This is a genomic window from Zestomonas carbonaria (assembly GCF_904061905.1).
Lineage (GTDB): Bacteria > Pseudomonadota > Gammaproteobacteria > Pseudomonadales > Pseudomonadaceae > Aquipseudomonas > Aquipseudomonas carbonaria.
Window position 1 is genome coordinate 1 of sequence record NZ_CAJFCI010000040.1, and the last position, 46,735, is coordinate 46,735.

Annotated in this window: 48 protein-coding genes, 2 tRNA genes and 1 pseudogene; 19 read left to right on the forward strand and 32 right to left on the reverse strand. The window is 66.9% G+C overall.

Annotation, left to right across the window (positions count from 1 at the left end; all coding sequences use genetic code 11):
* Positions 1 to 282: 282 nt before the first annotated feature.
* Both sugE and rdgC read right to left on the reverse strand, forming a co-directional pair.
* The gene (sugE, locus tag PSEWESI4_RS10155; protein ID WP_187671090.1) at positions 283 to 597 is read right to left on the reverse strand and encodes a quaternary ammonium compound efflux SMR transporter SugE; all 315 of its coding nucleotides are present in this window, start codon (positions 595 to 597) and stop codon (positions 283 to 285) included.
* Positions 598 to 725: 128 nt separating this feature from the next.
* The gene (gene rdgC / locus PSEWESI4_RS10160; protein WP_187671091.1) at positions 726 to 1,646 is read right to left on the reverse strand and encodes a recombination-associated protein RdgC; all 921 of its coding nucleotides are present in this window, start codon (positions 1,644 to 1,646) and stop codon (positions 726 to 728) included.
* A gap of 162 nt (positions 1,647 to 1,808) precedes the next feature.
* On the opposite strand from rdgC, the gene PSEWESI4_RS10165 reads away from it, so the two are divergent.
* The 7 genes and pseudogenes from PSEWESI4_RS10165 to PSEWESI4_RS10195 all read left to right on the forward strand — a co-directional run bounded on the left by PSEWESI4_RS10165 (position 1,809) and on the right by PSEWESI4_RS10195 (position 5,127).
* Positions 1,809 to 1,884: transfer RNA gene (locus PSEWESI4_RS10165), tRNA-Val, on the forward strand.
* A 16-nt stretch (positions 1,885 to 1,900) separates the two neighbouring features.
* A tRNA-Asp gene (locus PSEWESI4_RS10170) sits at positions 1,901 to 1,977 on the forward strand.
* A 166-nt stretch (positions 1,978 to 2,143) separates the two neighbouring features.
* The gene (locus tag PSEWESI4_RS10175) at positions 2,144 to 2,860 is read left to right on the forward strand and encodes an FKBP-type peptidyl-prolyl cis-trans isomerase (protein WP_187671092.1); all 717 of its coding nucleotides are present in this window, start codon (positions 2,144 to 2,146) and stop codon (positions 2,858 to 2,860) included.
* Between the two features lie 364 nt (positions 2,861 to 3,224).
* The gene (locus PSEWESI4_RS10180) at positions 3,225 to 3,668 is read left to right on the forward strand and encodes a DUF1232 domain-containing protein (protein ID WP_187671093.1); all 444 of its coding nucleotides are present in this window, start codon (positions 3,225 to 3,227) and stop codon (positions 3,666 to 3,668) included.
* A gap of 44 nt (positions 3,669 to 3,712) precedes the next feature.
* Positions 3,713 to 3,985: pseudogene (locus tag PSEWESI4_RS10185) on the forward strand (helix-turn-helix domain-containing protein); the annotation flags it as partial.
* Between the two features lie 305 nt (positions 3,986 to 4,290).
* Positions 4,291 to 4,656, forward strand: a complete 366-nt coding sequence (locus PSEWESI4_RS10190) for a hypothetical protein (RefSeq protein WP_187671094.1) — start codon at positions 4,291 to 4,293, stop codon at positions 4,654 to 4,656.
* Entirely contained in the window at positions 4,657 to 5,127 is a 471-nt protein-coding gene (locus PSEWESI4_RS10195) for a tetratricopeptide repeat protein (protein ID WP_187671095.1), read from the forward strand. It abuts the gene before it with no gap.
* Between the two features lie 87 nt (positions 5,128 to 5,214).
* Here the strand turns inward: PSEWESI4_RS10195 and PSEWESI4_RS10200 are convergent, their stop codons facing one another.
* Together PSEWESI4_RS10200 and PSEWESI4_RS10205 are read right to left on the reverse strand one after the other, a co-directional pair.
* The gene (locus PSEWESI4_RS10200) at positions 5,215 to 6,978 is read right to left on the reverse strand and encodes a bifunctional diguanylate cyclase/phosphodiesterase (RefSeq protein WP_187671096.1); all 1,764 of its coding nucleotides are present in this window, start codon (positions 6,976 to 6,978) and stop codon (positions 5,215 to 5,217) included.
* A 79-nt stretch (positions 6,979 to 7,057) separates the two neighbouring features.
* Positions 7,058 to 9,139 (reverse strand): carboxy terminal-processing peptidase, encoded by a 2,082-nt coding sequence (locus PSEWESI4_RS10205; protein WP_187671097.1) that lies wholly within the window; start codon positions 9,137 to 9,139, stop codon positions 7,058 to 7,060.
* Between the two features lie 134 nt (positions 9,140 to 9,273).
* Here PSEWESI4_RS10205 and PSEWESI4_RS10210 point away from each other — a divergent pair, with 134 nt between their 5' ends.
* The gene (locus PSEWESI4_RS10210) at positions 9,274 to 10,236 is read left to right on the forward strand and encodes an NAD(P)H-quinone oxidoreductase (protein WP_187671098.1); all 963 of its coding nucleotides are present in this window, start codon (positions 9,274 to 9,276) and stop codon (positions 10,234 to 10,236) included.
* Between the two features lie 157 nt (positions 10,237 to 10,393).
* Here the strand turns inward: PSEWESI4_RS10210 and PSEWESI4_RS10215 are convergent, their stop codons facing one another.
* The 7 genes from PSEWESI4_RS10215 to minC form a co-directional block, all read right to left on the reverse strand.
* Positions 10,394 to 11,047 (reverse strand): HAD family hydrolase, encoded by a 654-nt coding sequence (locus PSEWESI4_RS10215; RefSeq protein ID WP_187671099.1) that lies wholly within the window; start codon positions 11,045 to 11,047, stop codon positions 10,394 to 10,396.
* 61 nt (positions 11,048 to 11,108) lie between these two features.
* The gene (locus PSEWESI4_RS10220) at positions 11,109 to 12,401 is read right to left on the reverse strand and encodes a M18 family aminopeptidase (protein ID WP_187671100.1); all 1,293 of its coding nucleotides are present in this window, start codon (positions 12,399 to 12,401) and stop codon (positions 11,109 to 11,111) included.
* A gap of 29 nt (positions 12,402 to 12,430) precedes the next feature.
* Positions 12,431 to 13,027, reverse strand: a complete 597-nt coding sequence (locus PSEWESI4_RS10225; RefSeq protein WP_187671101.1) for a class I SAM-dependent methyltransferase — start codon at positions 13,025 to 13,027, stop codon at positions 12,431 to 12,433.
* A 13-nt stretch (positions 13,028 to 13,040) separates the two neighbouring features.
* Positions 13,041 to 13,676, reverse strand: a complete 636-nt coding sequence (locus PSEWESI4_RS10230; RefSeq protein WP_187671102.1) for an RluA family pseudouridine synthase — start codon at positions 13,674 to 13,676, stop codon at positions 13,041 to 13,043.
* Positions 13,677 to 13,731: 55 nt separating this feature from the next.
* On the reverse strand, positions 13,732 to 13,986 hold the full coding sequence (gene minE / locus PSEWESI4_RS10235; RefSeq protein ID WP_187671103.1) for a cell division topological specificity factor MinE: 255 nt from the start codon (positions 13,984 to 13,986) through the stop codon (positions 13,732 to 13,734).
* The gene (gene minD, locus PSEWESI4_RS10240) at positions 13,983 to 14,798 is read right to left on the reverse strand and encodes a septum site-determining protein MinD (protein ID WP_187671104.1); all 816 of its coding nucleotides are present in this window, start codon (positions 14,796 to 14,798) and stop codon (positions 13,983 to 13,985) included. Before minD ends, minE begins: the two co-directional genes overlap by 4 nt.
* Before the next feature lie 57 nt (positions 14,799 to 14,855).
* Positions 14,856 to 15,596 carry a septum site-determining protein MinC gene (gene minC / locus PSEWESI4_RS10245; protein ID WP_187671105.1) on the reverse strand — a complete coding sequence of 247 codons (741 nt, stop codon included), beginning with the start codon at positions 15,594 to 15,596 and terminating at the stop codon, positions 14,856 to 14,858.
* Between the two features lie 123 nt (positions 15,597 to 15,719).
* Here minC and PSEWESI4_RS10250 point away from each other — a divergent pair, with 123 nt between their 5' ends.
* The gene (locus tag PSEWESI4_RS10250) at positions 15,720 to 16,655 is read left to right on the forward strand and encodes a lipid A biosynthesis lauroyl acyltransferase (RefSeq protein WP_187671106.1); all 936 of its coding nucleotides are present in this window, start codon (positions 15,720 to 15,722) and stop codon (positions 16,653 to 16,655) included.
* 109 nt (positions 16,656 to 16,764) lie between these two features.
* Positions 16,765 to 17,934 carry a patatin-like phospholipase family protein gene (locus PSEWESI4_RS10255; protein WP_187671107.1) on the forward strand — a complete coding sequence of 390 codons (1,170 nt, stop codon included), beginning with the start codon at positions 16,765 to 16,767 and terminating at the stop codon, positions 17,932 to 17,934.
* Positions 17,935 to 17,962: 28 nt separating this feature from the next.
* Here PSEWESI4_RS10255 and PSEWESI4_RS10260 read toward each other — a convergent pair whose 3' ends face one another.
* The 11 genes from PSEWESI4_RS10260 to PSEWESI4_RS10310 form a co-directional block, all read right to left on the reverse strand.
* Entirely contained in the window at positions 17,963 to 18,583 is a 621-nt protein-coding gene (locus PSEWESI4_RS10260; RefSeq protein WP_210768841.1) for a DUF4198 domain-containing protein, read from the reverse strand.
* 5 nt (positions 18,584 to 18,588) lie between these two features.
* Positions 18,589 to 19,539, reverse strand: a complete 951-nt coding sequence (locus PSEWESI4_RS10265) for an alpha/beta hydrolase (RefSeq protein ID WP_187671109.1) — start codon at positions 19,537 to 19,539, stop codon at positions 18,589 to 18,591.
* Positions 19,540 to 19,547: 8 nt separating this feature from the next.
* On the reverse strand, positions 19,548 to 22,013 hold the full coding sequence (locus PSEWESI4_RS10270; protein ID WP_210768842.1) for a TonB-dependent siderophore receptor: 2,466 nt from the start codon (positions 22,011 to 22,013) through the stop codon (positions 19,548 to 19,550).
* Between the two features lie 111 nt (positions 22,014 to 22,124).
* Positions 22,125 to 23,120: a FecR family protein gene (locus tag PSEWESI4_RS10275; protein ID WP_187671110.1), complete on the reverse strand. Its 996-nt coding sequence runs from the start codon at positions 23,118 to 23,120 to the stop codon at positions 22,125 to 22,127.
* A 3-nt stretch (positions 23,121 to 23,123) separates the two neighbouring features.
* Entirely contained in the window at positions 23,124 to 23,645 is a 522-nt protein-coding gene (locus PSEWESI4_RS10280; protein WP_187671111.1) for an RNA polymerase sigma factor, read from the reverse strand.
* A 367-nt stretch (positions 23,646 to 24,012) separates the two neighbouring features.
* Positions 24,013 to 24,861: a pirin family protein gene (locus tag PSEWESI4_RS10285; RefSeq protein WP_187671112.1), complete on the reverse strand. Its 849-nt coding sequence runs from the start codon at positions 24,859 to 24,861 to the stop codon at positions 24,013 to 24,015.
* Positions 24,862 to 25,015: 154 nt separating this feature from the next.
* A complete protein-coding gene (locus tag PSEWESI4_RS10290) occupies positions 25,016 to 25,717 on the reverse strand; it encodes an ABC transporter ATP-binding protein (protein ID WP_187671113.1) in 702 nt (233 codons plus the stop codon).
* On the reverse strand, positions 25,717 to 26,484 hold the full coding sequence (livG, locus tag PSEWESI4_RS10295) for a high-affinity branched-chain amino acid ABC transporter ATP-binding protein LivG (RefSeq protein WP_187671114.1): 768 nt from the start codon (positions 26,482 to 26,484) through the stop codon (positions 25,717 to 25,719). The genes PSEWESI4_RS10290 and livG overlap by 1 nt, the downstream gene beginning before the upstream one ends.
* Positions 26,481 to 27,737 carry a high-affinity branched-chain amino acid ABC transporter permease LivM gene (locus PSEWESI4_RS10300; RefSeq protein ID WP_187671115.1) on the reverse strand — a complete coding sequence of 419 codons (1,257 nt, stop codon included), beginning with the start codon at positions 27,735 to 27,737 and terminating at the stop codon, positions 26,481 to 26,483. Before PSEWESI4_RS10300 ends, livG begins: the two co-directional genes overlap by 4 nt.
* Positions 27,738 to 27,745: 8 nt before the next feature.
* The gene (gene livH, locus PSEWESI4_RS10305; RefSeq protein ID WP_187671116.1) at positions 27,746 to 28,663 is read right to left on the reverse strand and encodes a high-affinity branched-chain amino acid ABC transporter permease LivH; all 918 of its coding nucleotides are present in this window, start codon (positions 28,661 to 28,663) and stop codon (positions 27,746 to 27,748) included.
* A gap of 120 nt (positions 28,664 to 28,783) precedes the next feature.
* The gene (locus tag PSEWESI4_RS10310) at positions 28,784 to 29,908 is read right to left on the reverse strand and encodes a branched-chain amino acid ABC transporter substrate-binding protein (protein WP_187671117.1); all 1,125 of its coding nucleotides are present in this window, start codon (positions 29,906 to 29,908) and stop codon (positions 28,784 to 28,786) included.
* Between the two features lie 260 nt (positions 29,909 to 30,168).
* Here PSEWESI4_RS10310 and PSEWESI4_RS10315 point away from each other — a divergent pair, with 260 nt between their 5' ends.
* The 5 genes from PSEWESI4_RS10315 to PSEWESI4_RS10335 all read left to right on the forward strand — a co-directional run bounded on the left by PSEWESI4_RS10315 (position 30,169) and on the right by PSEWESI4_RS10335 (position 34,408).
* On the forward strand, positions 30,169 to 30,486 hold the full coding sequence (locus PSEWESI4_RS10315) for a DUF2288 domain-containing protein (RefSeq protein ID WP_187671118.1): 318 nt from the start codon (positions 30,169 to 30,171) through the stop codon (positions 30,484 to 30,486).
* 98 nt (positions 30,487 to 30,584) lie between these two features.
* On the forward strand, positions 30,585 to 30,947 hold the full coding sequence (locus PSEWESI4_RS10320; protein WP_187671119.1) for a DUF5064 family protein: 363 nt from the start codon (positions 30,585 to 30,587) through the stop codon (positions 30,945 to 30,947).
* A gap of 108 nt (positions 30,948 to 31,055) precedes the next feature.
* Entirely contained in the window at positions 31,056 to 31,946 is an 891-nt protein-coding gene (locus PSEWESI4_RS10325; protein ID WP_187671120.1) for an NAD(P)-dependent oxidoreductase, read from the forward strand.
* Positions 31,943 to 32,725 carry a hydroxypyruvate isomerase family protein gene (locus tag PSEWESI4_RS10330; protein ID WP_187671121.1) on the forward strand — a complete coding sequence of 261 codons (783 nt, stop codon included), beginning with the start codon at positions 31,943 to 31,945 and terminating at the stop codon, positions 32,723 to 32,725. The genes PSEWESI4_RS10325 and PSEWESI4_RS10330 overlap by 4 nt, the downstream gene beginning before the upstream one ends.
* A gap of 363 nt (positions 32,726 to 33,088) precedes the next feature.
* The gene (locus PSEWESI4_RS10335; protein WP_187671122.1) at positions 33,089 to 34,408 is read left to right on the forward strand and encodes a spinster family MFS transporter; all 1,320 of its coding nucleotides are present in this window, start codon (positions 33,089 to 33,091) and stop codon (positions 34,406 to 34,408) included.
* 195 nt (positions 34,409 to 34,603) lie between these two features.
* Here the strand turns inward: PSEWESI4_RS10335 and PSEWESI4_RS10340 are convergent, their stop codons facing one another.
* Positions 34,604 to 36,268: a GMC family oxidoreductase gene (locus PSEWESI4_RS10340; protein ID WP_187671123.1), complete on the reverse strand. Its 1,665-nt coding sequence runs from the start codon at positions 36,266 to 36,268 to the stop codon at positions 34,604 to 34,606.
* A gap of 114 nt (positions 36,269 to 36,382) precedes the next feature.
* Here PSEWESI4_RS10340 and PSEWESI4_RS10345 point away from each other — a divergent pair, with 114 nt between their 5' ends.
* Positions 36,383 to 37,273 carry a LysR family transcriptional regulator gene (locus PSEWESI4_RS10345; RefSeq protein ID WP_187671124.1) on the forward strand — a complete coding sequence of 297 codons (891 nt, stop codon included), beginning with the start codon at positions 36,383 to 36,385 and terminating at the stop codon, positions 37,271 to 37,273.
* Positions 37,274 to 37,369: 96 nt separating this feature from the next.
* Here the strand turns inward: PSEWESI4_RS10345 and rapA are convergent, their stop codons facing one another.
* Positions 37,370 to 40,213, reverse strand: a complete 2,844-nt coding sequence (gene rapA, locus PSEWESI4_RS10350; protein ID WP_187671125.1) for an RNA polymerase-associated protein RapA — start codon at positions 40,211 to 40,213, stop codon at positions 37,370 to 37,372.
* Positions 40,214 to 40,389: 176 nt separating this feature from the next.
* Between rapA and PSEWESI4_RS10355 the strand changes: the two genes are divergently transcribed.
* The 3 genes from PSEWESI4_RS10355 to PSEWESI4_RS10365 are packed head-to-tail and all read left to right on the forward strand — an operon-like array spanning position 40,390 to position 41,441.
* A complete protein-coding gene (locus tag PSEWESI4_RS10355) occupies positions 40,390 to 40,680 on the forward strand; it encodes an aspartate-semialdehyde dehydrogenase (protein ID WP_187671126.1) in 291 nt (96 codons plus the stop codon).
* On the forward strand, positions 40,681 to 41,283 hold the full coding sequence (locus tag PSEWESI4_RS10360) for an alpha-ketoglutarate-dependent dioxygenase AlkB family protein (RefSeq protein WP_187671127.1): 603 nt from the start codon (positions 40,681 to 40,683) through the stop codon (positions 41,281 to 41,283).
* Complete coding sequence (locus PSEWESI4_RS10365; protein ID WP_187671128.1) at positions 41,280 to 41,441, forward strand: hypothetical protein; 162 nt, start codon at positions 41,280 to 41,282, stop codon at positions 41,439 to 41,441. Before PSEWESI4_RS10360 ends, PSEWESI4_RS10365 begins: the two co-directional genes overlap by 4 nt.
* Positions 41,442 to 41,603: 162 nt before the next feature.
* Here PSEWESI4_RS10365 and PSEWESI4_RS10370 read toward each other — a convergent pair whose 3' ends face one another.
* The 8 genes from PSEWESI4_RS10370 to PSEWESI4_RS10405 form a co-directional block, all read right to left on the reverse strand.
* Complete coding sequence (locus tag PSEWESI4_RS10370) at positions 41,604 to 42,563, reverse strand: FecR domain-containing protein (protein ID WP_187671129.1); 960 nt, start codon at positions 42,561 to 42,563, stop codon at positions 41,604 to 41,606.
* 1 nt (position 42,564) lies between these two features.
* On the reverse strand, positions 42,565 to 43,074 hold the full coding sequence (locus PSEWESI4_RS10375) for a sigma-70 family RNA polymerase sigma factor (protein WP_187671130.1): 510 nt from the start codon (positions 43,072 to 43,074) through the stop codon (positions 42,565 to 42,567).
* A 116-nt stretch (positions 43,075 to 43,190) separates the two neighbouring features.
* Positions 43,191 to 43,565 carry a hypothetical protein gene (locus PSEWESI4_RS10380; RefSeq protein WP_187671131.1) on the reverse strand — a complete coding sequence of 125 codons (375 nt, stop codon included), beginning with the start codon at positions 43,563 to 43,565 and terminating at the stop codon, positions 43,191 to 43,193.
* The gene (locus tag PSEWESI4_RS10385; RefSeq protein WP_187671132.1) at positions 43,562 to 43,993 is read right to left on the reverse strand and encodes an HIT family protein; all 432 of its coding nucleotides are present in this window, start codon (positions 43,991 to 43,993) and stop codon (positions 43,562 to 43,564) included. The genes PSEWESI4_RS10380 and PSEWESI4_RS10385 overlap by 4 nt, the downstream gene beginning before the upstream one ends.
* A gap of 56 nt (positions 43,994 to 44,049) precedes the next feature.
* Complete coding sequence (locus PSEWESI4_RS10390) at positions 44,050 to 44,592, reverse strand: GNAT family N-acetyltransferase (RefSeq protein ID WP_187671133.1); 543 nt, start codon at positions 44,590 to 44,592, stop codon at positions 44,050 to 44,052.
* Between the two features lie 104 nt (positions 44,593 to 44,696).
* Positions 44,697 to 45,140 carry a pyrimidine dimer DNA glycosylase/endonuclease V gene (locus PSEWESI4_RS10395; protein WP_187671134.1) on the reverse strand — a complete coding sequence of 148 codons (444 nt, stop codon included), beginning with the start codon at positions 45,138 to 45,140 and terminating at the stop codon, positions 44,697 to 44,699.
* Between the two features lie 26 nt (positions 45,141 to 45,166).
* Positions 45,167 to 45,997 carry an SDR family oxidoreductase gene (locus PSEWESI4_RS10400; protein WP_187671135.1) on the reverse strand — a complete coding sequence of 277 codons (831 nt, stop codon included), beginning with the start codon at positions 45,995 to 45,997 and terminating at the stop codon, positions 45,167 to 45,169.
* Positions 45,998 to 46,168: 171 nt separating this feature from the next.
* A complete protein-coding gene (locus PSEWESI4_RS10405; RefSeq protein WP_187671136.1) occupies positions 46,169 to 46,633 on the reverse strand; it encodes a multidrug transporter in 465 nt (154 codons plus the stop codon).
* Between the last annotated feature and the right edge of the window lie 102 nt (positions 46,634 to 46,735).

The window sequence follows — 46,735 nt, forward strand, 5'->3', positions numbered from 1 at the left end:
CCCCAACCCTCTCCCGGAGGGAGAGGGGACTGATCGGCGTTGCGGGAGAGCACGGAGCCCGATGGTACGCACGGATACTCCTCTCTCCCATCGGGAGAGAGGTTGTCCGGTGTTGTGGTGGGCTCATGGGGCAAGACCGGCTCCGTAGACTCCCCTCTCCCTCCGGGAGAGGGGCCGGGGGTGAGGGGCGGAGTGTCAGACAGCCCCGATACTCCATTCCCCCCAAGCAGCCCCGACTTCTCGTCCAGCCCTCCAGCCTCAAGCGCTCTTGATCGGCTTTTTTCAATGACTCAGCTTGAGGCCGAGCAATCCCGTGACGATCAACGCCACACTGGCCAACCGAATCAGCGCCATCGATTCACCGAACAGGATGATCCCTGCGATCACCGTGCCGACCGCGCCGACGCCGGTCCATATCGCGTAGGCGGTTCCCAGCGGCAGGTCCTTCATGGCCAGGCCGAGCAGGCCGAGGCTGATCGCCATCGCTGCAACGGTCAGAGCGGTAGGGAGGGGGCGGGTGAAGCCGTCGGTGTATTTCAGGCCGACGGCCCAGCCGACTTCGAACAGGCCGGCGAAGAACAGAATGATCCAGGACATGATGACCTCCAGTGACTACCGGGGTCGTCCCCTGAATCCGCAAGCGAGCCGGGGTCGTCCCCGGCTGCCGGCCATTCTGGCAAATGTTGACCGCAAGGGCAAATTCATGACCTGTAACGGTGCATCGCTTAGATACCCTGCGGGATTTCCTCGCCGCCGAGCGCTTCGAACAGCGCCGGGAGGAATTCGCTGAAGGTCAGCATCATCAGGGTGAAGCTGGCGTCCTGTTGGGCCAGCGCATCGTCGCCGCCGTCCTGCTCGGCCTGTTCGGTGAGCAGGTCTTCGAAGCGCAGGCGCTTGATGATCAGCTTGTCGTCGAGCACGAAGGACAGCTTGTCCTGCCAGGCCAGCGACAACTGGGTGACCAGCTTGCCGGTGGAGAGGTGCAACTGGATTTCCTCGCTGGTCAGGTCCTGGCGCTTGCAGCGCACCACGCCGCCGTCCTCGTGGGTGTCGCGCAGTTCGCATTCGTCGAGCACGGTGAAGTCTGGCGCGGCCTGCTGGGTCTTGACCCAGTCGGTGAGGGTGGCGCTGGGGGCGATCTTCACCGACAGCGGACGCACCGGCAGCGAGCCGATGGCCTCGCGCAGGGTCGACAGCAGATCCTCGGCGCGCCGGGCGCTGGCGCTGTTGACCAGGATCAGGCCGAGCTTCGGCGCGATGGCGGCGACGGTCTGCGAGCGGCGGATGAAGGCGCGTGGCAGGAAGGCCTGGACGATCTCGTCCTTGAGCTGGTCGCGCTCCTTCTTATAGACCTTGCGCATCTGCGCGGCCTCGATTTCCTCGACCTTGTCCTTCAGCGCGTCCTTGACCACGCTGCCGGGCAGGATGCGTTCTTCCTTGCGGGCGGCGATCAGCAGGAAGTCCTGGCTGACGTGCACCAGCGGCGCATCCTCGCCCTTGCCGAAGGGCGCGACGAAGCCGTAGGTGGTCAGTTCCTGGCTGGCGCAGGGGCGGGCGAGTTTGGTGGCCAGCGCAGCCTCCAGGGCCTCGGCATCGAAAGACGTATCCTGGGTGAGGCGATAGACGAGCAGGTTGCGGAACCACATGGCGGGCGAATCTCCAAACGACGCAAAAGCGCGCATTATTCTCCTCGTGGCCGCATAGGCCAACCCTGAGCTAACTCTTTGGTGTATCTGAAGAAATTTATTCCAAAAAGGACTTGCCAGGGTTTGGGGCGCTCCGTAGAATGCGCGCCACACCGAGAGAGCGGGTGGTTAGCTCAGCCGGGAGAGCATCTGCCTTACAAGCAGAGGGTCGGCGGTTCGATCCCGTCACCACCCACCAATTCTCGGGGTAACGCGCAGCGGTAGTTCAGTCGGTTAGAATACCGGCCTGTCACGCCGGGGGTCGCGGGTTCGAGTCCCGTCCGCTGCGCCATTTTCCCTCCTTGCTTCACCTCGCAATATCCTCCTCTTCGTTTCCAAATACCTGAACCTATTCGGATTTTCCTGCTCATATCCTCGTAGCCAGTGATCGCGACGGCCTGATAAGCTCGCATCTTCACTCGATAGCGCTCGCCTGGGCGCACGGACAAGGAAACAGCATGAGACAGCATCGTTTGGCGGCCGCGGTAGCGCTGGTCGGCCTGGTTCTCGCCGGCTGCGACAAGCAAGCCGCCGTGGAGCTGAAAACCCCGGCACAGAAGGCCTCCTACGGCATCGGTCTGAACATGGGCAAGAGCCTGGCCCAGGAAGGCATGGACGATCTCGACTCCAAGGCCGTGGCCCAGGGTATCGAGGACGCCCTCGGCAAGAAGGAGCAAAAGCTCAAGGATGAAGAGCTGGTCGAAGCCTTCGCCTTCCTGCAGAAGCGTGCCGAAGAGCGCATGGCCAAGCTGAACGAGGAAAGCGCCGCCGCCGGCAAGAAGTTCCTCGAGGAAAACGGCAAGCGCGATGGCGTGACCACCACCGCCTCCGGCCTGCAGTATGAAGTGGTGACGAAGGCCGGCGGCGCCCAGCCGAAGCCCACCGACGTGGTGACCGTCCACTACGAGGGCCGCCTCACCGACGGCCAGGTGTTCGACAGCTCCATCGAGCGCGGCAGCCCGATCGACCTGCCGGTCAGCGGCGTGATCCCGGGTTGGGTCGAAGGCCTGCAACTGATGCATGTGGGTGAGAAGTACAAGTTCTACATCCCGAGCGAACTGGCCTACGGCGAGCAGAGCCCGAGCCCGGCGATCCCGGCCAATTCGGTGCTGGTGTTCGACGTCGAGTTGATCGGTATCAAGGACACGGCCCAGCAGCCGGACCCGCAGCAGTAAGCAACTCCCCGGTACAGGACAGCGCCCCGTTTCGACGGGGCGTTGTCGTTTCTGGCAGGCGAACCCGATTGCGACCCGGCAGTCTGATCAGGAAGGATGTCGGTGCGTCGGGTGTTACGGTTATGCACATTGTGCGAGCGTTTCTCATCTCGCCCGGCGTGGAACCTTCATGATTGCTGGATAAGCTTATAACCGGTTGATTTTGTTTGGATTTTTCATCTGAATAAAATTTATCCGATCTGTCTGGGAGCCGCATGGGACGGGGCTTTGCTCGACTCATTCAGGATTTGTCTACAAGGTTATCCACAGCTTCGGTGGATAACCCGAGCAGGCCCTTTAGGGTGCGGATTGGCGAGACACGACGATGAAAACACCGTGGAACCTCAAGCGTTACCTGGCGTTGGCGCAGCGTTTTCTAGGCAATGGTCGGCTGCCTTTCCTGCTGGCTGCCGTCACTCGAAAGAGTGCCCGCCAGGGTTGGCGACTGTCCGCCGTGAAGGACGATCTGCGCCTGCTGCAAGCGCTCTGCGGCGCCTGGTGGCGCGGCGAGTACCGGGCGATCAGCCGCCAGGCGCTGGTTTCGGCCGTCGCCGCGTTGCTGTATTTCCTCTCGCCGCTGGACCTGATACCCGATCTTTTGTTGGGGGTGGGCTTGCTCGATGACTTCGCGGTGCTGGCCTGGGTGATGAGGACCTGGCGGCAGGAGCTGGAAGCGTTTCGCGTCTGGCGGGATGCGCAGTCGGCGGACAGGCAGGCGGAGTTGCTGCGCATTCCCGAGTCGGGCGAGGAGAGCGGCGAGGCTCCCTGATGGCCTGTTAAGATTCGGCCCAGAGACTGGAGAAGGATCAATTGATGAACGTGCAAGTGATCATGCGCGACGGCGAAGCCGGGTATGCCGTGCTGGCGTGGGCCGATTACCAGGCCCTGCTGCGTGCTGCCGGTCGCGAAGTGCCCGCCGCGCCTGGCGCCGAGCCCGTCGGGAACGGCCGGCCGATCCTGGCCCGGCTTGGCGAACTGCGTGAAGGCAAGGGCTTCACCCAGGAACAACTGGCCCGCGCGGTGGGCATCAGTCCGCACTATTTGGCTATGATCGAAAAAGGAGAGCGTCAACCGGATGCGGCGATAGGGTCTGTTGCCGTTTCGGCACGGCCGCGACGGAGCCTGTTTTTGCGCGAGGCTAGGCGCGAGACGCGAAGTTTGGTCGTTCCAAATGAGCCGTCGAGCAACGACGCATCGCGCAAAAACAGGCCCGTCCCTTCGGGTTGCGCGGCAAATGGCGCCATGCGTCGTTGCGGGACTTGGCAAGGGGGATACCATTCCCTGCGTCCCGCGCCTAACCTGGCGCCATTTGGCGCGGCAACGCGGTTCGCGACGAAACGGCAACAGACCCTAGCACGGAATCTTGGAGTAGATGGCTGGGGAGACGAGATGTGAGCATACGTATCAGCCGCCAGCAGTGGGAGGCGTTGCTTCACGAGCTCGAAGAGGCACGCCGGCAACGTCACCTGTTGACCTATCGCGCCCTGATCGAGCGCTTGGAACTACCCACCCCCGCGATGCAGACGCTTGCCGCGGCGCTGGAGCACCTGGCTGCGCTGGACGCCCGCGCCGAGCGGCCGTTGCGCAGCGCCCTGGTGATCAGCCAGGGAGCGAGCCGCCTGCCGCGCCCGGGTTTCTTCGAGAGCGTCGTGCGCCTGGGGCGTTTTTCCGGACCTTCCGACGGCGTGGCGGCGGCTTCCTGGCACGCTGCCGAAGTGGTGCGGGTGTTCGAGTTCGATTACCCCGAGGAGGTCTGAATGTGGCACTGGCGACTGCGGGCGCGCGTGAGTTATGCCGTGGCGCGCAGGCTGTTCCGCTGGCGCTGGCTGGTCCGCCAGCCGCGTGCCTGGCAGTGGATGCAGGGGCAGTTCGCACGCATGGCGGCGTTGGGAGATCGCTCCGCGCAAAGCTTCTACGGCCATCTGCTGGTGTTTCGCGGCGAGGGTTTCGGCGCGCGGGAGGAGGGCATCCGCCTGCTGCGCCTCGCGGCCTCGGCGGGGGACGGCAAGGCCGCCTATCAACTGGGACTGTTGAGCCTGGCCGGCGATAGCCGGCGGCCGCCGGATGGCCTGGAGGCCGCGCGCTGGTGGGGCAAGGCCGCCGAGGCCGGGCATCCGCTGGCGGCTCGCCGCCTGGCCGAGCTGTACCAGACCGGCGGTCACGGCCTGGCGCCCGACTCCGTGCAGGCCGATCGCTACGCAACACGCGCTGCCGAGCTGGGGCTGTAGATTCCTGGGCAGGGAGGGCTTCAGCCCACCAATCGAAATCGAACCCTTCTTTGGCGGGCTGAAGCCCACCCTCTGCCCACCTGTGTATCAGGCCGCGGGGACTCCGCGTGTGTCGATGACGTGCAGGCTGTAGCCCGGCATGTTCTTGGCGTAGCGCTTGGCCTCCGAGGCCAGGCTGGCCAGTTGGCCGGCATCCAGTTGCGCGCAGCTCTCCGGATGCAGGTGCACCACCCCGAGGGACAGCGAGAGTAGCGGATATTCCTGGCGCCTGCCCTGGCGGTCATGGGCGACGATGCAGCCGGTCTCGAGGTGTTCGGCGTTGTAGAAGCGCCGGCACTGTCCCTGGAAATCCTCCAGCAGCAGGTTGAGGCGCTGGCGCCAGTCCGCCGAGCCGAGCACCAGCAGGAAATCGTCGCCGCCGATATGGCCGACGAAGTCGCGCGCCGGGTCGATCCGTTCGCTCAGGCATTGCGCCAGGCAGAGCAGCACTTCATCGCCCCTGGCATAGCCGTACAGGTCGTTGAAGGGCTTGAAGCTGTCCACGTCGACGTAGCAGATCACCGCCTGGCGCCGCTGTTGCAGCAGGCGGGCCAGGCATTGCTGGATCGGCACGTTGCCGGGCAGCAGGGTCAGCGGGTTGGCGTGACGGGCCTGCTGCACCTTGAGTTCGGTGATCAGCTTGAGCACGTCGATGACCCGCCCCAGGCCCAGGTAGCGGCCGTGCCGGGTGATGATGAAATCTTCCTCGATGCGTTGCCGGGCGCGGCTGGTGAGCAGGCGGCTGGCGCGCTGCAGGGGCTGGTCGACCTCGATGGCGAGGAAGTCCGTGCTCATCAGCCGGCTGATCGGCTTGCGTGCCAGGAGGTCGGTGGCGAAGGGCTTCAGCAGCGCTTCGGACAGCGAGTGGCGGTGGATGATGCCGACCGGATGCTGCCGTTCGTCCAGCACCGCCAGGGAGTTCAGGTTGGCTTGCAGGCGGAAGGCTTCCAGCACCTCGGCGACCGGGCGGTCCTGCCGCACGGCGGGTTGTTCGTTGAGCAGCGCGGCGAGGTCGCTGCCTTCCTCGGCGAGTCCCGGGGTGTTCGGCTGCATTCTGGGCAGCAGGCTGCTGGCGTCGCGCACCGGGTGTTCCTGGGGGCGGCTGATCAGGTAACCCTGGACCAGGTCCACGCCCATCTCGGCGAGCACCGCGAGTTCTTCCGGTCGTTCGATACCTTCGGCGATCACCTGGGCGCGCGAGGCCTTGGCCATCTTGCGGATGGAGTCGACGAACTCGCGCTTGACCGCGTCCTGGTGGATGCCGTCGATGAAGTGGCGGTCGATCTTGACGAAGTCCGGGCGCAGTTCCGACCACAGGCGCAGGCTCGAATATCCGGCGCCGAGATCGTCGAGGGCGATGGAAAAGCCCATGGCGCGGTAGTGGTGCAGGGCGTTGTCGAGCAGGTCGAAGTCTTCCGTGGGGGATTGCTCGGTCAGCTCGATCACCACCTGGCCGGGTGGAATGCCGAATTTCTGCAACAACTGCAGGGTACGCCCGGGCTGGTGGCCGGGTTCGAGCAGCGATTCCGGCGAAACATTGAGGAACAGGCGGCCTTCGAGGCGCTGTTCGCTGAAGCGGCGGCAGGCGCTGGTCCGGCAGGCCATCTCCAGCTCGCTGAGGCGGCCGGCATGACGGGCGACGCCGAACAGGCTGATGGGGGAGTGCAGCGGGCTGTTTGATGGCCCGCGGGTCAGGGCCTCGAAGCCGATGATGCGTTGCTCGGCGAGCGACACTATGGGCTGGAACAGGCTGTGCAGGTCGCCGTGAGCGAGGATCGAGTCCAGTGCGCTCAACTGCTCGGTGACGGTCATGGCAGCTCTCTGTCGGAAAGAAAAAGGCCGGTCTTTCGACCGGCCTTGCATTTCACGACAGCCAGATGACGATCTGATGTCAGTGTTTGGCCATCGCCGAGCTGAGACCCAAGTAATCGAGCATGATCTGCCCGGTTTCCACCAGGTAGGCGTCTTCTTCCGGCTTCAGCTTCTCATCCTCGACCGGCAGGGCGTCCTCGTCTTCCTTCTTGAGCTCCTTGAGCTGTTCCTCGCCCTTGGCCTTGCGCCGGGCGTTCTCCAAGGCCAGTTGCTTGGCTTCGATCTCAGCCTGCTGGGCGCGGCGCTTGGCCTCGTTGAGGCTGACGGTGGTCTCGTTCATCAGCTTCTGGCTCAGGGCCAGGCGGTTGCGGGTGAACACGAAGTCCGGGTTGTCGGCGACGCGGCTGTCGTGGCGAGCCTTCAGTTCGGCCAGGAAGGGCTTGAACGGGTTGCTCTCCGGCGTGACGACCGGACGGATGCTGTCCCAGGGCATGGCTTCGGGCAGGGCGCTCTCGCCGATTTCCTTGGTGTCGACCACCGCCGGGTACTCGATGTCGGGAATCACCCCCTGGTGCTGGGTGCTCTGGCCCGAAACGCGGTAGAACTTGGCCAGGGTCAGCTTCAGCTCGCCATGGTTGAGCGGCTGGATGGTCTGCACCGTGCCCTTGCCGAAGGTCTGGCCGCCGAGAACCAGGGCGCGGTGGTAGTCCTGCATGGCGCCGGCGAAGATTTCCGAGGCGGAAGCCGACAGGCGGTTGACCAGCACGGCCAGCGGGCCTTTGTAGTAGGCGCCGTTGCTCTCGTCGGCGAGCACGTCGACGCGGCCGTCGCTGTTGCGCACCAGCACGGTCGGGCCCTGGCCGATGAACAGGCCGGTCAGCTCGGTGGCTTCCTGCAGGGAGCCGCCGCCGTTGTTGCGCAGGTCGATGACGATGCCGTCGACCTTGTCCTTCTGCAACTCGCCGATCAGGCGTTTGACGTCGCGGGTGGTGCTCTTGTAGTTCGGGTCGCCGGAGCGGAAGGCCTTGAAGTCCAGGTAGAAGGCCGGGATCTCGATCACCCCTAGGGTGAAGGTCTGGCCTTCGTGGTCGAGCTTGAGCACCGATTTCTTCGCCGCCTGCTCTTCCAGCTTGACCGCTTCGCGGGTGATGGCCACCACCTTGCTGGTCTGGTCGTTGGGCGCGTTGCTGGCCGGGATCACTTCCAGGCGCACCATCGAGCCTTTGGGGCCGCGAATCAGCTTGACCACTTCGTCCAGGCGCCAGCCGATCACGTCGACCATCTCGCCGTTGCCCTGGGCCACGCCGATGATCTTGTCGGCCGGGGCGAGCTGCTTGCTCTTCTCTGCGGGCCCGGCGGGTACCAGGCGGACGATCTTCACGTAGTCGTTGTCGTTCTGGAGCACCGCGCCGATGCCTTCCAGCGACAGGCTCATGTTGATGTCGAAGTTTTCCGCGCTTTCCGGGGACAGGTAGTTGGTATGTGGGTCGTAGGACTGCGCGAAGGCGTTGATGTAGGTCTGGAAGATGTCCTCGCCGCGCGTCTGGCCCAGGCGCGAAAGCTGGTTCTTGTAGCGCTTGGTCAGTTGTTCCTGGATCGCCTTGTCGTCCTTGCCGGCGATCTTCAGGCGCAGCACCTCGTCCTTCAGGCGCTTGCGCCACAGGTCGTCGAGCTCTGCCGGGCTCTTGGCCCAGGCGGCTTTCTCCCTGTCGGTCTCCAGGGTTTCGTCCTGGCTGAAGTCGATCTTGTCGACGCCCTTGTCCAGTTCGGCCAGGACGAAGTCGAGACGCTGCTTGAAGCGGTCGAGATGGCGCTTGTAGATAGTGAAACCGGGTTCCAGGTCGCCGCTCTTCAGCAGATCGTCGAACTTGGTCTTCCAGCGGTCGAACTCGGCGATGTCCGCCGCGGTGAAATAGCTGCGCGCCGGATCGAGCATCTTCAGGTAGCCGTCGTAGATGATCGCCGAGCGGGCGTCGTTCAGCGGCGGTTTGCTGTAATGATGGCGCTTGAGCAACTCCACCACGTTGAGGCTGGCGATCACCTGCTCGCGGTCGGGCTGAAGGCTGTCCCACGGATTGCCGGCTTTGCTGCTGGCCAGGGCCGGCAGGGCGCTGAGGCCGAGGACGAGAGCTAGGGTGGTGCAGGGGAGGAAGCGCTTCATGCTGCTGGTTCGACGTGGTGACAGTTGATAAAGCATATTAGGCCGTCTTTGCGTGCGGCGGTTCAATGGGAGCCCGTCGCGTAATGAAAAAGCCCGGCCTTTGGCCGGACCCGTGAAATCACTATGGAGGCAGCATGAAGGCATTGCAAGGCGTCGAGGGGCGCGTGGAATGGGGTGAGTGGCCATCTCCGGTCTGCGATGTCGGCCAGGTACGCATCAAGGTGGCGGCCGCCGGGCTCAATCGGGCGGACCTGCTGCAACGGGCGGGACTGTATCCGCCGCCGCCGGGGGCCAGCGAGATCCTTGGCCTGGAGTGCTCCGGGGTGATCAGCGAGGTCGGCGCCGGCAGCCCCTGGCGGGTCGGCGACCGGGTCTGCACCCTGCTGGCCGGCGGCGGCATGGCCGAGGAGGTGGTGGTCGACGCGCGGCACGTGCTGCCGGTGCCGGAGGGCCTGAGCCTGCAGGAAGCGGCGGCGCTGCCGGAAGTGTACGCCACCGCCTGGCTCAACCTGTTCCGCCTGGCCGCGCTGAAGCCGGGCGAGAAGGTGTTGCTGCACGCCGGCGCCAGTGGCGTGGGCTCGGCGGCGATCCAGTTGTGCAGGGCATTCGGCAATCCCTGCTGGGTCAGCGTCGGCTCGGCCGAGCGGCTGGCCTACTGCGAGGCGTTGGGGGCGCAGGGCGGGGCGATTCGTGGCGAGGACCTGGAAGGGTTGCGCGACTTCGGGCCGTTCGACGTGATCCTCGACCCCGTCGGCGGCAACTACGCGGCGCTCAACCTGGAACTGCTGGCGCGCGACGGCCGCTGGGTGAACATCGGCCTGATGGGCGGACGCAAGGCGGAGCTGGACATGGGCCTGCTGCTCGGCAAGCGCCTGCAACTGATCGGCTCGACCCTGCGCTCCCGCGACGATGCGTTCAAGGCCGACTTGCTCGACGACCTGCGCCAGCAGGTGTGGCCGCTGTTCGCCGAAGGCCGCCTGTTGCCGCAACTGGAGCGCGGCTTTCCGGTCGAGGACGCCGAAGCGGCATTCGCCGAGCTGGCCGGTAACACGGTGGCGGGCAAGCTGGTGCTGGTGATCGACCCGGCGCTGGCGTGATCCGGCCTCGTAGGGGGCACTGCTTGCCGGGAGCCTTGGTGCTGCCCTCGGGGCGGTGCGCGCGGCGCACCCTGCGATTGCCACGTTCCCTGTAGGAGCGGCCCATGGCCGCGAATCGCGGGCATGGCCCGCTCCTACCGCATTCGGGGTGTGTGGCCTAGCGCCACTCCAGGATCGGCCAGCCGGCCTCTTCGGCGTGCCGGCGCAGTTGCGGGTCGGGATTGACCGCGTGAGGGCGGTCGACCAGGCGCAGGAGGGGCAGGTCGTTGTGGGAGTCGGAGTAGAAGCTGGCGCCGTCCAGGCTTTCCCCTTGCCCTTCCAGCCAGGCGCGCAAGCGGGTGATCTTGCCTTCGCGGTAGGTCAGCACGCCGAGGGTGTCGCCGCTGAAGCTACCGTGCCGTTCATCGAGCTCGATGGCCAGCACTTCGTCGATGCCCAGCCGCCCGGCGATGGCGCTGACCAGGAAGCGGGCGGAGGCGGAGATCACCAGGACGCGGTCGCCGGCGGCGCGATGGGCCGCGACACGGCGCATGGCGTCGCTGTGGATAAGCGGCTCGATGACGTCTTCGACGAACGGCCCCACTTCGTACTCGACTTCCTCGGCGGTGCGTCCGACCAACGGTGTCAGGGTGAAGGCCATGTAGTCCTCCATGGCCAGCTTGCCTTCGGCGTAGAGCTCCATCAGCTCGCTTTCGCGGGCCAGGAACGATTCGCCGTCGGCCCATTGCAGGTTGGCCATGTGCCGGCACCAGAGGCTGGCGCAGTCGCCGTCGATCAGGGTGTCGTCGAGATCGAAGATTGCCAGGGGCATGGAAGTTTTCCTTGGGATGCTCGTAGGGTGGAAAACCGCGAAGCGTTTTCCACCAGCGGATTCAGGGCAGGTCGTGGCTGGCGAAGAACGCCGTCAGCACCTTCACCAGGTGCGCCAGGTCCTGGCTGCCGGCCAGTTCGCGGATCGAGTGCATGGCGAAGGTCGGCAGGCCGATGTCGACGGTGCGTACACCGAGCTGGCTGGCGGTGATCGGCCCGATGGTCGAGCCGCAGCCCATGTCGCTGCGCACCACGAAGCTCTGCACCGGCACTTCGTTCTCCAGGCACAGGTGGCGGAAGAAGCCGGCGGTCTCGCTGTTGGTGGCGTAGCGCTGGTTGTTGTTGATCTTGATCACCGGGCCGGCGTTGAGTTTCGGGCCGTGGTTGCCGTCGTGCTTGTCGGCGTAGTTGGGATGCACGCCGTGGGCGTTGTCGGCGGAGACCAGCAGGGATTTCTGGATGATTCGCGTGAAGCCGGCCTCGCCTTCCGGCAGCAGGCGGCGCAGTACCTGCTCCAGGAACGGACCGTCGGCGCCGCAGGCCGAGCAGGAGCCGACTTCCTCGTGGTCGGTGCAGACCAGTACGCAGCTTTCATCGCCCTCGGCGGCGAGCAGCGCCTGCAGGCCGGCATAGCAGGACAGCAGATTGTCCAGCCGCGCCCCGGCGATGAAGTCGCCGGTGAGGCCGACCAGCGCCGCGTCCTGGGTGTCGTAGAAGCTCAGCTCGTAGTCCAGCACCGCGTCGGCGTTGAAGCCGTGTTCGCGGGTCAGTTGCTCGGCGAGCAGGGCGCGGAAGTCGTAGGGCTCCTGGCCGGGGACCTGGGCGAGGATCGGCGGCAGCTCGTTCTGCGCATTGATCGGCCAGCCCTGGTTGGCCTCGCGGTTGAGGTGAATGGCCAAGTTGGGGATCACCGCGATGGGTTGCTGGAAGTCGATCAACTGGCTCTGCACCTTGCCGCTCTCGCGGAAGGTGACGCGCCCGGCCAGCGACAGGTCGCGGTCGAACCAGGGGGCCAGCAGCGCGCCGCCATAGACTTCCACACCCAGTTGCAGGAAGCCATGGCGTTGCAGTTCGGGATTCGGCTTGACCCGCAGGCAGGGGCTGTCGGTGTGCGCGCCGACCAGGCGCAGGCCGCCTTCCAGGGCCGGGCGCTTGCCGAGGCGCATGGCGATCAGCGAGGAGTCGTTGCGGGTGACGTAGTAGCGGCCGCCGGCTTCGGGTTGCCAGGCCTCGCGTTCGTCGAGGCGCTGGTAACCGGCCGCTTCGAGGCGCTGGGCCAGGCTGGCGGTGGCGTGGAAGGGGGTGGGCGAGGCCTTCAGGAAGTCGATAAGGCCTTGGTTCAGATCGGCGGGCATACGGGACTCCAAGCAGCAATGGCCGGAGTTTACCGCATTGGCTGGTGCTTCAGCCCGTGTCGGGCCACTACTGCGAACAGGTGCCAGTGTTTCTGGCTGCCGACGGCCGTTTTGCCCTGCCATTCGTGCTCTTCGAACTGGAGCAGTTCCCAGCCCTGGAAGAGCTGTTCGACGTCGCCACGGGTGTGGATGGTCAGGTCGCGGTCGCGCCATTCGTCCCGGTCGCCGAAGAAGTGCCCGGCGAACAGCCCGCCCTGGCTCAGGGACCGGCCGATGCGCTGCCAGAGCCCCTCGAAGGCGTGGGGCGGGCAGAAGGGCAGGGCGAAGCTGCTGTTGATCAGTTGCGCGGTGGGTAGATGGATGTCTTCGAAGCGCGCGCAGACCGTCAGCAGGCGTTGCTCATCCTGGCCGGGCACCAGCGCGGACAGGGCCTCCAGCCCGGCCTGGGCGGAATCGACGGCCTGCACCCGCCAGCCCTGGCGCAGCAGTTCGAGGGTGTCGCGCCCCGCGCCGCAGCCTAGGTCGAGGGCCAGTCCGGGGGCGCCGCTCCAGCATTGCAGGGCGTGCAGCAGTGTCGGGTGGGCGGGAGCTCCGCGGGTGACTGCGTAGAAATCGGGCCTGTCCATGGCGGTGATCCGTTCAGAAAGGTGCTGGGCACTCGAAACGCAAGCGTTCGCCGCTCTGCGGATGGGTGAAGGCCAGCATGCTGGCGTGCAGGCACAGCCGGTCGTGGGCGGCGAGGGCTTCGGGGTGGGCGTAGAGGCGGTCGCCGAGCAGCGGGTGGCCGATCGACAGCATGTGTACGCGCAACTGGTGCGAACGGCCGGTGATCGGCGTCAGCTCGACGCGACTGTAGTGGCCGCAGCGCTCCAGCACGCGCCAGAAGGTCTGCGCGTGGCGGCCGTGTTCGTGGCAGACCACGTGGCGCGGCTTGGTCGGCGGGTCGTAGCGCAGCGGCAGTTCGATGCGCCCGCTGTCCGCTTCCGGCTCGCCCCAGCACAGCGCGGTGTAGGCCTTCTCGGTCTCGCGGTCGTGAAACTGGCGCGACAGCTCGCGATGGCTGTCGGCGTCGCGGGCCAGCAGGATCAGGCCGGAGGTTTCCCAGTCCAGGCGGTGGACGATGCGTGCCTCGGGGAAGCCGTTTTCCTGCAGGCGGGTGATCAGGCAGTCCTTGTTGTCGTCGGCGCGACCGGGCACCGAGAGCAGCAGGGTGGGCTTGTCGACCACCAGGATGGCGTCGTCCGCGTGGAGGATTTCGATATTGGAGAGCGGCATGCGGGTTCCACAAATGAAAACGGCGGCCTGGGCCGCCGCTTCGCTCATGCCGGGATCAACGATCCGGCAGGGTGACGTTGAGTTCGAGGATCGAACAGCTTCCCTGGTTTTCCAGGGCGACCTGTACCTGGTCGATGTCGATGTTGACGTACTTGCGGATCACCTCGACCAGCTCCTTCTGCAGGTCGGGCAGGTAGTCCGGCTTGCTGCGTTGGCCGCGCTCGTGAGCGACGATGATCTGCAGACGCTCTTTCGCGACCGAAGCGGAGGATTGCTTCTTGCGTTCACGAAAGAAGTCAAAAATATTCATTCACGACCTCCGAACAGGCGTTGCAAGAGTCCTTTCTTCTGCACATCGAGGAAGCGATGTGCCACTTCCTTGCCGAGAAGACGGTCGACGGCATCGCTGTACGCCTGGCCGGCGTCGCTTTGTTCGTCGAGGATCACCGGTACACCCTGGTTCGAGGCCTTGAGCACCGCCTGGGATTCCGGAATCACGCCGACCAGGCGGATGGCGAGGATTTCCTCGACGTCTTCCACGCCGAGCATTTCACCCTTGCTGACTCGCTCTGGATTGTAGCGGGTCAGCAGGAGATGTTCCTTGATCGGTTCTTCGCCGTTCTCGGCGCGCCGCGACTTGCTGGCCAGCAGGCCGAGCATGCGGTCGGAGTCGCGTACCGAGGAGACTTCCGGGTTGGTGACCACGATCGCCTCGTCGGCGAAGTACATGGCCAGGTGGGCGCCTTTCTCGATGCCCGCCGGCGAGTCGCAGACGATGTATTCGAAGTTCTCGCGCAGCTCGTTCATGACCTTTTCCACGCCTTCCGGGGTCAGCGCGTCCTTGTCACGGGTCTGGCTGGCTGCGAGGACGTAGAGGTTTTCCAGGCGTTTGTCCTTGATCAGGGCCTGGGTGAGGGTCGCTTCGCCGTTGATGACGTTGACGAAGTCGTACACCACGCGGCGTTCGCAGCCCATGATCAGGTCGAGGTTACGCAGACCGACGTCGAAGTCGACGATGACGGTCTTGTGCCCGCGCAGGGCGAGTCCGGTGCCGAGTGCGGCGCTGGTGGTGGTCTTGCCCACGCCACCCTTGCCGGAAGTGACTACGAGGATCTTGGCCAAGGTGATTCACCCCTATTGGAAGGATTTCTGGTCCTTGAAAATGTGCGGCAGTATCCGTTAAAGCCGGGTGATCTTCAACACGTCACCCGACAGGCTGACATGCACTGCGTCGCCCCAGGCCGGGTCGCGCCGAAGGTCCTCGGCGACCTTGTACTTGCCGGCGATGGAGAGCATCTCGGCGCCCATCTGCTGGCAGAAGATGCGTGCCTTGACGTTGCCCTTGACCCCGGCAAGGGCGCGCCCGCGCATCGGGCCGTACACATGGATGTTGCCATCGGCGAGAAGTTCCGCACCGGCGCTGACTGGCGCCAGCACCACCAGGTCGCCGCCCGCCGCGTAGACCTGCATGCCGCCGCGCACTGGCGAGGTGATCACCTTGGTTGGCTTGATTTCCGGCTCCGCCGGTTTTTCCGCCTTGCGCCGCGCCTCGGCGCTTTCCGCCGGCTCGATCAGCCGTTCGCGCGCTCCGGAAGAGGGCAGCACGGCGAGGTCCTGGGCGGCGGCCAGGGCGATGTGCGCCTCGCGCTCGGAGCGGATGGCCATGATGCGCAGGCCGTGGCGCTTGCAGACGGCCTGCAGCTTGGCGAGATCGAGTTCTCCGCTGTCTTCCGGCAGTTTGTCGAGGGCCAGCACCAGCGGGACGTTGCTGAAGAAGTTGGGGGCTTCGGCCACCTTCGCCTGCAATTGCGAGTCGAGGCGGGCGAGGTCGTTGTGGGTGAGTTCCAGCACGGTGATGGCGAGCATGCTGCCCTTGAGCTGGAACACGGGGGATTGGTCGAGTAGGTCGGCTTGGCTCATTGTGCCTGAGGGGCCTGTGGTGAGGTCTGGAGTAGCGGGGACTTATAGCGAGAACCGGCATGGGGCCGCAAGCCGCGCTCGGCGTGTAGAATGCCCGGCCGTGTCCTTTGTCCGGAAGCTCCGATGGATCGTCCGCGTTTTCGTGCCTATTTCCTGCATCCGCGTTTCTGGCCGTTGTGGCTGGGGATCGGTCTGCTCTGGCTGGTCGCCCAGTTGCCCTATCCCGCGTTGCTGCGGATGGGCCGGGTGCTCGGCGCCCTGATGTACAGCCTGGCGGTGTCGCGCCGGCAGATCGCAGCGCGCAACCTGGAGCTGTGCTTTCCCGAATTGCCGAAGGCGGAGCGCAAGCGCCTGCTCAAGGAGAACTTCGCCTCCACCGGCATCGCCTTCTTCGAGATGGCGATCAGTTGGTGGTGGCCGAAGAAGCGCCTGCGCAAGCTGGCCCATATCGAGGGGCTGGAGCACCTCAAGCGGGCCCAGGCCGAAGAGCAGGGGGTGATCCTCATGGCCGTGCACTTCACCACCCTGGAGATCGGCGCGGCGTTGCTCGGCCAGCAGCACACCATCGACGGCATGTACCGCGAGCACGACAACCCCGTATTCGATTATTTGCAGCGCAATGGCCGCGAACGCCACAACCTGGACGCCACGGCGGTGGAACGCGAGGACGTGCGCGGCATGCTCAAGCTGCTGCGTGCCGGCCGCGCCATCTGGTACGCGCCGGACCAGGACTACGGCCGCAAGCAGAGCCTGTTCGTGCCGCTGTTCGGCATCCAGGCGGCGACGGTGACCGCCACCACCAAGTTCGCCCGCCTGGGCCGCGCACTGGTGCTGCCGTTCACCCAGATGCGCCTGGCCGACGGCTCGGGCTATCGCCTGGTGGTCCACCCGCCGCTGGAGGATTTCCCTGGCGAGAGCGAAGAGGCGGATTGCCTGCGCATCAACCAGTGGGTGGAAAGCGTCATCCGCGAATGCCCCGAGCAGTACCTGTGGGCGCACCGGCGCTTCAAGACGCGTCCCGAGGGGGAGCCGAAGCTTTATCGCAAGCGAGGAGCCTGACGCAGGGGTTGCGCGGTGCATCCCAAGCGCAGGAGCGCGCCATGCGCGCGATTCGCGGCCATGGGCCGCTCCTGCGGCGGTGTGGTGAACAACGACAGGGAGGACTGACATGCAGTACAGCGGCCCCTCGATCCCGCCGGTGACCGGCCTGATCCTCTCCGGCGGCGGAGCGCGGGCGGCTTATCAGGTCGGCGTGCTGGCGGCGATCGCCGAACTGTTGCCGGATGCCGGGCACAATCCGTTTCCGGTGATCGTCGGCACCTCGGCCGGCGCGGTGAACGCCGTGGGCCTGGCCTGCGGGGCGTTGCACTTTCGCGATGCGATCCTGCGCCTGACCGATGTCTGGCGCGCCTTCCACACCGGCCACATCTATCGCAGCGACTGGTCCGGCGTGGTGCGCCAGGCCGGGCGCTTCGTCGGCCGGAACCTGCTGGGGTTCTCCGGGCAGTCGCCGGCGGCGCTGCTGGACAACGCGCCGCTGCGCGAACTGCTCTCCCGCGAACTGGACTTCTCGGGCATCGCCGCGGCGGTGCGCCAGCGGCGCCTGCGCGCGGTGGCGGTGACCGCGTTCGGCTACGAGTCCGGCCAGGCGGTGACCTTCTACCAGGGGAGGGCGACCGTCGATCCCTGGTTCCGGCATCGCCGGGTGGGCGTGCCGACGCGCCTGAACGTGGAGCACCTGATGGCCAGCGCGTCGATCCCGATGCTCTTCCCGCCGGTCAAGGTCAACCGCGAGTACTTCGGCGACGGCGCGGTGCGTCAGTCGGCGCCGATCAGCCCGGCGCTGCACCTGGGCGCCAACCGGGTGCTGGTGGTCGGGGTCAGCGGCAATCTCCAGAACGGCGATGCGAACGCCAGCGTGCCGCGACCGCGCAGCGTTCGGCCGCCGAGCCTGGCGCAGATCGGTGGGCACATGCTCAACAGCACGTTCATCGACAGCCTGGAAACCGATATCGAGACGCTCGAACGCATCAACCTGCTCAGCCGCCTGTTGCCGGATGACGCCCGCTCGCGCCTGGGCGTGCGGCCGGTGGAGGTGCTGACGATCTCCCCCAGCCAGCCGCTGGACCAGATCGCCGCCCGCTATCGCGAAGAGCTGCCCCGCGCCTTGCGGCCATTCCTCTACGGACCGGGCGCGACCCGTTCCGGCGGCTCGGCGGTGCTCAGCTACCTGCTGTTCGAGCCGGGTTACTGCAATGCGCTGATCGAGCTGGGTTTCCAGGACGCCATGGCCCAGCGGGAGGCGCTGGCGCGTTTCCTGGCGGCGGAGCGGCCGTAGCGGCGCGAAGCCGCCACGGCGCTGGCCTTCACTTGTTCACGGTGAAGGTGGTGGTGCTGACGTAGCGGCTCTTCGCATAGGGCTTGTCGCCTTCCTTGCCGCTGCCCTCGACGCCGTGGCTGGTCTCGATCACGTACTGGCCGGCCCATGGCGTCGGCACCTGTACCTGGCCCTTGGCGTCGGTGCGCAGGGTCTTGCTCCATTTCGGCGGGCCGAACACCACCACTTCCGTCTCGCCCAGCGGCTTGCCTTCGAAGAGCAGGGTGAAGGTGTCGCCACCGGTCTGGGTCGGCACCAGTTCCAGGGGGCTGGCGCCTTGGGTTTCCTGGCGGCCGGACTTGGCGTTGAACAGCACGCGGGTGTCGTTGCGGACGAAGACCTGTTCCAGGCGCACATCGGCATCGCCCTGGCTGGCGAAGGCGAAGTGATCGTCGTGGCGAGTGGCTTCCAGGGGCTTGCCGTTCTGGGTGACCTTGGCCGAGGCGAGGATCTTCAGCGGGCCTTCCTGGGTTTCCCGGAGGTCGTCGGCCCATTCGCCGAAATAGGCCTGTGTGGCGCCATCCTGGCCGCGTTCGAGCCAGGCGAAGTGGGCGTGGGCCAGGCCGGAGAAGCTGAGCAGGGCGATGGTCAGGGCGGATGTACGTAGCATGGGCATTACCTCTTGAGGGGTGGATCGGAGTCGTCGAGGGCGAATTCGAGGGCGCGGAGGGTTGCCGGCAGCATGGCCGAGCCGTGGTTTTCGTCCTGGTAGATGCGCAACTGGCTGGACAGGCCCCGGGAGTGCAGGGGGGCGAGGTCGGCGGCCAGTTCGCGGGCGTTGTCGATCATGCGGCGGGTGCCGATCATGCGCAGGCGCGGGTTGTCGTCGGCCGCGCCGGTGGGTTGCGCCGAGGGCTGCTCCAGGCCGCCGACGCTGAGCAGCAGGCGCGCCTGTACCGGCTGCTCCGCCAGGCGGGCGGCGAACTGCCGTCGTTCGGCGAGGATCTGCCGGTGGTTCCACCAGATCGACGGGCTGGAGGCGACGTAGGTCTGGAAAGCCTGCGGCCGGTTGAACAGCACGTGCAGGGTGAACAGGCCGCCGTAGGAGTGGCCGAACAGCGTCTGCCTGTGGCGATCCACCGGGTATTCGGCCTCGATCAGTGGCTTGAGCTCGTCCTCGATGAACGCCAGGAAGCGTCCGGCGCCGCCCTGTTTGCGGGCGCGCAGGTCGCCGGTGTCGCTGAGGTCGTCGGCCGGCGGGGTGTAGTCCTCGGCGCGCGCCTGTTCGTCGAGCAGGCCGTCGATCGGATAGCCGATGCCGACGATCAGCGCCGGCGAGATGCCGGTGACCTCGGCGCGCTTCTCCTGGCCTCGGGCCGCCAGCGCCAGGGCCGGGAACATGGCGTTGCCGTCGAGCACGTAGATCACCGGATAGCCGTCGGCGGGCGGCTCGACGGTCGGCGTGGACAGATAGATGCGGTAGCTGCGGCCGGTATGCCGCGAGGCCAGTTCGCGTTGCTGGCCGTGCGGGAGCACGGCCGGGCTCCAGGGCGTTCCGGTTTCGGCCGGGGCCGGTAGGGAAGCCAGGCCGAGCAGGGCGCAAAGCAGGTAGATCCGGGGATTCATTGGCGTCCTTACCAGTGGTATTTGAGGGAGGCGGTGACGTTGCGGCCGGAGCCGTAGAAGCAACTGGCGACCGTGCTGCAGTTGGCCACGTAGAGCTCGTCGGTGAGGTTGCTGGCGTTCAGCGCCACTTCCGTGCCCTGGATGCCGAGGCGTTCCAGGTCGTAGCGAACGGAAGCGTCGAACAGGGTGTAGCCACGGATGTGGTAGAGGTTCTCGGGATCGCCGTAGGTGCCGCCGGTGTAGCGGGCGCCGGCGCCGATGCTGAGCCCGGCCAGCGGACCGCCCTGGAAGCGGTAGTCGGCCCACAGCGAGGCCATGTGGCGGGGTACCTGGGCCAGGCGCTTGCCCTTGTCGGCGCCGGTGCTCTTGGTGACTTCCGCATCGAGGTAGGTGTAGCCGCCGCTCAGGCTCAGGCCGTCGGTCAGCGAGGCCTTGCCTTCCAGCTCCACGCCACGGATGCGGCTTTCCCCGCTCTGCCGCTGGCACAGGGACGGCAGGCAGGTGTTGTGGCTAGGGTCGGTGTCGGCCACCGTGATGTTCTGCTGCTCGAGCTGGAACGCCGAGAGGGTGATCAGGCTGTCGCTGCCTTCGGGCTGGAACTTGATCCCCGCCTCGTACTGCTTGCCTTCGGTGGGCTCGAAGGGGCTGCCGTCCCAGGTCTCGCCGACGGCCGGCTCGAACGAGGTGGAGTAGCTGAAGTAGGGCGCCAGGCCGTTGTCGAACAGGTAGGTTGCGCCGACGCGCCAGGTGAAGGCTTCGTCCTTGGTGACGGTGCGCGTGCCGTTCAGGCGGTTCGCCTGGTTGTCGTCGAAGTCGTCGTAGCGCCCGCCGAGGGTGACGCGCCAGTTTTCCCAGGCGATCTGGTCCTGCAGGTAGATGCCGGTCTGCCGGTTGGTGGTGTCGTAGGAGCTTTGCGGCCGCAGGTTGGGCGCGATATCGGCGACGCCGCTGTAGACCGGGTCGAAGATGTCGATGGGGGCGATGTTTGGGTGGTTGGTGCCCGTGCGCAGGTGCTCCCAGTCGACCTTCAGGTAGTCGACGCCGAACAGGGTGGTATGGTCCAGGGCGCCGGTGGCGAAGTCCGCCTGCAGGTGGTTGTCGACGGTGATCGACTTGGCGGTGCCGTCGCCGAGCACCGCACGGCGGCGCAGGGTGTGGCCGTCGGGCTGGGTGTCGCCGAACGACACGGCGCCCTTGTAGAGGGTGTCGACGTAGCTGTAGCGCAGGTTCTGGCGAAACGACAGGGTGTCGTTGATCCGGTGGCCGAGGGCATAGCCGAGCGACCACTGCTCGCGATCGTAGACGTTCCAGTCTGGTTCGCCGAGGAAGGTGTCACGGTCGATGCGCCCGTGGGGCGTGCGCAGGGTGCCGGTCATCGGCAGGAACTGGTAGGTCGAGCCGCCGTCGTCCTTCTGGTACTGGGCGAGGAAGGTGACCTCGGTGTCCTCGCTGGCCAGCCAGGTCAGGCTGGGGGCGATGAAGGTGCGGCTGAGGTCGGTGTGGTCGACCTGGGCGTTGCCGTCGTTGAACGAGCCGACCAGGCGGCCGAGCCACTGGCCCTGCTCGTCGAGGACGCCACCGACGTCCAGCGCCAGCTTGTACTGGTCGTGGCTGCCGGCCTGCAGCAGCGCTTCATTGCGCTGTTCGGCCGTGGGGCGCTTGCTGACCATGTTGATCATGCCGCCGGGGGTGACCTGGCCGTAGAGCACGGCGGCGGGGCCCTTGATCACTTCCACGCGTTCCAGGCCGTAGGTGTCGAACTGGGTGGTGGTCCACTGGCCGCCACGGGGCACGCGCAAGCCGTCGAGATAGCGGCTGTTGCTCCAGCTACCGGCGTCGAAGCCACGGATGCGGATGTCGTCGGCCCGGCTGTCGATGCCGGCGGACTCCGAGCGCACCCCGGCGGTATAGCGCACCGCGTCGTTGAGGTTCTGCACGCCGCGATCGTCCATTTCCTGGCGGGTGACGACCGAGATCGACTGGGGGATTTCCACCAGCGCGGTGTCGGTCTTGCTGCCGGTCAGGCTGCGCCTGGCGACGTAACCGTCGACCGGGCCGACCGGGCTCTCGGCGATCTGCTTGCTTTCCACCAGGGTGGCGCCGAGGCTGAGGGCCGAGCCGTTGTCCGGCACGGCGAGGGTGATGGTGGTGGGGTTGGTGAAGCGGTAGGTGAGGTTGCTGCCGGCGAGCAGGCGTTGCAGGGCCTGTTCGCCGCCCAGCCGGCCGTGTGCGCCCGGCGAGTTCAGGTCGCGGGTCAGGTTCGCATCGAAGAACAACTGGAAGCCGGTGATCTCGGCGAACTCGACCAGCGCCGGCGCCAGCGCCTGGGCGGCGATATCGAACTCGTAGGTCCGGGCCTGCTGCGCGGTAGGCTGCGCCTGCGCCTGGACGCCATGCAGGCTGGCCGTGGCGATGGCCAGGGTGAGCAGGAGTGATCGGCTTCCGCCGTGCAGTGGCCGGTGTGTCATCGACATGGAACGTTTCCTCCCCCAAGGCCCATCGTGATGGACCTGGCACGATTAAATGAGAAATTATCCTATTTGATAATTCGCATCATTAGAGACGGGCGAGGATGGCGTGGAGCATTAGTCGTTGACGGAAATTTTTTGCGTGGCCTGGATGGGCGCGGGAGGTTCGCTGCCCATGGGGCGGATCAGCACCAGCCACTCGGTCAGGCAGGTCAGGCGTACCGGCAGGGCCTGTTCGATGCTGTGCAGGACGGCGTCGGGGTCGTTGGTGTCGAACACGGCGGTCACCGGCTGGCGGGTCAGGTTCTCATCGGTGATCAGGATGTGGCCGGGACGGTAGCGCCCCAGTTCGGCGATCACCTGGCCCAGCGGCACTTCGTTGAATACCAGGCGGTCGCGGCGCCAGGCCAGGGCACTGCGCAGGTCGACGTTTTCCACCTTGCCGAGCCGCCGCTTGGAGAAGCTGACCTGCTGGCCCTCTCTCAGCGTGCTGCTGGCACCTTCGGTGCTGACCCGCACGCGGTGCTGGCTGACCGTGACGGTGGTCCGCTCGTCATCGTGGCGTACCGCGAAGGCGGTCCCCAGCGCCTGGCTGCGCAGCGGGCCAGCGCTGACCACGAAGGGGCGCCCGGGCTCGGCGGCGACCTCGAAGTAGGCTTCGCCGCCATGCAGGATGACCTCGCGGCGGGTCGCCGTGAATTCCACCGACAGCGCGCTGCCGCTGCCCAGCTCGACGCGGCTGCCGTCGGCCAGGGTCAGGCTGCGGCGCTCGCCTGTGGCGCTGCGCTCGTCGGCCCAGAAACCGACGGGCATGAGCAGGTAGCTGGCGGCGGCCAGTGCCAGGCAGGCCACGGCGGCGAGCGGTCGCCAGGACCTGCGGGGCGGGCGCAGGCGGCTGCGGGCGGCCAGGGCCGGAGCGAGCTGGTCCAGTTGGTGCCAGAAGATCCGGGCCTGCTCCCAGGCTTCCCGGTGTGCGGGAGAGGTGGCCAGCCACGCTTCGAAGCGGCTCCGCAGTTCCGGGTCTTCCGGGGCGTCCTGCAGGTATATCAGCCACTCGAAGGCCTGTTCGGACAGCCGTTGTTCCTGCGTGGAGGACGGGGAATGGCGGGGCATGGCTCAGCGTTCCTCCGTCCGTCCGCCGTCGTGGCGGGCGCGTTCCAGGCTGGCCAGTGCCTTGACCATGTGCACCATCACGGTGTTCTTGGCGATGCCCAGGCGTTCGGCGATTTCGGCATAGGAGAGCTCCTCGAACTTGGCGAGGATGAACACTTCGCGGCAGCGCGGTGGTAGAGCGTCGAGCCGACGCAGCAGGTGGGTCAGTTCGCTGCGGTGCAACGCCGTGGCTTCCGGGGTGGGCTGCGGGTCGCTCACCGCTTCCATGGTCGCCTCGCTGGCTTCGACCTCGACGCCGAGGCCAACGTGGCGCTGATGGTCGAGGGCCAGGTTGGAGGCGACGCGGAACAGGTAGGCACGCGGATTGGCGATCCCGGCGGGCTGGCTGGAGGCCAGGCGCAACCAGGTTTCCTGGGCAAGGTCCTCGGCCAGGGCATGGCAGCCCAGGCGGCGGGCGAGGAAGCGGGTCAGCGCGTTACGCTGGTCGGTGAAGGCGCTGAGCAGTTTTTCCTTGTCCTTGAACATCGCTGCCGGCTTCTCTGGAAAAGGCCGCCAATCTAATGGCTTTGAGATTTGTTCTCAACAATTCGAGGTTGGTAGTGTGAGGTGTGTGGGGGGAGTTGTGGTTGTGTGGGGTGTGTCATGGGGTTTGGTTGGGAGTCTGGATGCTGGTGCTTAACTCCGCCCCTCTCCCAAAGGGAGAGGGGACTGGTTGGTGCCGGGCCATACGACGGAGCTGAAACTCTGCCCCGCACAAGCTCCCTCTCCCTCCGGGAGAGGGCAGGTTGGTACCTGCCTATGCCACGGAGCTGGAACTCGGCCTCGTACAAGCCCCCTCTCCCACCGGGAGAGGGTTGGGGTGAGGGGCGGAGCCTCAGGTCAACACCGGAGCCTAGGCCGTCAGCCGGTCATCACGAAAATCCCGCAAGGCCTGTTCGATCTCCTCGCGGCTGTTCATCACGAACGGGCCGTACTGCACGATGGGCTCGCCCAGCGGCTTGCCGGCGATCAGCAGGACCTTGGCCGCCCCGCCGCTGGCGAGTTGCAGTTCGCCCTGGTCGGAGAGCCGCACCAGGCGGCTCTGGCCGACCGGCTCGCCGTTCACTTCCAGTTCGCCCTCGTACACGTAGAGCATCACCCGGTGGCCTTCCGGCAGGCACGGGCTGAGCGAGGCTTCGGCCGGCAGGTGCAGGTCGAGCAGGTATGGCTCGGTGTGCGGACGTTGCACCGCGCCTTCAAGCTGCTCCTGGCCGTCGTCGAAGCGCCCGGCGATGGCTACCACCCCGATGCCCGAAGACGTGGTGAGGCGCGGGATTTCGGCCGGCGCGAAGTCGCGGTAGCCGGGATCGCCGAGCTTGTCGCGGGCCGGCAGGTTGAGCCAGAGCTGGAAGCCGCGCATCACGCCTTCTTCCTGCTCGGGCATCTCGCTGTGGATAACCCCGCGCGCGGCGGTCATCCACTGCACACCGCCGCTCTGCAGCAGGCCGACGTTGCCCATGTGGTCCTCGTGGCGCATGCGTCCTTCGATCATGTAGGTGATGGTTTCGAAGCCACGGTGCGGGTGCGGCGGGAAGCCGGCGATGTAGTCGTCGGGGTTGTCCGAGCCGAATTCGTCGAGCATCAGGAACGGGTCGAAGCGTTCGAGGCCGGGGCCGCCGATGACACGGGTCAGGCGCACGCCGGCGCCGTCGGAAGCGGCCTGGCCGGGCTGGATGGCGAGGATGGAGCGCAGTTGAGTCATGGGACACCTCCTGATCGAGTATGTCGCCATGCTAGGGCAGATAATTGAATCTATGTATACGGATTAAGCGTCGTTGCTATCTGGTTTTTCGATTGTTTCAGGTGATCAGGAAAGGCTCCCCTCCCGGAGACGGGAGGGGCGAGGTGGGCGTGGATCAGCCGCCGAGGTAGGCGTCGCGAACCTTGGGATCGCTGAGCAGGGCTTCGCCGCTGCCCTGCATGACGATGTGGCCGTTTTCCAGCACGTAGGCGCGGTCGGCCAGCTTGAGCGCCTGGTTGGCGTTCTGCTCGACCAGGAAGATGGTCACGCCGTCCTGACGCAGTTGCTCGATGATCCCGAAGATCTGCTGGATGATGATCGGCGCCAGGCCCAGCGACGGTTCGTCGAGCAGCAGCAGCTTGGGCTTGCTCATCAGCGCACGGCCGATGGCGAGCATCTGCTGTTCGCCGCCGGACATGGTGCCGGCGCGCTGCTCGAAGCGTTCCTTGAGGCGCGGGAACAGTTCCAGCACCTTGTCCAACTGCTCCTGCTTCTCCGCCTTGCTGCAGAAGAAGGCGCCCATCGCCAGGTTTTCCTCGACGGTCAGGCGGGCGAACACGCGGCGGCCTTCCGGCACGATGGCGATGCTCTTGCGCATGATGTCGCTGGTGTCCCGGCCGACCAGTTCCTCTCCCTGGTAGCGGACGCTGCCGCTGGCCGCGCGCGGCGAGCCGCAGAGGGTCATCAGCAGGGTCGACTTGCCGGCGCCGTTGGCGCCGATCAGGGTGACGATCTCACCCTGGGTGACTTCCAGGCTGACCTCGTGGAGGGCCTGGATCTTGCCGTAGAAGGTGGAAACCTTGTCGAACGTCAGCATCAGGCTTCTCCCAGGTAGGCTTTGATCACATCCGGGTTGTCGCGGATCTCCTCCGGGCGGCCGTCGGCCAGGGGCGCGCCCTGGTTGATCACGTAGATGTGGTCGGAAATGCTCATCACCAGCTTCATGTCGTGCTCGATCAGCAGCACGGTGACGTCGTGATCGTCGCGAAGTACGCCGATCAGCGCCTTGAGGTCCTCGGTCTCGCGCGGGTTGAGGCCGGCGGCGGGTTCGTCGAGCATCAGCAGGCGCGGGCGGGTCATCATGCAGCGGGCGATTTCCAGGCGGCGCTGCTGGCCGTAGGCCAGGGTGCCGGCCGGGCGGTTGGCGAAGTCCACCAGGTTGACCCGCTCCAGCCAGTGCGCGGCGAAGTCCATGGCTTCGCGTTCGCTGCGGCGGTAGGCCGGCGTCTTGAACAGGCCGGACAGGTAGTTGGTGTTGAGGTGGCGGTGCTGGGCCACCAGCAGGTTTTCCACCGCGGTCATGTCCTTGAACAGACGCACGTTCTGGAAAGTCCGCACCACGCCCTTGCGGGCGATCTTGTGGCCGGGCAGGCCCTGGATCGCCTCGCCGTCGAGGAGGATGCTGCCCGAGGTCGGCTGGTAGAAGCCGGTCAGGCAGTTGAACACGGTGGTCTTGCCGGCGCCGTTCGGGCCGATCATCGATACCACCTGCTTTTCATTGACGGCCAGATTCACACCATTGACGGCCAGCAGGCCGCCGAAGCGCATGGTCAGGCCGCTTGCTTCCAGGATCGGTCGACTCATTGCTTCAGCTCCAGGTGGGGACGTTGCATGGGCAGCAGGCCCTGCGGACGCCAGATCATCATCAGCACCATGAGGGCGCCGAAGATCAGCATGCGGTAATCGCTGAACTCGCGGGTCAGCTCCGGCAGCAGGGTCAGCACGATGGCGGCGAGGATCACGCCAAGCTGCGAACCCATGCCGCCGGCGACGACGATGGCGAGGATGATCGCTGACTCAATGAAGGTGAACGATTCCGGGGTGATCAGGCCCTGGCGCGCGGCGAAGAAGCTGCCGGCGAAACCGGCGAAGCTGGCGCCGATGGTGAAGGCGCTGAGCTTGATCACGGTGGGGTTGAGGCCGAGGGCGCGGCAGGCGATCTCGTCTTCGCGCAGGGCTTCCCAGGCGCGGCCGATGGGCATGCGGATCAGGCGATTGATCACGAACAGGGCCAGCAGCACCAGCAGCAGGGCGATCAGGTAGAGGAAGATCACCTTGTTGATCGACTGGTAGGTCAGGCCGAAGAACTCGTGGAAGGTCTGCATGCCGTCGGCGGCGGTGCGGTCGAAGCTCAGGCCGAACAGGGTCGGCTTGTCGATGTTGCTGATGCCGTTCGGGCCGCCGGTGACCTCGGTCATGTTGCGCAGCAGGATGCGGATGATCTCGCCGAAGCCGAGCGTGACGATGGCCAGGTAGTCACCGCGCAGGCGCAGCACCGGGAAGCCGAGGATGAAGCCGAAGAACGCGGCCATCAGGCCGGCGATCGGCAGGCAGATCCAGAAGCCCAGCCCGTAGTAGTGCGAGAGCAGCGCGTAGCTGTAGGCACCGACGGCGTAGAAGCCCACGTAGCCCAGGTCGAGCAGGCCAGCCAGGCCGACCACGATGTTCAGGCCGAGGCCGAGCAGTACGTAGATCAGCACCAGGGTGGCGATGTCCACCGCGCCGCGCGAGCCGAAGAACGGCCAGGCCAGGGCGATGATGACCAGGACGAAGATCACCCGGCGCTGGATCGACGGCAGGGTCAGCTTGTAGCCGATGTTGCCCGGCATCTTCGGCAGGCCCGGGGCGGCCTGCCAGGCGGTGGTGAGGCGTTCGCGGAACAGTTGCCAGAAGAACATCGCCACCGCGCAGGCGGCGATGGCCCACAGGGTGGCGGGGCTGGCGCCGTGGACTTCCAGCTTGATGCCGACGGTGGTCAGCTTCAGGCCGAGCACCGGGTAGGCCACCGCGAGCACCAGCAGGGCGCTGAAGAAGGCGGTCTTGAGGGGTTTGCGCATGGTCTGGCTCATACTTTTTCAACCTCCGGACGGCCGAGGATGCCGGTCGGGCGGAACAGCAGCAGGAGGACCAGAAGGGTGAAGGCCACCACGTCCTTGTACTGGTCGCCGAACACATCGGCACCGAACGCCTCGGCCACGCCGAGTACCAGGCCGCCGAGCATGGCGCCGGGGATGCTGCCGATGCCGCCGAGCACGGCGGCGGTGAACGCCTTGATGCCGGCGAGGAAGCCCAGGTTGGGGTTGATGAAGCCGTAGCGCATGCTGATCAGCACCGCCGCGACCGCCGCCAGGGCGGCGCCGATGACGAAGGTCAGGGCGATGATGTTGTTGGTGTTGATGCCCAGCAGGTTGGTCATCTTCAGGTCTTCGGCGGTGGCGCGGCAGGCGCGGCCGAGACGCGAGCGGGAGATGAAGAGGGTCAGTCCGGCCATCGCCAGGAAGGTGATGACGAAGATGAACACCTGCATGTACGACACCGTCACGGCACCGCCGGCGATCAGGTCGAACTTGCCCGGCAGCGGGTCGGGAATCGACTTGCCGCGCGAGTCCTGGGCCAGCAGTACCGTGTTCTGCAGGAAGATCGACATACCGATCGCCGAGATCAGCGGAATCAGCCGGTTGCCGCCACGCAGCGGCCGGTAGGCCACCCGTTCGATGCTGTAGCCGTAGGCGCTGGTGACGATCATGCTGGCGACGAAGGCGGCGACCATCAGCAGCGTCACGCTATCGATACCCAGCATGGCCAGGCCGGCGATGGCGATGAAGGCGATGTACGAGCCGATCATGTAAACCTCGCCGTGGGCGAAGTTGATCATGCCGATGATGCCGTAGACCATGGTGTAGCCGATGGCGATCAGGGCGTAGGTGCTACCTACCGACAGGCCGTCGATCAACAGCTGCAGGTAGTGATTGAGTTCAGGCATTGCCTACTCCTCGGGCCTTGCGCGAACGAGGCGCTTGTGGCGCGGCGCGGACCCGTAAAGCGCGGATAGACAAAACCCACTGCCGTACGGGCCAGTGGGTTTCGGTTCATTGCGGTCAGATTACTGCGCGGGGGTCTTGGTGGCGTCCTGGTGCCACTCGTAGACCACGAAGGAGAAGTCCTTCAGGTCACCCTTCTCGTCGAAGGCGAGGGTACCGGTCGGGGTGTCGAAGCTGTTGGAGCGCAGCGCTTCGGCGACCTTGGCGGTGTCGGTCTCGTCGCCGACCTTGGCGATGCTTTCGGCGATGACCTGCACGGCGGCGTAGGACGGGAACACGAACGGACCGCTCGGGTCTTCGTTCTTGGCCTTGAAGGCCTCGACCAGCGCCTGGTTCTTCGGATCCTGGTCGAAGGACTTCGGCAGGGTCACCAGCAGGCCTTCGGAGGCCGGGCCGGCGATCGCGGAGAGTTCCTTGTTACCCACGCCTTCCGGGCCCATGAACTTGACGTTCAGGCCTTTCTCGGCCGACTGGCGCAGCAGCAGGCCGAGTTCCGGGTGGTAGCCGCCGTAGTAGACGAAGTCGACACCGGCCTGGCGCAGCTTGGCGATCAGCGCGGAGAAGTCCTTGTCGCCGGCGTTGATGCCTTCGAACAGGGCGACCTTGACGCCTTTGCTTTCCAGGGTCTGCTTCACGGCGGTGGCGATGCCTTCGCCGTACTGCTGCTTGTCGTGGATCACGGCGACGTTGGTCGGCTTGATGTGGTCGGCGATGAAGTCGCCGGCGGTCGGCCCCTGCATGCTGTCCAGGCCGATGGTGCGGAACACCAGCTTGTAGCCGCGGCTGGTGATGTCCGGGCTGGTGGAGGCGGCGGTGATCATCAGGATGCCGTCGTCCTCATAGATGTCGGAAGCCGGCTGGGTGGAGCTGGAGCACAGGTGGCCGACCACGTACTTGATCTTGTCGTTGACGATCTTGTTGGCCACGGCCACGGCTTGTTTCGGGTCGCAGGCATCGTCGTAGACCACGGCTTCGAGCTGCTTGCCGTTCACGCCACCGGCCTTGTTGATCTGCTCGACGGCCATCTTGGCGCCGATGATCTGCATTTCGCCGTACTGTGCGACTGCGCCGGTGGTCGGCCCGGCCAGGGCGATCTTGATGGTGTCGGATTGCTCCGAGCAACCGCTCAGGCCGAAGAACGCGGCGATTGTGGTGCAAAGCAATGTGCGGCGGATGGTGTTGTTCATATGTGCTCCACTCATACCCTTTAGTTGTTGTCCTGGCGTATGTCGCGACAGGTTCCTATGGAATGCCTGGTCAGGCCCCCCTGAACTGTACCGGTACAGTGTAGGGCCCGCCCCGATGGCTTGGAAGCCGGGGCGGCCGGCCTGACCGTGTGGGTGTCGCTAAATCGCAACAAATGTATAGAAATACGGCGATCCGCCGATTCCGACGACGGTATCATGGCGGCCCATTTCGCAACCGGAACCGTTCGACAGAGGCCGCCATGACAGAGAACCCTAGCACCCTCTATGCCAAGCTGCTCGGTGAAACCGCGCGGATCGGCTGGCAGGAGCTGCAGCCTTTCTTCGCCCGCGGCGCCCTGCTGTGGGTAGGGGCGGATCTGGACCTGATCGCCGTGGCCGTGGCAGTGGCCGAGAACGACCAGGCGAGTGTCGTGGCCTGGCTTGCCGCCGGTCAACTGGAGAAGGTGGAGGCGCCGCGAGCCGAGGACCTGCTGGCCCGCGACCCGGAACTGTGGGCGGTGGTGGTGGCGCCCTGGGTGTTGTTTCAGGAGCGTGGCCCGGCACCGCTGCGACACTGAAAAGGCTGGACTAGACTGGGAATTGCTTTCCCGGCTTGCCATCCGGGCCTCGTCTGCGCCGGATAGCGCGAAGTCTTTCCATATTCAGGAGTGTTGCCATGTTCGAACCGGGTCATCTGCATCTCAAGAGCCTGCCGGGGCTGGGGCAGCAGGATTTCGACGTCGATCTTTTCTACGAAGTTCGCCAGGACCCCGCCGAAGGGGCGGTGATGCATTTCCGCATGGTCGGCGAGATCGACGAGAAGAAGTTCGAGGAAGAATTCGAGCTGCGCCGCGACACCGCCTTCAACTTCGCCAGCGTCGCCGCTCGCGTGGCGGCCAAGCATGGTTTCCACCCACGCTTTGGCCCGATCCTTCGCAACCATCATGAATTCGATGCGATGTTCGAGGACATCCGCGAGAAGCTCAACGCCCATCCCGGCGAACCGGTGGACCTGGACCGCCTGCTCAAGGGTGACTGAGAACCTGCTGTAGCCTGACCGGGCCCGCCATGCGCGGGCCCGTTGCATTCCATCTGCCCGCGTCCCGCCGTGCCATGGCCGGGGCAAGGCCTTGTTCTGGAGTACCGCATGACCGCCGCTCTTCCTTCCCTCGCTTTCGCCGGCATCGGCCTGATGGGCCTGCCGATGTGCCGCCGCCTGCTCGCCGCGGGCTACCCGCTGACGGTGTGGAACCGCAGCCCGGACAAATGTGCGCCGCTGGTGGCCGCCGGCGCACGGCAGGTGGCAACGCCGGCCGAGTTGTGCCGGGAAGCCGACGTGGTGATGCTGTGCCTGGCCAATACGGCGGTGGTGCACGAGGTGGTGTTCGGCGCCGGCGGCGTCGTCGAGGGCGCGCGCGCCGGGCAGTTGCTGGTGGACTTCTCCAGCCTGGAGCCGGCCGCCACCCGCGAGATGGCTGGCGCGCTGGAAACGCGCACCGGCATGCACTGGCTGGATACCCCGGTGTCCGGCGGCACCCTGGGCGCGGAGGCCGGGACCCTGGCGATCATGGCCGGTGGACGCACCGAGGATCTGGACCGGGTGCGCCCGGTGCTGGCGCATCTGGGGCAGCGCGTGACCCATATGGGCGCAGTCGGTGCCGGCCAGGTCACCAAGGTTTGCAACCAGATGATCGTCGCCTGCAACGCCCTGGTGATCGCCGAGGTGGTGGCCCTGGCCGAACAGGCCGGCGTCGACGCGACACTGATCGCCGAGGCGCTGGCCGGCGGCTTCGCCGATTCCAAGCCGCTGCAGATCCTCGCCCCGCAGATGGCCGAGAGCCGTTTCGAGCCGGTCAAATGGCACGTGCGCACGCTGCTCAAGGACCTCGACACCGCGGTCAAGCTGTCCCGCGAGCAGGGCAGGGCGACGCCGATGAGCGGCCTGGCCGCGCAACTGATGCGCCTGCATGGCAGCCAGGGCAACCTGGAGCGCGATCCGGCGACCCTGGTGGAACTGTATCGGGAGACGCAGGCATGAAGATCGCAGCCAACCTGTCCCTGCTGTTCGCCGAGCGGCCGCTGGTCGAGCGTGTGGTCGCGGCGGCGGCCGCCGGTTTCGACGGTGTGGAAATCCAGTTCCCCTACGAAGTGCCGGCACTGCGCCTGAAGGAGGCGCTGGAAGCGGCGGGCATGCCGCTGGTGCTGATCAACGTGCCGGCCGGCGACCTGATGACCGGCGGTCCCGGCCTGGCCGCCGTGCCGGAGCGCCGCGACGATTTCGCCGCCGCGCTGCGCGAGGCGCTGACCTACGCGGCGATGGTGCGCCCGGCCTGCGTCAACGTGCTGCCGGGCCGGCTGGCCGAGGGGGTGGGCCGCGACGAGGCGCTGCAAACCCTGGCCGCCAACCTGCGCCTGGCCGCCGAGGAGTTCCAGGTGCTCGGCATCCGCCTGCTGGTGGAGGCGATCAATCCGCTGGACATGCCCGGCTTCCTGATCAATACGCCCGAGCACCTGATCGAGTTGCTCGACGCGGTCGACCATCCCAATCTGGCGGCGCAACTCGACTTCTACCACATGGCCCGCCAGGGGTTCGACCTGCCGGCGAGCATCGCGCGACTGCGCGGGCGGATCGGCCACGTGCAGTTCGCCGACTGCCCCGGTCGGGGCGCGCCAGGCAGCGGCACGCTGGATTTCGCGGCGGCGCTGCGGGCGCTGGGCGAGGTCGGCTACGACGGCTGGCTGGGCGCCGAGTACAAGCCGGACGAGCATGGAACGGCGGCGGGGCTCGGCTGGCTGGCCGAGTGGCGCAAGGGCTGATCTGTAGGGTTCGCGAACAGAGTTCGCTCCACGGGTAGGGTGCGCCGTGCGCACCGATCCGGAGGCCCCTATCATCGTTTCCGGAGATACGCCGTGCATCCCCTCGGCAAGCGGTGCGCACGGTGCACCCTACGGGAAAGAGCTGCGCTCGTGCTCCCGCACCCACCCCTGTCATCCCCGCGAACGCGGGGACCCAGAAACCAGGGCCCGGTGATAAAGAGCACAGGACTCCGATGCCTTTCCCTCCGCCATCAACCTTTTGAATAGTGGCAGACAAGGCGATGGCCTAGGCTCTAGATTGAGCCTCCCCGGCTGCGCAGGGCACCCCGTGCGGCCGCCAAGGACAACAACAAGGGATTCCCCATGTCGAATGCTCCACTCGCGCCGCACGCCTGGCGCATCCTGTTCCTGCTGTTCCTGGCCAACCTGTTCAACTTCTTCGACCGCACCATCCCGGCGATCATCATCGAGCCGATCCGCCTCGAGTGGTCGCTCAGCGACCTGCAGATCGGGCTGATCGGCACCGCCTTCACCGTGGTCTACGCGATCGCCGGCATCCCGCTGGGGCGCATGGCCGACACTGGCATGCGCAGCCGGATCATGGGTTGCGGCCTGGCGGTTTGGAGCGGGTTGACCGCGCTGAACGGCCTGGCCTGGAACTTCTGGAGCTTCCTGCTGATACGCATGGGCGTGGGGATCGGCGAGGCCAGCTACGCGCCGGCGGCCAACTCGCTGATCGGCGACCTGTTCCCGGCGCACAAGCGCGCGCGGGCCATGGGTATCTTCATGCTCGGCCTGCCGCTGGGTCTGCTGCTGGCGTACTTCACCATCGGCGCGATGGTCGAGGCATTCGACAGTTGGCGCGCGCCGTTCTTCATCGCCGCGGTGCCGGGGCTGCTGCTGGCGGTGTTCATGTTCTTCATCAGGGAGCCGAAGCGCGGTGCCGCCGAGACGGTTCAGGTGACGAGCGCGCCGGTGGAAAAACCGCTGCGCAAGGTGCTGTCGATCCGTACTTTCTGGTGGCTGGTGGTGGCCGGGCTGACCTTCAACTTCGCCACCTATGCCTGCAACACCTTCATGGTGCCGCTGCTGCAACGCTACTTCCTGATGCCGCTGGGCCAGGCGGCGGTGGCGGCCGGGGTTATCGTCGGGGTCACCGGTCTGATCGGCCTGACCCTCGGCGGCTGGCTCGCCGACCGCGCGCACCAGCATTCCGAACGCGGCCGCCTGCTGCTCGGCGCCCTGTCGATGCTGGTCGCCGCGGTCGCCACCGGCACCGCGATGCTGCTCGGCAGGGTCGAGGTAGGCGTCTTCGTGGCGATCTTCAGCATCGGCTGGCTGTTCTCCTACAACTTCTATACCTGCGTCTACACCGCGATCCAGGACGTCATCGAGCCGCGCCTGCGCGCCACCGCCATGGCGCTGTTCTTCGCCGGGCTGTACCTGCTCGGCGGCGGCATGGGGCCGCTGGTGGTGGGCTTCTTCTCCGACCAGTTCGCCCACTCGGCGATGCTGGCCGAAGGTGCCAGCGTGCTGACCGAAGCCCACAAGGCCCTGGGACTGCACGGTGCGCTGTTCCTGATCCCGGTGGCGCTGCTGCTGACCATGCTGGCGCTGCTGCAAGCCTCGCGCTGCTTCAGCCGCGACGCGGCGGCGATGCGCTCCTCCCTGGTCGCGGCCTGACAACATGACCGTAGGGTGGGTCGCCCGGCCCACCCTACTAGCCCCCTCTCCCGCAAGGGGATGGCGGTGTGATGGGTATCGTCGCTGCGCTCCTCGACCCATCCTACGGTGCTGGCCGTCGTAGCCCGGATGCAATCCGGGAGCCGCCGACTCCGCTTCCTCACCCCGGAGGGAGCTCCCTTCAGTTACCGTGGATTACGGCGCGACGGTTCGTTCGAGCGGTTGCCCGTCCGAGGGGATGGCTTCGACCCGGCCGGCGGCGTCGGCGAGGATCATCCGCGCGGCCTTCTCGGCGATCACCAGCACCGGCGAGCAACTGTTGCCCGAGGTGAGGGTCGGCATGATCGAGGCGTCGGCGATGCGCAGGCCGGGGATGCCGTGCACACGCAGCCGGCTGTCGACCACCGCGTCGGCGCCATGGCCCATGCGGCAGGTGCCGGCGGGATGGAAGATGGTGGTGCCGATCTGCGCCGCCGCGCGGTGCAGGTCTTCCTCGCTGCGGTAGTCCGGTCCCGGCTTGAACTCTTCCGGTCGGAAGCGTGCCAGGGCCGGCGCGGCGACGATGCGCCGGGTCAGGCGGATGGCGTCGGCGGCGACCCGCAGGTCTTCCGGGTGGCTCAGGTAGTTGGGCTGGATCAGCGGCTTGTCGCGTGGGTCGGCGGAGCGGATATGCGCCGTGCCGCGACTTTGCGGGTGCAGGTCGCAGACCGAGGCGGTGAACGCCGGGAAGTCGTGCAGCGGCTCGCCGAAGCGCTCCAGCGACAGCGGCTGCACGTGGTATTCGAGGTTGGCCGAAGCCTGGCCGGGATCGGACCTGGCGAATGCGCCGAGCTGGCTGGGTGCCATGGATAGCGGCCCGCTGCGCTTGAACAGGTATTCCAGGCCCATGCCCAGCTTGCCCCAAGGCGTGGCGGCGATCCGGTTGAGCGAGCGTGCGCCGCTGATGCGGTAGACCAGGCGCAGTTGCAGGTGGTCCTGGAGGTTGCCGCCGACGCCTTCCAGCCGGTGGCGCACGCCGATGCCGAGCCGTTCCAGCAGGTCGCGCGGGCCGATTCCCGAGCGTTGCAGGATGGCCGGGGAGCCGATGGCGCCGGCGCAGAGGATCACTTCGCGGCGCGCGCGCAGTTCGCGCCGTCCTCCTTGCCAGTCCACCACCAGGCCACGGGCGCGGCTGTCTTCGAGGATCAGCCGCTGCGCCTCGACGCCGGTCAGCACGGTGAGGTTCGGTCGTTTGGCGATCGGCTGCAGGAAGGCTTTCGAGGCATTCCAGCGCACGCCGCCGCGCTGGTTGACCTGGAAGTAGCCGCAGCCTTCATTGTCGCCGCCGTTGAAGTCGTCGACGCTGGCGATGCCGACCTGCGCCGCCGCCTCGCGGAAGGCATCGAGGATTTCCCAGGACAGCCGCTGGCATTCCACCCGCCATTCGCCGCCGGCGCCATGCAGCGCGTTCCCGCCGCTGAAGTGGTCCTCCATGCCGAGGAACAGCGGCAGCACATCCTTCCAGGCCCAGCCGGCATTGCCCTCGGCGGCCCAGCCGTCGTAGTCGCGGGCCTGGCCGCGCATGTAGATCATCCCGTTGATCGACGAGCAGCCGCCGAGCACCCGGCCGCGCGGGTATTTCAGCGCGCGGCCGCCCAGGCCGGGTACCGCCTCGGTGTCGAAGCACCAGTCGGTGCGCGGGTTGCCGATGCAGTAGAGGTAGCCGACAGGGATGTGGATCCAGGGGTAATCGTCCTTGCCGCCGGCTTCGAGCAGCAGCACCCGGTTGGCGGGATCGGCGGACAGCCGGTTGGCCAGCAGGCAGCCGGCGGGACCGGCGCCGACGATGAGGTAGTCGTATGAGTCCAGTGCCTGGGGCATGGCGAATCCCGTTGTGTTTTTCTTGTCGGTGATTGAGGCTAGCCGTTCGTCTGCGATAAAAAAACGCTCGTTTCTGGTCAGTGGTTGTGCGTTTTCTAACAGCGGGGCCAATGAATGTTCGACTGGAACGACCTGCGCTACTTCCTCGAGCTGCACCGCAGCGGCCGCCTGCTGACCACCGCCAGGCGCCTGAGCACCACCCACGCCACGGTGGCGCGGCACATCGAGAACCTCGAACGTGAGCTCGGCACCCAGTTATTCGCCCAGCACACCGGCGGCTACCAGTTGACCCCGGCGGGGCTGACGCTGCTCAAGCACGCCGAGGCCATGGAGAACACCGCGCTGCTTGCCCAGGAGGACATGAGCCAGGGCATCGCGCCGCTGGGCCAGGTGCGCATCGGCGTCACCGAGGGGCTGGGCAACGCTTTCCTGGCTTCGCGCCTGGTCGAGCTGATGCGCCAGTATCCGGGGTTGGAGGTGGAGCTGGTGTCGGTGCCGCGCTTCGTCAGCATCACCAACCGCGAGGCGGACATCGCCATCACCCTGGAGCGGCCCAACGCCGACCTGGTGATCAGCCGCCGCCTGACCCGCTATCGCCTGAGCCTGTTCGCCAGCCCGCGCTACCTGGAGCAGGCGCCGCCGCTGCGCAGTCGCGACGACCTGGGCAAGCACCAGTGGATCGGCTACGTCGACGACCTGTTGTTCACCCAGGAGCTGATGTTCCACCACAGCTTCTGCCGCCATCCCCAGGTGGTGTTCCGCAGCACCAGCGTGGTCGCCCAGCAACAGGCGGCGCAGGCCGGCGTCGGCCTGGCGATCCTCCCGCGCTTCATGGGGCAGCGCGATCCGTTGCTGGTGCCGGTGCTGCCGGAAGAGTTCATCGAGCGGGAATACTGGATGTGTACCCGCCGCGAGCTGCACCGCTCGGTGCGCCTGCGGCTGGTGTGGGATTTCCTCCTGGCCCTGTGCGATCGGGAGCAGGCGGTGCTGATGGGGGAAGGGTAGGCCGCGCGCACCGTTTAGGGGCTCGGTGTTCGGTCGGAAGCGCAGGGGCCGCTCCTTCATCGGTGCGCACGGCGCACCGATGAAGGCGCGTTGGCTTTAGCCGGCCACCATCACGCGGATGGCTTCCAGGCGCAGCGCCGCCTTGTCGAGCATTTCCAGGCCCTGTTCGCGCTGGGTGCGCAGGGCGTCCAGCTCGCTGTCGCGCACGCTCGGGTTGACCTCTTGCAGGGCGGTCAGGCGCGCCAGTTCCTCGTCGAGGTCGGCGGCCAGGCGCTGCTTGGCTTCGGCGACGCGCTCGGCGTGGCGCGGCGCGATCTTGGCTTCGGCGGCGTTGATCTGCTGGGCCAACTGGTCGCGCTGGGCCTGCACGAACTTGTTGGCGCTGGCGCGCGGCACGGCTTCGAGCTGGTCGTTGAGCTTGTCGAACGAGACCTTTTCGGCCAGGTCGTTGCCGTTGGCGTCCAGCAGCACGCGCAGTGCGGCCGGCGGCAGGAAGCGCGCCAGTTGCAACTGGCGCGGCGCGACCACTTCACTGACGAACAGCAGCTCGAGCAGCACGGTGCCGGGCTTGAGCGCCTTGTTCTTGATCAGCGCCACCGCGGTGTTGCCCATCGAGCCGGACAGCACCAGGTCCATGCCGCCCTGCACCATGGGGTGCTCCCAGGTGAGGAACTGCATGTCCTCGCGGGACAGCGCCTGTTCGCGGTCGTAGGTGATGGTCACCGCCTCGTCGTCGCCGAGCGGGAAGCTGGCGTCCAGCATCTTCTCGCTGGGGCGCAGGATCAGGGCGTTCTCCGAGTGATCCTCGCTGTCGATGCCGAAGGCGTCGAACAGCGCCTCCATATAGATCGGCAGGGCGAACTGGTCGTCCTGCTCGATGATCTCCTCGGCCAGTGCCTGGCCTTCGCCGGCGCCACTGGAGTTGAGTTCCAGCAGGCGGTCGCGGCCGCTGTGCAGCTCGCTTTCCAGGCGCTCGCGCTCGGTCTTGGCTTCGTTCAACAACGCCTGCCAGGCGCTGTCGTTGCCGGCTTCCAGCAGCGGCAGCAGCCGCGAACCGAACCGCTGTTGCAGGGCGTTGCCGGTCGGGCAGGTGGCCAGGAAGGCGTTCAGCGCCTGGTGGTACCACTGGAACAGGCGCTCCTGCGGGCCGCCTTCCAGATAAGGCACGTGCAACTGGATGGTGTGCTGCTGGCCGATGCGGTCGAGGCGGCCGATGCGCTGTTCGAGCAGGTCCGGGTGGGACGGCAGGTCGAACAGCACCAGGTGGTGGCTGAACTGGAAGTTGCGGCCTTCGCTGCCGATCTCGGAGCAGATCAGCACCTGGGCGCCGAACTCCTCGTCGGCGAAGTAGGCGGCGGCGCGGTCGCGTTCGAGGATGCTCATGCCCTCGTGGAACACCGTGGCCGGGATGCCGGAGCGCACGCGCAGGGCATCTTCCAGGTCCATGGCGGTCTCGGCGTGGGCGCAGATCACCAGCACCTTGAACTTCTTGAGCATCTTGAGGGTGTCGATCAGCCAGTCGACGCGCGGGTCGAAGCGCCACCAGCGGGCTACGTCGCCGTTCTCGGCCTGCGCCTGGTACTGCACTTCCGGGTACAGCTCGGGGTGCTCGCCGGGTTCCAGGGCGCGGTATTCGTCCGGGGTGGCCAGCGGGTAGGGATGCACCTGGCGCTCCGGGAAACCGCGCACGGCGGCGCGGGTGTTGCGGAACAGCAGGCGGCCGGTGCCGTGGCGGTCGATCAGCTCGCGGGTCAGGCGCGCGCTGGCCTGGATGTCGCCGTCGGTGACCGCGGCGAGCAGCGCTTCGCCCTCGGCGCCGAGGAACCTGGCGATGGTCGCGTGGGCCTGTTCGGACAGCCGGCCGTCGTCGAGCAGTTCCTGCACCGCTTCGGCGACCGGCTTGTAGTTGGCGCTTTCCGCGCGGAACGCTTCGAGATCGTGGAAACGGTGTGGATCGAGCAGGCGCAGGCGGGCGAAGTGGCTGTCCTGGCCGAGCTGTTCGGGGGTGGCGGTGAGCAGCAGCACGCCGGGCGTCACCTGGGCCAGTTGCTCGACCAGGCGGTATTCGGCGCTGGCCTGTTCAGGGTGCCAGACCAGGTGGTGCGCCTCGTCGACCACCAGCAGGTCCCAGCCGGCGGCGAACAGGGCATCCTGGGCGCGCTCGTCGCCGACCAGCCATTCCAGGGCGACCAGCGCCAACTGGGTGTCTTCGAACGGGTTGCTGGCATCGCTTTCGGCGAAGCGCTCGGCGTCGAACAGCGCCACCTGCAGGTTGAAGCGCCGGCGCATCTCCACCAGCCACTGGTGCTGGAGGTTTTCCGGAACCAGGATCAGCACCCGGTTGGCGCGCCCGGACAGCAGCCGGCGATGGATCACCAGGCCGGCCTCGATGGTCTTGCCGAGGCCCACTTCGTCGGCCAGCAGCACGCGCGGGGCGACGCGGTCGGCCACTTCGCGGGCGATGTGCAACTGGTGCGGGATCGGCTGGGCACGGGCGCCGCACAGGCCCCAGAGCGACGATTGCAGCAACTGGCTGGTGTGTTCCAGGGTGCGGTAGCGCAGGGCGAACCAGGGCAGCGGGTCGATCTGGCCGGCGAACAGGCGGTCGCTGGCCAGGCGGAACTGGATGAAGTTGGAGAGCTGGGTTTCCGGCAGGCAGGCGACCTGGTGCTGGCCGTCGAGGCCGTGGTAGACCAGCAGGCCGTCGATGTCCTCGACCTCGCGGACGATCATCTTCCAGCCTTCGAAATGGGTGATCTCGTCGCCCGGGGCGAAGCGCACGCGGGTCAGCGGGGCGTTGCGCAGGGAATACAGGCGGGTCTCGCCGGTGGCCGGGTAAAGCACGGTGAGCATCCGGTCATCCTGGGTGAGGATGGTGCCCAAGCCCAACTCCGCTTCGCTGTCACTGATCCAGCGTTGCCCCGGTACGTATTGCGCCATGCCTGTCTCCCCGATGAAAAAGCCGCGTATGGTAACGGATTCACCGGGCCCAGGCCAAAGCCGCACGGCGGGGCCGGCGAGTCTTGTCGGGAAAGTGTAGCGAGCGCATCCTCAAGTCGACGGGCCGCCGGCCGACAGTCTGACCAAAGGAGGCACGCCTGGAGGCGTACTGATCGATGCTGCCACCCATCCCCCATAGCCTGGTGCCGGTCACCACCCAGCAGGACGTGCCCAAGCCGCGCCCGGACGTGCAACCGGTGACGCCGCCGCAGGCCGGTTCCGGCGGCGAGGGCGTCGGTCTGCGGCAGCGCGATGCCCAGGAAGAGGTCGATCGCCAGCGCGACCAGCAGCGCCGCCGCCAGCGCTACACGGCCGAGCAACTGGCCGCCGGCGAAGTCGCCGAGGAAGACCTCGACCTGCTGGAAGGCCTGCCGCGCCAGGGGTTGTGGGTGGATGTCGAGGTGTGAGTGAGCCTGTTCGCCGATTGTCCGCTTGAATTGCCCGATGCCGAACTGCGCCTGCTGCCCGGCTGGGTGGCGGCGGGCGAGGCCGGGTGCTGGTTCGACGAACTGGTCGCGCGGACGCCCTGGCAACAGCCGCAGGTGTTCCTGCACGGGCGTTTCTATCCGGTGCCACGGCAGGTGGCCTGGTACGGGGACGCCGAGGCGCGCTACCGCTATTCCGGCCTGAGCCACGAGCCCTTGCCCTGGACGCCGCTGCTCGCCGAAATCCGCCGGCGGGTCGAGGCCGAGTGCGGCCAGCCGCTCAACGGCGTTCTCCTCAACTATTACCGCGACGGCCAGGACTCGATGGGCTGGCACAGCGACGACGAGCCCGAGCTGGGAGCGCATCCGCTGGTCGCTTCGCTGAGCCTGGGCGGCGCGCGGCGCTTCGACCTGCGCCGAAAGGGTGGCAGCCGTATCGAGCATTCATTGCTGCTGGAACACGGTTCGCTGCTGGTCATGGCCGGCGCGACACAGCATCATTGGCAGCACCAAGTGGCGAAGACGCGCCAAGCCTGCGCGCCGCGCCTGAACCTGACCTTTCGCCTGATCCGGTCGCCCGCATGAATCCAGACGACAAGCTGATCGACTTCAACACCGAGCGCGAGAAGCGCATCCACGATCTCAACGACAAGCGCCTGAACGAGATGCGCCAGGCCTTCGAACGCGCCCTGCCGCTGCCCAAGGGCAAGAAGAGGTCCAAGGGCAAGCCTAAGAAGCGTTGAGGTTCGTTCTTGCCGAAGAGGGATCGGTTTGCACGGCCAGCTCCCTCTCCCTCCGGAGAGGGTTCTGTTCGAGTAGCCTGAAGGGCTGTGATTCTCTCCCGCATCCATGGAGTGGCCTGAGTCGCCTGCGTCGAGCGGAGCCCGTGGGGTGGGTTCCCCACATCACGCCGAGCGCGGGCGCACGCTGACCCAGTAGCGGGTGAAGTGGCGTACTTCGACGGGCAGGGCCTTGGGCAGCAGGGCGAGGATGCGTTCGCTGTCGTCCAGCGGGTAGCTGCCGGAGAGGCGCAGGTCGGCGATGGACGGGTCGCAGCCCAGGCGGCCGTGGCGGTAGCGGGACAGTTCGGCGAGGAAGTCGGCCAGGCGCATGCCGCTGGCGATCAGCATGCCCCGGGTCCAGGCGCGGCTGTTCTCGTCCAGCGCGCCAGGCGTACCGATCCTGTGGGTGTCGAAGCTGACCTGCTGGCCTGCCTCGAGCCGTAGCGGCACACCGCTGTGCACACTCGGCTGGATCGCGGCGCTGCCGTCGAACAGGCTGACCCGGCTGAGCCGGGCATCCAGCCGCACGCTGAACTGCGGACCGGCGCGGTCGACCAGCCCCTGCGGGGTGATCACCCGCAGCGGGCGGGGGTCGGCGGCGCCCTGAAGCAGGATCTCGCCGCGCCGCAGGTCGATCAGCCGCTGGCCCTGGTCGAAGCGGACGTTCACCGCGCTGTCGGTGTTCAGCACCAGGCGGGTGCCGTCGGCGAGGGTCAGGTCGCGGCGTTCGCCGACGCCGGTGTGGTGGTCGGCCAGCCAGGGTTGCCAGGGCTTGTGTTCCAGCGCCTGCCAGCCGACGACGCCGGCGCCGAGCAGTACGCTGAGCGCTTTCAGCGCGTCGCGGCGGCTGCGCGAGGATGGCGCGCCCAATGCGCGGTGGGCGAGGTCGGTGGGCAGGCCGCGCAGGCGGCGGTTGACCGTCTCGATGCGCTGCCAGGCCTGCTCGTGTTCCGGCGCGGCCGCGCGCCAGGCGGCCCAGTCCTGGCGGCGCTGGGCACTGGGTTCGCCGTCCTGCAGCTCGACCAGCCACTGCACCGCCTGGGCGGCGACGGTGGGGCTGATCAAGGAGGTGGAGTCGCTCATGTCAGTCGAGCTCGGCGAAATAGCATTGCTGCGCGGCCTTGGCCAGGTAGCGCTTCACGCTGGACAGCGAGATGCCGAGCTGGGCGGCGACTTCGGGGTAGGTCAACCCGTCCAGTTGCACCAGCAGGAACGCCTGGCGGGCCAGCCTGGGCAGGCCGTCGAGCAGGCGGTCCAACTCCAGCAGGGTCTCCAGGATGATCGCCCGGCTTTCCTCCGACGGCACTTCGTCCACCGGCAGGCTGGCGAGGGTTTCCAGGTAGGCGCGTTCGATGTCCTGGCGGCGGTAGTGGTTGGCCAGCACGCGCTTGGCGATGGTGGTCAGGAACGCCCGGGGCTCGCGGATGACCGGTGTTTCACGGGCATTGAGGATGCGCAGGAAGGTGTCCTGGGCCAGGTCGGCGGCGCTGTCCGGGCAGCCGAGCTTGCGCCACAACCAGCCGCGCAACCAGCCATGGTTGTCGAGGTAGAGGCGTTGCAGGGCGTGGTCCGGGGCGGTCTTGCTGGTCGGCACGACCGAAGGCTCCAGGGCAGGATGGTTATCAAATGCTAACTGTTCTCAAGTGTAAGGAAAGTACGAGTGCCAGGGCAATCGCTGTATGGCGGGCGATCGTTCTTGCCGGGTGCGCCCTACGGTCGGGAGCCGAGCACCCGGGGCGAGAGGGCCAGCCAGAGGCTGAGCGGATAGAGCAGGTAGTGGATGAAGAACAGCGCCATGCCCATCGGGCTGGGCGTGTCCTGGAGGAACATCATCAGCAGCAGGACGAGGTAGAGCACGCCGAGGCCGGCGGCGTACAGGCCGGTCAGGCGCCAGCGTTCGCCGGGCGAGGGCGCGCGCCGCTGTTGCCAGCGGAACCACAGCGCCATCCCGGCGGCCACCAGGGCGGCGACGACCAGCGTGGCGAAGATCCCGCCGACCCGCACGAAGCCGCGCAGCAGCAGGTTGAGCAGCACCGTGGCGGCGATGCCGGCGACGGCGTAGTAGCGCACCGCGATGCCGTTCATGCCAGGGACTCCCGGAGCATCCGCGCCGTTGCCGCCAGTTCGGCGTCCGGCACGCGCGGGGTGTCGCGGAAGGTGAGGTTGTCCTCGACGATGTAGCGCCGCGAGGTGATGTCGGTGTGCGCCACCATCGGCACCACGTGGGCGTGCGCGTGGGGGATGTCGCCGCCGGTGAACAGGAAGGCGACCCGCCGCACATCGAAGCGGCGGCGCAGGATCGGCGCCAGGCGCTGGCCGACGCTCATGATCTCGGCGGCGATCTCGCCCGGCAGGTCGTCGTAATAGGCGAAGTGCTCACGCGGGATGATCTGCACATGGCCGCTGCGGATCGGGTGGATGTCGAGGAAGGCCAGCACCCGCTCCGACTCGTAGATCCGATGCGCCGGCACCTGGCCGTTGGCGATGCGACAGAACAGGCAGTCGGTACTCATGGCGTCGTTCCCTGATCGATGGACAGTCGAGAGCCTAACCGCTGGTGGCGGGCACGTCATGGCCGGTTCGTGGATGGAATCAGCGCATGGATCGCCGCATCGACCGGTCGGCCCTGAATGAACAGCCGGTTGCGCGCCACGCCTTCGAAGGTCGCGCCGACCTTCCTGGCGACCGCTCTGCTCGGTTCGTTGTCCACGGCGGCGACGATCTCGATGCGTGTCAGCCCCAGTACCGTGAGGCCGAAGTCGGCCAGCAGCCGCGTCGCCCGTGGCGCGATGCCCTTGCCCTGTTGCGACTGGCGCACCCAGTAGCCGAGGTTGCACAGGTTGCATTCCCGGCTGATGTGGTTCAGGCCGATGCCACCGAGGAATTCGCCGGTCGTGGAGAAGATGCCCAGCTCGTACGCTGTCTGCTCCGCGAGGCTGCGTTCGCAGAGGGAAAACCATTGCAGCGCTTCGGCTGGCATATAGCCGGCATGGCACCAGGGGAGCCAGGGGCTGACCGAGTCGACCGACTCGTTGACGGCCTGGGCGAAGGCCTCGGCATCGCTGGCAACGAAGGGGCGCAGGCAGAGCCCGTTGGATATCAGAGGCTGCATGGGGCGTTGGCTCCTGTGGGGCGTCTGGCAAGGATACAAGCGATGGCGCCCTCGCTTGCGATCCGGCGCGCTGGACTCGTCCACCGGGCCGGGCGAGGTTCACATCATGCGCGTCCACCGGGCGGGCGCTCCCAGGGTTCGATGTCCCCGTCCCGCACGTTGAACAGGGGATGGATTCGCGGCTCCGTGGTCGCCACCCATTGCCGGTGCAGCTCCGGGTTGCGCACGGACAGCTTGGCCATCAGGTGCGCCCATTCGTAGGCGACCTGCCCGGCGGTGACGTCGAGCGTCAACGCGGGGCCAGGCGGCGCGATCTTGCTCTTGTCGAACCGGTAGCCACGGCTTTCGGCCTCGGCCTGCACCGCTTGCAGGTAGTGCGAGATGGCGGACAGCGCATCCGGGTGCTGCCGGAAGCGTTCGAGCTGCGGGTGGTTGCGGTAGCCACGGGTTTCCCCGCGCAGTACCGCCTGGGCGAGCAGGGCTTCCCGCCACAGGGCGACCAGGCCCTGTGGGTCGAGATAGCCGGGATGGAGCGACCATAGACGCATGCGATGAGGACCTGGTGGGTTGTCGTTCAGAGCACCTGGTTCAGCCCGAAGCGCTTCTTCAGCGCCGTTTCCAGCAGCCCCTTGGGCAACAGCGCGGCCATGAGCGGCAGCGTGCGGCTGCCGTTGCCGAGACGCAGCAGGCGCGGGCGCTTGCTCTTGCGCACGGCGGCGAGCAGGTCGCGGGCGAACTCGCTGGCGGGGGTGGGATTGTCCTGGGAGGCCTTGGCGCGGGCGCGGATGCCGTCGCGGATCGGCCACCAGTGCGAGTCTTCGCGGATCAGTTGTTCGGCTTCGTGGCTGGCGTTGTTGCCGAAGCTGGAGGCGATGGCGCCGGGCTGGACTTCCATGACGTCGATGCCGAACGGCGCCAGTTCCAGGCGCAGGGCGTCGGTCAGCGCGTGCACCGCCGCCTTGGAGGCGCAGTAGGCGCCGGCGAAGGGAGTGACCAGCACGCCGGAAACGCTGCCGATGTTGACCACCAGGCCGCGCTTGGCGCGCAGCGCCGGGAACAGCGCGCGGGTGACGCCGACGATGGCCACCACGTTGGTTTCCAGTTGCCGGCGCAGGGCTTCGGCGCCGCCGTCGAGCAGCGGGCCCATGGCGCCGTAGCCGGCGTTGTTGATCAGCACGTCGAGCCCCGCGGTGTCCCGCGCCAGCCGTTCGCCGAGCGCGGCGACGGCGGTCTCGTCGTTGACGTCCAGTTGCACGGCGACGAAGCCGGCGGCAGCCAGGGCAGAGACATCCTCGGCCTTGCGGGCGGTGGCCCAGACTTCATAGCCGGCGGCCTGGAAGGCGTCGGCGAGGGCGCGGCCGATGCCGCTGGAGCAACCGGTGATCAGGGCGATGGGCTGGGGCATTGGGGGTTCCTTGTTGGTCTTTTGCTGGCTGGTGGTCGATATCGGTTTTCTTGGCTCGGCGCTATTCGAAGCTTGTGCCCCTCACCCCAACCCTGGCTGCGCGCCCCGCTCCGGAGGGAGAGGGGGTTGGTTCGTGCGGGCGGTCAGGTTTGTGCCATCCGCCCAGCTCTTTCAATCGGCGAAGCTGCCCTGCAGGCGTTCGGCGCGGAACTCCAGGGTGGCCGGGCGATAGCCGGGGCGCAGGGTCGGCAGCGGCAGGCAGTCGTGCCAGGTCTCGCCGGGCAGCAGTTCGCCGGGGCCGCGATAGCGCGGGGCGTCGTAGAGGTTGCGTGCCAGGTTGACGGTGTCGCCCGGCCGGTAGGCGGCGACTTCGAAGCGCAGCTCCTGCAACGGTACGCGGCTGCCGTTCTTCAGGTCGAGGGCCAGCGGGCGGTCGGCCGAGCAGCGATCGGGGGCGTAGGCGATGCGCAGTTCGAGATGGGCCAGGTGGCGCCTCTCGCGCAGGTCCTGCCAGTACAGCCAGGAGCCGACCAGCATCAGCCCGATCAGCGCGGCCCCAGAGATCGGCAGGGCCTTGGCCGGGTAGCGGATCAGCAGGACCAGCCAGGTGAGCACGAGCAGGATGCCGATCAGCATGTCGGGCTGCCTGTGTGGGATGAGCGATGGGACATGGATGACGGGCCTCCTGCCTGGGGAGGGTTCATCCTAGTGGGGGATGGGGTGGAGAGGAAAGTGGGG

Bases quoted from the DNA above. Each gene is read 5' to 3' on its own strand.
- PSEWESI4_RS10345 (WP_187671124.1), top strand. From the start codon at position 36,383: ATGTTCGACTGGAACGACCTGCGCTACTTCCTCGAGCTGCACCGCAGC.
- PSEWESI4_RS10175 (WP_187671092.1), top strand. From the start codon at position 2,144: ATGAGACAGCATCGTTTGGCGGCCGCGGTAGCGCTGGTCGGCCTGGTT.
- rdgC (WP_187671091.1), bottom strand. From the start codon at position 1,646: ATGTGGTTCCGCAACCTGCTCGTCTATCGCCTCACCCAGGATACGTCT.
- PSEWESI4_RS10330 (WP_187671121.1), top strand. From the start codon at position 31,943: ATGAAGATCGCAGCCAACCTGTCCCTGCTGTTCGCCGAGCGGCCGCTG.
- PSEWESI4_RS10315 (WP_187671118.1), top strand. From the start codon at position 30,169: ATGACAGAGAACCCTAGCACCCTCTATGCCAAGCTGCTCGGTGAAACC.
- PSEWESI4_RS10255 (WP_187671107.1), top strand. From the start codon at position 16,765: ATGCAGTACAGCGGCCCCTCGATCCCGCCGGTGACCGGCCTGATCCTC.
- PSEWESI4_RS10290 (WP_187671113.1), bottom strand. From the start codon at position 25,717: ATGCTGACGTTCGACAAGGTTTCCACCTTCTACGGCAAGATCCAGGCC.
- PSEWESI4_RS10325 (WP_187671120.1), top strand. From the start codon at position 31,056: ATGACCGCCGCTCTTCCTTCCCTCGCTTTCGCCGGCATCGGCCTGATG.
- livG (WP_187671114.1), bottom strand. From the start codon at position 26,484: ATGAGTCGACCGATCCTGGAAGCAAGCGGCCTGACCATGCGCTTCGGC.
- PSEWESI4_RS10370 (WP_187671129.1), bottom strand. From the start codon at position 42,563: ATGAGCGACTCCACCTCCTTGATCAGCCCCACCGTCGCCGCCCAGGCG.
- minE (WP_187671103.1), bottom strand. From the start codon at position 13,986: ATGAATATTTTTGACTTCTTTCGTGAACGCAAGAAGCAATCCTCCGCT.
- PSEWESI4_RS10215 (WP_187671099.1), bottom strand. From the start codon at position 11,047: ATGCCCCTGGCAATCTTCGATCTCGACGACACCCTGATCGACGGCGAC.
- PSEWESI4_RS10405 (WP_187671136.1), bottom strand. From the start codon at position 46,633: ATGCTGATCGGCATCCTGCTCGTGCTCACCTGGCTGGTCCTGCTGATC.
- PSEWESI4_RS10365 (WP_187671128.1), top strand. From the start codon at position 41,280: ATGAATCCAGACGACAAGCTGATCGACTTCAACACCGAGCGCGAGAAG.
- PSEWESI4_RS10385 (WP_187671132.1), bottom strand. From the start codon at position 43,993: ATGAGTACCGACTGCCTGTTCTGTCGCATCGCCAACGGCCAGGTGCCG.
- PSEWESI4_RS10285 (WP_187671112.1), bottom strand. From the start codon at position 24,861: ATGACTCAACTGCGCTCCATCCTCGCCATCCAGCCCGGCCAGGCCGCT.
- rapA (WP_187671125.1), bottom strand. From the start codon at position 40,213: ATGGCGCAATACGTACCGGGGCAACGCTGGATCAGTGACAGCGAAGCG.
- minC (WP_187671105.1), bottom strand. From the start codon at position 15,596: ATGAGCCAAGCCGACCTACTCGACCAATCCCCCGTGTTCCAGCTCAAG.
- PSEWESI4_RS10265 (WP_187671109.1), bottom strand. From the start codon at position 19,539: ATGAATCCCCGGATCTACCTGCTTTGCGCCCTGCTCGGCCTGGCTTCC.
- PSEWESI4_RS10180 (WP_187671093.1), top strand. From the start codon at position 3,225: ATGAAAACACCGTGGAACCTCAAGCGTTACCTGGCGTTGGCGCAGCGT.
- PSEWESI4_RS10380 (WP_187671131.1), bottom strand. From the start codon at position 43,565: ATGAACGGCATCGCGGTGCGCTACTACGCCGTCGCCGGCATCGCCGCC.
- PSEWESI4_RS10250 (WP_187671106.1), top strand. From the start codon at position 15,720: ATGGATCGTCCGCGTTTTCGTGCCTATTTCCTGCATCCGCGTTTCTGG.
- PSEWESI4_RS10195 (WP_187671095.1), top strand. From the start codon at position 4,657: ATGTGGCACTGGCGACTGCGGGCGCGCGTGAGTTATGCCGTGGCGCGC.
- PSEWESI4_RS10200 (WP_187671096.1), bottom strand. From the start codon at position 6,978: ATGACCGTCACCGAGCAGTTGAGCGCACTGGACTCGATCCTCGCTCAC.
- PSEWESI4_RS10300 (WP_187671115.1), bottom strand. From the start codon at position 27,737: ATGCGCAAACCCCTCAAGACCGCCTTCTTCAGCGCCCTGCTGGTGCTC.
- PSEWESI4_RS10335 (WP_187671122.1), top strand. From the start codon at position 33,089: ATGTCGAATGCTCCACTCGCGCCGCACGCCTGGCGCATCCTGTTCCTG.
- PSEWESI4_RS10210 (WP_187671098.1), top strand. From the start codon at position 9,274: ATGAAGGCATTGCAAGGCGTCGAGGGGCGCGTGGAATGGGGTGAGTGG.
- PSEWESI4_RS10340 (WP_187671123.1), bottom strand. From the start codon at position 36,268: ATGCCCCAGGCACTGGACTCATACGACTACCTCATCGTCGGCGCCGGT.
- PSEWESI4_RS10390 (WP_187671133.1), bottom strand. From the start codon at position 44,592: ATGCAGCCTCTGATATCCAACGGGCTCTGCCTGCGCCCCTTCGTTGCC.
- livH (WP_187671116.1), bottom strand. From the start codon at position 28,663: ATGCCTGAACTCAATCACTACCTGCAGCTGTTGATCGACGGCCTGTCG.
- PSEWESI4_RS10230 (WP_187671102.1), bottom strand. From the start codon at position 13,676: ATGCCGCTCTCCAATATCGAAATCCTCCACGCGGACGACGCCATCCTG.
- PSEWESI4_RS10205 (WP_187671097.1), bottom strand. From the start codon at position 9,139: ATGAAGCGCTTCCTCCCCTGCACCACCCTAGCTCTCGTCCTCGGCCTC.
- PSEWESI4_RS10355 (WP_187671126.1), top strand. From the start codon at position 40,390: ATGCTGCCACCCATCCCCCATAGCCTGGTGCCGGTCACCACCCAGCAG.
- PSEWESI4_RS10275 (WP_187671110.1), bottom strand. From the start codon at position 23,120: ATGCCCCGCCATTCCCCGTCCTCCACGCAGGAACAACGGCTGTCCGAA.
- PSEWESI4_RS10220 (WP_187671100.1), bottom strand. From the start codon at position 12,401: ATGCCCGCCGATCTGAACCAAGGCCTTATCGACTTCCTGAAGGCCTCG.
- PSEWESI4_RS10310 (WP_187671117.1), bottom strand. From the start codon at position 29,908: ATGAACAACACCATCCGCCGCACATTGCTTTGCACCACAATCGCCGCG.
- sugE (WP_187671090.1), bottom strand. From the start codon at position 597: ATGTCCTGGATCATTCTGTTCTTCGCCGGCCTGTTCGAAGTCGGCTGG.
- PSEWESI4_RS10280 (WP_187671111.1), bottom strand. From the start codon at position 23,645: ATGTTCAAGGACAAGGAAAAACTGCTCAGCGCCTTCACCGACCAGCGT.
- PSEWESI4_RS10225 (WP_187671101.1), bottom strand. From the start codon at position 13,027: ATGGACAGGCCCGATTTCTACGCAGTCACCCGCGGAGCTCCCGCCCAC.
- PSEWESI4_RS10395 (WP_187671134.1), bottom strand. From the start codon at position 45,140: ATGCGTCTATGGTCGCTCCATCCCGGCTATCTCGACCCACAGGGCCTG.
- PSEWESI4_RS10320 (WP_187671119.1), top strand. From the start codon at position 30,585: ATGTTCGAACCGGGTCATCTGCATCTCAAGAGCCTGCCGGGGCTGGGG.
- PSEWESI4_RS10270 (WP_210768842.1), bottom strand. From the start codon at position 22,013: ATGTCGATGACACACCGGCCACTGCACGGCGGAAGCCGATCACTCCTG.
- PSEWESI4_RS10260 (WP_210768841.1), bottom strand. From the start codon at position 18,583: ATGCTACGTACATCCGCCCTGACCATCGCCCTGCTCAGCTTCTCCGGC.
- PSEWESI4_RS10400 (WP_187671135.1), bottom strand. From the start codon at position 45,997: ATGCCCCAGCCCATCGCCCTGATCACCGGTTGCTCCAGCGGCATCGGC.